54 protein-coding genes and 1 pseudogene (1 of these 55 cut by a window edge) are annotated in these 54046 nt (G+C 72.3%); 30 read left to right on the forward strand and 25 right to left on the reverse strand.

The genetic code is table 11. The annotated features are described in order from the left end of the window. The 4 genes from NRP21_RS07425 to NRP21_RS07440 all read left to right on the forward strand — a co-directional run. Positions 1–507: SH3 domain-containing protein (locus NRP21_RS07425; protein WP_308219868.1), on the forward strand; the 507-nt coding region annotated here is incomplete at its 5' end. Positions 508–866: 359 nt separating this feature from the next. Continuing rightward, positions 867–2735 carry a hypothetical protein gene (locus tag NRP21_RS07430; RefSeq protein WP_257715551.1) on the forward strand — a complete coding sequence of 623 codons (1869 nt, stop codon included), beginning with the start codon at positions 867–869 and terminating at the stop codon, positions 2733–2735. After that, the gene (locus tag NRP21_RS07435) at positions 2732–3574 is read left to right on the forward strand and encodes a DUF2272 domain-containing protein (protein ID WP_257715552.1); all 843 of its coding nucleotides are present in this window, start codon (positions 2732–2734) and stop codon (positions 3572–3574) included. Before NRP21_RS07430 ends, NRP21_RS07435 begins: the two co-directional genes overlap by 4 nt. Positions 3575–3866: 292 nt before the next feature. Then, positions 3867–4232, forward strand: a complete 366-nt coding sequence (locus NRP21_RS07440; protein WP_257715553.1) for an H-NS histone family protein — start codon at positions 3867–3869, stop codon at positions 4230–4232. On the opposite strand, the gene NRP21_RS07445 is transcribed toward NRP21_RS07440, so the two are convergent. Beyond that, positions 4229–5104 (reverse strand): aldose 1-epimerase family protein, encoded by an 876-nt coding sequence (locus NRP21_RS07445; RefSeq protein ID WP_257715554.1) that lies wholly within the window; start codon positions 5102–5104, stop codon positions 4229–4231. The genes NRP21_RS07440 and NRP21_RS07445 overlap by 4 nt on opposite strands. A 149-nt stretch (positions 5105–5253) precedes the next feature. Between NRP21_RS07445 and NRP21_RS07450 the strand changes: the two genes are divergently transcribed. Then, positions 5254–6033: a phytanoyl-CoA dioxygenase family protein gene (locus NRP21_RS07450; RefSeq protein WP_257715555.1), complete on the forward strand. Its 780-nt coding sequence runs from the start codon at positions 5254–5256 to the stop codon at positions 6031–6033. 144 nt (positions 6034–6177) lie between these two features. Here NRP21_RS07450 and NRP21_RS07455 read toward each other — a convergent pair whose 3' ends face one another. Next, positions 6178–6786 carry a DUF992 domain-containing protein gene (locus NRP21_RS07455; protein WP_257715556.1) on the reverse strand — a complete coding sequence of 203 codons (609 nt, stop codon included), beginning with the start codon at positions 6784–6786 and terminating at the stop codon, positions 6178–6180. Positions 6787–6831: 45 nt separating this feature from the next. Next, the gene (locus NRP21_RS07460; protein WP_257715557.1) at positions 6832–7713 is read right to left on the reverse strand and encodes a methyltransferase domain-containing protein; all 882 of its coding nucleotides are present in this window, start codon (positions 7711–7713) and stop codon (positions 6832–6834) included. Here NRP21_RS07460 and gloB point away from each other — a divergent pair. From gloB to murJ, 5 genes are all read left to right on the forward strand, one after another. Continuing rightward, the gene (gloB, locus tag NRP21_RS07465) at positions 7712–8461 is read left to right on the forward strand and encodes a hydroxyacylglutathione hydrolase (protein WP_257715558.1); all 750 of its coding nucleotides are present in this window, start codon (positions 7712–7714) and stop codon (positions 8459–8461) included. The genes NRP21_RS07460 and gloB overlap by 2 nt on opposite strands. Before the next feature lie 9 nt (positions 8462–8470). Beyond that, positions 8471–8905 (forward strand): cupin domain-containing protein, encoded by a 435-nt coding sequence (locus tag NRP21_RS07470; protein WP_257715559.1) that lies wholly within the window; start codon positions 8471–8473, stop codon positions 8903–8905. A gap of 123 nt (positions 8906–9028) precedes the next feature. Next, positions 9029–10900 (forward strand): hybrid sensor histidine kinase/response regulator, encoded by a 1872-nt coding sequence (locus NRP21_RS07475; protein WP_257715560.1) that lies wholly within the window; start codon positions 9029–9031, stop codon positions 10898–10900. A 119-nt stretch (positions 10901–11019) separates the two neighbouring features. Then, positions 11020–12024, forward strand: a complete 1005-nt coding sequence (gene trpS / locus NRP21_RS07480) for a tryptophan--tRNA ligase (protein WP_257715561.1) — start codon at positions 11020–11022, stop codon at positions 12022–12024. Between the two features lie 25 nt (positions 12025–12049). Then, positions 12050–13576 (forward strand): murein biosynthesis integral membrane protein MurJ, encoded by a 1527-nt coding sequence (murJ, locus tag NRP21_RS07485; protein ID WP_257715562.1) that lies wholly within the window; start codon positions 12050–12052, stop codon positions 13574–13576. 46 nt (positions 13577–13622) lie between these two features. On the opposite strand, the pseudogene NRP21_RS07490 reads toward murJ, so the two are convergent. Beyond that, positions 13623–14468 (reverse strand): annotated as a pseudogene (locus tag NRP21_RS07490) (SDR family oxidoreductase); the annotation flags it as partial. A 342-nt stretch (positions 14469–14810) separates the two neighbouring features. Between NRP21_RS07490 and NRP21_RS07495 the strand changes: the two are divergent. Then, positions 14811–15059 (forward strand): hypothetical protein, encoded by a 249-nt coding sequence (locus NRP21_RS07495; protein ID WP_257715563.1) that lies wholly within the window; start codon positions 14811–14813, stop codon positions 15057–15059. 267 nt (positions 15060–15326) lie between these two features. After that, positions 15327–15581: a hypothetical protein gene (locus NRP21_RS07500; RefSeq protein WP_257715564.1), complete on the forward strand. Its 255-nt coding sequence runs from the start codon at positions 15327–15329 to the stop codon at positions 15579–15581. 24 nt (positions 15582–15605) lie between these two features. On the opposite strand, the gene NRP21_RS07505 is transcribed toward NRP21_RS07500, so the two are convergent. From NRP21_RS07505 to ribA, 3 genes are all read right to left on the reverse strand, one after another. Further along, positions 15606–16094, reverse strand: coding sequence for a L,D-transpeptidase family protein (locus NRP21_RS07505; RefSeq protein WP_257715565.1), 489 nt, complete (start codon positions 16092–16094; stop codon positions 15606–15608). A 30-nt stretch (positions 16095–16124) separates the two neighbouring features. Further along, positions 16125–16589, reverse strand: coding sequence for a hypothetical protein (locus NRP21_RS07510; RefSeq protein ID WP_257715566.1), 465 nt, complete (start codon positions 16587–16589; stop codon positions 16125–16127). Positions 16590–16678: 89 nt separating this feature from the next. Next, entirely contained in the window at positions 16679–17779 is a 1101-nt protein-coding gene (gene ribA, locus NRP21_RS07515; protein WP_257715567.1) for a GTP cyclohydrolase II RibA, read from the reverse strand. Positions 17780–18099: 320 nt separating this feature from the next. Here ribA and NRP21_RS07520 point away from each other — a divergent pair, with 320 nt between their 5' ends. Further along, the gene (locus NRP21_RS07520; RefSeq protein WP_257715568.1) at positions 18100–18816 is read left to right on the forward strand and encodes a response regulator transcription factor; all 717 of its coding nucleotides are present in this window, start codon (positions 18100–18102) and stop codon (positions 18814–18816) included. A gap of 248 nt (positions 18817–19064) precedes the next feature. Here NRP21_RS07520 and NRP21_RS07525 read toward each other — a convergent pair whose 3' ends face one another. After that, positions 19065–20408 (reverse strand): ATP-binding protein, encoded by a 1344-nt coding sequence (locus NRP21_RS07525; RefSeq protein WP_257715569.1) that lies wholly within the window; start codon positions 20406–20408, stop codon positions 19065–19067. Positions 20409–20431: 23 nt separating this feature from the next. Then, positions 20432–21613: a penicillin-binding protein activator gene (locus NRP21_RS07530; protein ID WP_257715570.1), complete on the reverse strand. Its 1182-nt coding sequence runs from the start codon at positions 21611–21613 to the stop codon at positions 20432–20434. A 23-nt stretch (positions 21614–21636) separates the two neighbouring features. On the opposite strand from NRP21_RS07530, the gene rsmI reads away from it, so the two are divergent. The 4 genes from rsmI (at position 21637) to ydfG (ending at position 27215) form a co-directional block, all read left to right on the forward strand. Beyond that, the gene (gene rsmI / locus NRP21_RS07535; RefSeq protein ID WP_408639611.1) at positions 21637–22581 is read left to right on the forward strand and encodes a 16S rRNA (cytidine(1402)-2'-O)-methyltransferase; all 945 of its coding nucleotides are present in this window, start codon (positions 21637–21639) and stop codon (positions 22579–22581) included. Between the two features lie 60 nt (positions 22582–22641). Next, complete coding sequence (locus tag NRP21_RS07540) at positions 22642–23796, forward strand: hypothetical protein (RefSeq protein WP_257715571.1); 1155 nt, start codon at positions 22642–22644, stop codon at positions 23794–23796. Between the two features lie 345 nt (positions 23797–24141). Next, positions 24142–26463 (forward strand): xanthine dehydrogenase family protein molybdopterin-binding subunit, encoded by a 2322-nt coding sequence (locus NRP21_RS07545; protein WP_257715572.1) that lies wholly within the window; start codon positions 24142–24144, stop codon positions 26461–26463. Continuing rightward, complete coding sequence (ydfG, locus tag NRP21_RS07550) at positions 26460–27215, forward strand: bifunctional NADP-dependent 3-hydroxy acid dehydrogenase/3-hydroxypropionate dehydrogenase YdfG (protein ID WP_257715573.1); 756 nt, start codon at positions 26460–26462, stop codon at positions 27213–27215. The genes NRP21_RS07545 and ydfG overlap by 4 nt, the downstream gene beginning before the upstream one ends. 60 nt (positions 27216–27275) lie before the next feature. Here the strand turns inward: ydfG and NRP21_RS07555 are convergent, their stop codons facing one another. The 4 genes from NRP21_RS07555 to hemW form a co-directional block, all read right to left on the reverse strand. Continuing rightward, positions 27276–28016 carry an isochorismatase family protein gene (locus tag NRP21_RS07555; RefSeq protein WP_257715574.1) on the reverse strand — a complete coding sequence of 247 codons (741 nt, stop codon included), beginning with the start codon at positions 28014–28016 and terminating at the stop codon, positions 27276–27278. Positions 28017–28092: 76 nt separating this feature from the next. After that, entirely contained in the window at positions 28093–29073 is a 981-nt protein-coding gene (locus NRP21_RS07560) for a Bug family tripartite tricarboxylate transporter substrate binding protein (protein WP_257715575.1), read from the reverse strand. A gap of 294 nt (positions 29074–29367) precedes the next feature. Beyond that, on the reverse strand, positions 29368–29574 hold the full coding sequence (locus NRP21_RS07565) for a hypothetical protein (RefSeq protein WP_257715576.1): 207 nt from the start codon (positions 29572–29574) through the stop codon (positions 29368–29370). A 16-nt stretch (positions 29575–29590) separates the two neighbouring features. Next, on the reverse strand, positions 29591–30796 hold the full coding sequence (hemW, locus tag NRP21_RS07570) for a radical SAM family heme chaperone HemW (RefSeq protein ID WP_257715805.1): 1206 nt from the start codon (positions 30794–30796) through the stop codon (positions 29591–29593). A gap of 45 nt (positions 30797–30841) precedes the next feature. Here hemW and NRP21_RS07575 point away from each other — a divergent pair, with 45 nt between their 5' ends. After that, complete coding sequence (locus NRP21_RS07575; RefSeq protein ID WP_257715577.1) at positions 30842–31354, forward strand: YbaK/EbsC family protein; 513 nt, start codon at positions 30842–30844, stop codon at positions 31352–31354. Positions 31355–31491: 137 nt separating this feature from the next. Continuing rightward, positions 31492–32841 (forward strand): MFS transporter, encoded by a 1350-nt coding sequence (locus NRP21_RS07580; RefSeq protein WP_257715578.1) that lies wholly within the window; start codon positions 31492–31494, stop codon positions 32839–32841. Between the two features lie 80 nt (positions 32842–32921). Here NRP21_RS07580 and NRP21_RS07585 read toward each other — a convergent pair whose 3' ends face one another. Together NRP21_RS07585 and NRP21_RS07590 are read right to left on the reverse strand one after the other, a co-directional pair. Continuing rightward, complete coding sequence (locus NRP21_RS07585; protein ID WP_257715579.1) at positions 32922–33392, reverse strand: hypothetical protein; 471 nt, start codon at positions 33390–33392, stop codon at positions 32922–32924. Further along, the gene (locus NRP21_RS07590; RefSeq protein ID WP_257715580.1) at positions 33389–34051 is read right to left on the reverse strand and encodes a hypothetical protein; all 663 of its coding nucleotides are present in this window, start codon (positions 34049–34051) and stop codon (positions 33389–33391) included. Before NRP21_RS07590 ends, NRP21_RS07585 begins: the two co-directional genes overlap by 4 nt. A 146-nt stretch (positions 34052–34197) precedes the next feature. Between NRP21_RS07590 and NRP21_RS07595 the strand changes: the two genes are divergently transcribed. Next, the gene (locus NRP21_RS07595) at positions 34198–34773 is read left to right on the forward strand and encodes a YbhB/YbcL family Raf kinase inhibitor-like protein (RefSeq protein ID WP_257715581.1); all 576 of its coding nucleotides are present in this window, start codon (positions 34198–34200) and stop codon (positions 34771–34773) included. Positions 34774–34823: 50 nt separating this feature from the next. Here the strand turns inward: NRP21_RS07595 and NRP21_RS07600 are convergent, their stop codons facing one another. Together NRP21_RS07600 and NRP21_RS07605 are read right to left on the reverse strand one after the other, a co-directional pair. After that, entirely contained in the window at positions 34824–34949 is a 126-nt protein-coding gene (locus tag NRP21_RS07600) for a hypothetical protein (protein ID WP_257715582.1), read from the reverse strand. A 256-nt stretch (positions 34950–35205) separates the two neighbouring features. Continuing rightward, positions 35206–35412 carry a cold-shock protein gene (locus NRP21_RS07605; protein ID WP_257715583.1) on the reverse strand — a complete coding sequence of 69 codons (207 nt, stop codon included), beginning with the start codon at positions 35410–35412 and terminating at the stop codon, positions 35206–35208. Positions 35413–35918: 506 nt separating this feature from the next. Between NRP21_RS07605 and pnp the strand changes: the two genes are divergently transcribed. Both pnp and NRP21_RS07615 read left to right on the forward strand, forming a co-directional pair. Then, on the forward strand, positions 35919–38153 hold the full coding sequence (pnp, locus tag NRP21_RS07610) for a polyribonucleotide nucleotidyltransferase (RefSeq protein WP_257715584.1): 2235 nt from the start codon (positions 35919–35921) through the stop codon (positions 38151–38153). Between the two features lie 138 nt (positions 38154–38291). Then, a complete protein-coding gene (locus NRP21_RS07615; RefSeq protein WP_257715585.1) occupies positions 38292–39692 on the forward strand; it encodes an NAD(P)H-dependent flavin oxidoreductase in 1401 nt (466 codons plus the stop codon). Positions 39693–39839: 147 nt separating this feature from the next. Here NRP21_RS07615 and NRP21_RS07620 read toward each other — a convergent pair whose 3' ends face one another. Beyond that, entirely contained in the window at positions 39840–40685 is an 846-nt protein-coding gene (locus NRP21_RS07620) for a fumarylacetoacetate hydrolase family protein (RefSeq protein WP_257715586.1), read from the reverse strand. Positions 40686–40713: 28 nt separating this feature from the next. Continuing rightward, the gene (locus tag NRP21_RS07625; RefSeq protein WP_257715587.1) at positions 40714–41763 is read right to left on the reverse strand and encodes an alpha/beta hydrolase; all 1050 of its coding nucleotides are present in this window, start codon (positions 41761–41763) and stop codon (positions 40714–40716) included. A 104-nt stretch (positions 41764–41867) separates the two neighbouring features. On the opposite strand from NRP21_RS07625, the gene NRP21_RS07630 reads away from it, so the two are divergent. From NRP21_RS07630 to NRP21_RS07650, 5 genes are all read left to right on the forward strand, one after another. Next, the gene (locus NRP21_RS07630) at positions 41868–43262 is read left to right on the forward strand and encodes an MATE family efflux transporter (protein WP_257715588.1); all 1395 of its coding nucleotides are present in this window, start codon (positions 41868–41870) and stop codon (positions 43260–43262) included. Positions 43263–43320: 58 nt separating this feature from the next. After that, positions 43321–43749, forward strand: a complete 429-nt coding sequence (locus tag NRP21_RS07635; protein ID WP_257715589.1) for a PaaI family thioesterase — start codon at positions 43321–43323, stop codon at positions 43747–43749. Positions 43750–43820: 71 nt separating this feature from the next. Further along, positions 43821–43982 (forward strand): hypothetical protein, encoded by a 162-nt coding sequence (locus NRP21_RS07640; protein ID WP_257715590.1) that lies wholly within the window; start codon positions 43821–43823, stop codon positions 43980–43982. A 141-nt stretch (positions 43983–44123) separates the two neighbouring features. Then, the gene (locus NRP21_RS07645; RefSeq protein WP_257715591.1) at positions 44124–44558 is read left to right on the forward strand and encodes a hypothetical protein; all 435 of its coding nucleotides are present in this window, start codon (positions 44124–44126) and stop codon (positions 44556–44558) included. Positions 44559–44664: 106 nt separating this feature from the next. Then, the gene (locus tag NRP21_RS07650) at positions 44665–45858 is read left to right on the forward strand and encodes an OprO/OprP family phosphate-selective porin (protein WP_257715592.1); all 1194 of its coding nucleotides are present in this window, start codon (positions 44665–44667) and stop codon (positions 45856–45858) included. A gap of 100 nt (positions 45859–45958) precedes the next feature. Here NRP21_RS07650 and NRP21_RS07655 read toward each other — a convergent pair whose 3' ends face one another. The 3 genes from NRP21_RS07655 to NRP21_RS07665 form a co-directional block, all read right to left on the reverse strand. Continuing rightward, the gene (locus NRP21_RS07655) at positions 45959–46822 is read right to left on the reverse strand and encodes a cell envelope integrity EipB family protein (RefSeq protein WP_257715593.1); all 864 of its coding nucleotides are present in this window, start codon (positions 46820–46822) and stop codon (positions 45959–45961) included. A 28-nt stretch (positions 46823–46850) separates the two neighbouring features. Then, on the reverse strand, positions 46851–48686 hold the full coding sequence (gene aspS / locus NRP21_RS07660; RefSeq protein ID WP_257715594.1) for an aspartate--tRNA ligase: 1836 nt from the start codon (positions 48684–48686) through the stop codon (positions 46851–46853). Positions 48687–49053: 367 nt separating this feature from the next. After that, the gene (locus NRP21_RS07665; RefSeq protein WP_257715806.1) at positions 49054–49635 is read right to left on the reverse strand and encodes a YqgE/AlgH family protein; all 582 of its coding nucleotides are present in this window, start codon (positions 49633–49635) and stop codon (positions 49054–49056) included. A gap of 254 nt (positions 49636–49889) precedes the next feature. On the opposite strand from NRP21_RS07665, the gene NRP21_RS07670 reads away from it, so the two are divergent. The 3 genes from NRP21_RS07670 to NRP21_RS07680 all read left to right on the forward strand — a co-directional run bounded on the left by NRP21_RS07670 (position 49890) and on the right by NRP21_RS07680 (position 51479). After that, positions 49890–50372 carry a peroxiredoxin gene (locus NRP21_RS07670; protein WP_257715595.1) on the forward strand — a complete coding sequence of 161 codons (483 nt, stop codon included), beginning with the start codon at positions 49890–49892 and terminating at the stop codon, positions 50370–50372. Then, positions 50369–50644 (forward strand): hypothetical protein, encoded by a 276-nt coding sequence (locus NRP21_RS07675; protein ID WP_257715596.1) that lies wholly within the window; start codon positions 50369–50371, stop codon positions 50642–50644. The genes NRP21_RS07670 and NRP21_RS07675 overlap by 4 nt, the downstream gene beginning before the upstream one ends. A 67-nt stretch (positions 50645–50711) precedes the next feature. Continuing rightward, positions 50712–51479: an SDR family NAD(P)-dependent oxidoreductase gene (locus tag NRP21_RS07680; RefSeq protein WP_257715597.1), complete on the forward strand. Its 768-nt coding sequence runs from the start codon at positions 50712–50714 to the stop codon at positions 51477–51479. Between the two features lie 238 nt (positions 51480–51717). Here NRP21_RS07680 and NRP21_RS07685 read toward each other — a convergent pair whose 3' ends face one another. The 3 genes in view from NRP21_RS07685 to NRP21_RS07695 are tightly spaced (at most 19 nt apart) and all read right to left on the reverse strand, a layout consistent with a single transcriptional unit that may run on beyond the window. Then, on the reverse strand, positions 51718–52143 hold the full coding sequence (locus NRP21_RS07685) for a PaaI family thioesterase (protein WP_257715598.1): 426 nt from the start codon (positions 52141–52143) through the stop codon (positions 51718–51720). Positions 52144–52162: 19 nt separating this feature from the next. Next, entirely contained in the window at positions 52163–53029 is an 867-nt protein-coding gene (gene motA, locus NRP21_RS07690) for a flagellar motor stator protein MotA (protein ID WP_257715599.1), read from the reverse strand. Next, positions 53026–54046: the 3' portion of a flagellar motor protein MotB gene (locus NRP21_RS07695; RefSeq protein ID WP_257715600.1), read on the reverse strand. Its footprint extends 11 nt past the window's final position; 1021 of the gene's 1032 nt are visible here — the last part of the coding sequence; its start codon lies off the right edge, out of view; it ends in the stop codon at positions 53026–53028. Before NRP21_RS07695 ends, motA begins: the two co-directional genes overlap by 4 nt.

The following is a 54046-nucleotide window of genomic DNA, read 5'->3' on the forward strand; positions in this document are numbered from 1 at the left end:
GCCGCCGCGGGGGCGGCCGCCGCACCCGCCGCGCCCGCACCGGCCCCGGAGCCCGCGCCGGAGCCGCAGCCGACCGAAGGCTCCGTCACCAAGCTGCCCCTGCCGCGCTTCGCCGCGCTGCGGGCGGAGGAGGTGAACATGCGGTCCGGCCCCGGCACGCGCTACCCGATCGAGTGGACATACCAGCGGAAGGACCTGCCCGTGCAGATCGTGCGGGAGTTCGAGCTGTGGCGCCGCATCCGTGACATGGACGGCACGGAGGGCTGGGTCCACCAGTCCAACCTCACGGGGCGCCGTACCCTGGTCGTAGCCGGGGAGGAGCGGGTGCTTCGCCGCCGGCCGGAGGAGGGCGCCCATGTCGTGGCCCGGCTGAAGCCCGGCGTGCTCGGCCGCATCCGCCTCTGCGAGGCCGGGCAGGTCTGGTGCGAGGTGCAGGTGGCGGATTACCGGGGGTGGATGCGGCGGAGCGAGTTCTTCGGCGCGATGCCGGAGGAAGAGATCAAGTAGCGGCAGGGGCAGCACCTGTGGCCCCAGGGGGAGAAAAGGAATTCTCCCTCCTGGATCCCCTCTCATGTTCTTCTTCGAGGCTGCCGCGGGATGCCTCGATGAGGGTGCGCCGAGGGTCCATGAGCCTCGGTGACTGGCACCGCGGCCCTGGCCGACACGGTGTGAAAGCTCCCTGCGCGACTTCCGTCATTCCATCCGCGGCAGCCCGATCGCGGGGTCCGGGGTGGCCAGGCCTCCCTGGGGCCAGGGGCGGCGACAGGCCAGGATGTGTTCTTTCGCAGGGTGCGTGGATTTTCGCGGCGCGGGTTCTGTCCTACCATTCACCCGCATTCCCGGACGATGAATGAGGACGCGGCCGCATGCCTGACCTGCTCCATGCCCAGGAGCGCGACCGCCTCCTTGCTTCGCTGCGGCGTCTGCTGCGCCAGGTGAGCGTGGACGGCCAGCCGCTGACGGGGCTGGCGCAGACGGAGGAGTCGGGCGCGCCGCTGCTGACCCGGGACAATGCCCTGACGGCGGAGCTGATGGCGATTCCCGCCCTGCGAGCCACCGATCCCGCCCTGGCCGATGCCGCGCTGGGCTTCACCGCCGCCATGATGGAGGAGGTGGGGCCGGCGCCGCGCGGCGCCCTGCCGCCCCGGGCCCCGCACGCCGAGATCCTGCGCGCCGAGCCGCGCGACCTGCGCGTGCTGACGCCCTGGCACGAGTACACGGGCGACCTGACCCACGGCGTGCTGCGCCAGCGGCTGCGGGGCGACGGGCGGGACCGGGACGTGCTGCACACCGGCAACATGGTGCGGCTCCGGCTGCAGGGCGGGGTGCCCGGCCTGCTCGGGCGGCTCAACCTGCGTCCCGGCACGCTGGACGTGGAGGACGCGGTCACCGACCAGGGGGTGCAGGCCGAGGGCACTGGGGTGGTGATGTGGCACGAGAGCGAGCTGCACCTGGCGCCCGCGCCGGGGATGCGCGTGCTGGCCGGCACCGTGCGCTACGAGTACCGCGCCTCCGCCGCCGACCCGGTGCTGCGGCTGACCGTGATCCTGAAGGCGGGCGCGAAGGCCGGGCTGGCCAGCGTGCGGCTGACAACGGCGCTGGACGCGCTGTCCGAGGGCGCGGTGCCGTTCGCGCACCTTTCCTTCGGGAAGGATGGCCGGCAGACCCGCCGCGCGGACGGTGCCTTCCCGGATGACGAGAAGGTCGCGGACGGGCCGCTGGAATCCGTGCACCTCTGGCAGGGCGGGCCGGAGGAGGGCGCGGTGGCGCTGCACATCCGCCCGCGCGCGGCGGAATCGGTGTTCAGCCTGCGCGTCAACGCGCGGGGCGGCGTTCCCCACTGGGTGGTGCTGCGCCACACCGTGCCGGACGTGCCCCGCGGCGGGACCGTGACGCTGCGCGAGGACCGGCTGCTGGCCCGCGGCGTGGCGCGGGGCACGCCGGAGGCGGGGCTGCGGGTGATGCGCTCGCTGGACGGGCTGGCCGGGCGCGACCCTGGCCAGACCGCGGTCGGCGCGCCGCTGGTGGCCATGGCCTCCGTGCTGCTGAACGCCCCGGTCCTCAACCCGCCAGTGCAGCGCGACCGGCTGGCGCGGCTGCGGGACACGCTGGACCGGCACCTGGCGATGCTGCCGGAGGAGGGGGAGGGCCTGGCTCTCCCGGCGGATGACCTGGCATCGCTGGTGCTGGTGATGGACGCGCTGTGGCGGGGCGGCGGACTGCCGCGGGAGAGGCGGCGGCTGCGCGTCCTTCTCGGCCAGCTCGCCGCCGCCGCCTCGCCGGAAGGCGTGATCGGCGCGGGGCTGGCGACGCACGGGGCGGCGATCCTGGCGCTGGCGCGCGCCGCCACCCTGGTTCGCGAGCCCTGGGTGGAGGAGGCGCTGCGGAAGGCGATCCTCGCCCTTTCCCCGGAGGGAACCGGGCTGGCGGGGGTCAACATCTCCGGGCCGGTTTCCACCCCCGCGCTGGCGATGCTGCTGCGCGGGCTGCGGGCGACGGAGCTGCTGGCGGGCACCGGGGCCGTCTCCCCTGGCCCGGCGGCGATGGAGCGGCTGGCGGCGGTGCGGGATGCGCTGCTCGGCACCCTCTCCGCCCGCCTGCGGGCGCGGGAGGAACGGCTGGAGGTGCTGCCGGGCGGTGCCGGAGAGCCGGACGCGGCCAGCATCGCCGCCCTGCTCCTCGCGGTGCTCTCGCCGGACGAGGTGGCGCTTTCCATCGGCGGGGTGGCGGCTTGAGGCATCTCGCGGGGGCCTTCCTGGCCCTGCTGGCACTCTCCGGCTGCGCCGTGGCGCCGCCCCCGCCCGTGCGGGAGGCGCCGATCGCCTACCCCCCTTCCGTCCGCGAGAGGCTGCTGCGGATCGCAGAGGCGGAATGGGTGGAATGGGGGCGGATTACCGCCGGGCCCGGCCTGCCCCGCCCCCCGGCGGGGAGCGAGGGGGCGACCGCTTCCTTCCCCCGCGTCCTGGCCTACTGGCGCGCGGTGCCGGACGCGGAGGCGGCCGCCGCCGTCTCCCGCAACCGCGCCCGCTGGGCCGCGCAGCTCGAGGGGCGTACGGTAGAGGGCGTGTGGTCGGAGCCCGCCTGGTCCGCCGCCTTCGTCTCCTTCCTCATGCGTGGTGCGGGGGTGGACGAGAGGGAGTTCCACGCCTCCGCCTCCCACGCCTTCTACCTGGACGCGATCCTGCGGGACGCCGCGGAGTTCCCGGCCCGGGCGCCCTTCGTGCCGCACGATGTGGTGGAGCGCGCGCCGGAGCCCGGGGACCTGATCTGCGCCGACCGGTCCCGCCACCCGCTTCCCGGCTGGCGCGCGCGCCTGCCGGAGGCCGGGCAGTTCCGCCCGATGCATTGCGACCTGGTGATCCGCACCGGGGCGGGGGTGGCGGAGGCCGTGGGCGGCAACGTGGCGGATGCGGTGACGATGACCCTCTATGAAACCGGGGCCGATGGCCGCCTGCTCCCGCGCCGGCCCGGGGAGCCCGTGGTTTTCGCGATCGTTGAGAACCGGCTGGGGCGACTTCCGCCTTTTCAGCCCGGGCCAGTGATTTCCGCACTTTCCGCGGGGAAGCGCGGCTAGGGGCTTTTTGGGCCCATACGCCTTTACCTCTGACGAGTGGGCCCGATGTTTGTGGGAAGGATCAGCGGCTTTCGTCGGCGCTGCCCTGCCGTATCCCAGCCGGAGCAAAATGAGGTTTGTTCCAGAAATTGATCCGAAGTTGATTTGATTGACGGTACGCCCCGCAATCGAACGTCCTCTGACTTTCTGCCGAATTGGGAAAAGCTAGACATTATCTTCGGGGATAAGGATATTCCGCGGGTCGGCCCGATTCGCAGTCGGGTTTGTGGAACCGTTTACCGAGGAGATGCCCATGGCCGACACCAAGCAGAAATCCATCGTCGATCTGGATGGAATGAGCGCGCAGGAACTAACCGCGCTGATCGAGGCCGCAGAAGCCAAGCGCGCGGAAAAACAGGATGAGGCGCGGAATGCGCTGATCGAGGAATTCCGCGGCAAGGCCGCACAGTTGGGGCTGCAGCTGGAATCCCTGATTCCCAGTGCTGCCGCGCAGGGGCCGGCTTCTACCGGCCGCCGCACCCGGCGCGACGCCGGCGGGTCCGTTGCGCCGCGCTTCCGCGGCCCGAACGGCGAAACCTGGAGCGGGCGCGGCCGCATGCCGAAATGGCTTTCCGCCATGGAGGCTTCCGGCCGCAAGAAGGACGAGTTCCGGATTTAATCCGGGCTTCTTTCCGGCCGGACCTGCCAGCTGAAGCGCCGGGATTGTCCCGGCGCCAGGACGGTGGCGCCCGGTCGGTTCATAAATTCCCCGTCCCAGCCCAGCGGCGCTGCGGTGCCGCACCAGGGCTCCAGGCAGAGGAAAGAAGCGCCCGGTTTCGACCAGAGGCCAAAGTCGGAATAGCCATCCCACTGCATTTCCAGCGCCGCGCCGGGAGCGGCGTAACGGAGTTTCCTCGCGGGAAAATCCGGGAGGACGATCGCGTCCTTTTCGAAAAGGGATTGATTGAGCGGCAGCGTTCCATCCCGCAGCGAAATGTATTCCGAGGCATCCAGCAGCCCGCCTGTCAGGCGCCGCGCTGCCAGGGCTCCGATGCCGGCAAAGGTGAGGTGGTGGCCCTCCGCCGAGGCAGCGCCGGGCAGGGGCCAGGAGAAGGCCGGGTGCCCGCCGATCAGGAAGGGCAGGGGCCCATCCCCGGGGTTGAGGACCGTGGCGGTGCAGGACAGGGCACCGCCGGCCACCGCCCATTCCACGTCGAGCGCGAAGGCGAAGGGATAGGCCGCCCGCGTCGCGTCGTTGTCCTCCAGCCGCAATGCGCAGCCCGCCCCGTCCCGCCACAGCCAGGTGAAGCGGCTGTCGCGGGCGAAGCCGTGCTGGGTCATGCGATGCGGTTGCCCGGCATGGCGCAGCGTATCGCCCGGCAGGCGGCCGACGATGGGGAACAGGATCGGGGCGTGGCGCGGCCATTCCGGGCCGGCCTGCCAAAGCCACTCCCCGCCGCCGGCATCCCGCAGCGATTGCAATTCCGCCCCCTCCGCTCGGACGGTGGCGGTCAGGCGGTCGTCGCCGAAGCGATGGGTGTCGTCTGGCATGCGCCTGGATGCGCTGGCTGGGCAGGGGCCGCAAGGGCGGACCGGTCCTGGCCTTACGAGCGCCGCCGTATCGGGGTGGGAGCGCGGGCAGGCGCCCGCCCGCTGGTTGCGATCATATCCGCCGGGGCCTGTACTGGCCGGGGTTGGTGATGCGAGTCGTGTCCTTGGAGAGCAGCTTCGACAGCGCGGCTTTCGCCCGCGATGGGTTCGCCGTGGTCGGGAACGCGGTCTCGCCGCCGCTCCTGGCCGGGTTGCGGGATGCGCTGGAGCGGGTGCAGGGCGCCGTGCCCGGGCTGCCGCCCGAGTTACTGGAGCGCCTGACCTTCGAGCGGGACCTGCCGGAGGCGCGGCGCGGCGGCATCGCCGCCTCCGAGGTGGGAGACGCGATCTTTATCCTCGGGGATCCAGTCGCCTTCGATCCCCTGTTCTGGGAGGTCCTCCGGCAGCCGGCGCTCGTCTCCGCCGCGCGGATGGCGCTGGGGGTGCGGGACCTGGCGGCCCATTTCATGAACGTCACCATCAAGCACCGGCGCTTCGGCCGTGCCATCGGGTGGCACCGGGACTACCCGAACGGCTACGCCTCGCCCGCGGCCTCCTGCTTCGTGCGCGCGATGCTCTGCCTCGATGGCATGTTCCGCGACGGGGGTGCGACAGCCTTCATTCCCGGCTCCCACCTCCTGGCGGATGCCGAGGTGGCCGAGCCCGCCCCGCCGGGTGGCTGGCAGCCTCCGGAGAGCGACGTCGTGGTGGTGTGCTGCGATCCCGGGGACCTGGTGCTCATCCATCCGAAGGTGCTGCACGGCGGCGGGATGAACACGTCTTCCTCCCCGCGCCGGAACATCGTCGTGCAGATCGGGGATGCCGCCATGCCCCTGCGGCGTGTCCCCGAGCAGGAGACGGTCGCCGGCCATCGGCTTGAGGCGGTCTGAGGCTCGCCGGACGTCCGGGCGGACCGGCGATCATGGCCGTGGCGGTGCTTCCGGCCGGCGAGCCGGATGGAGCGTGGGGGATCCGGGGGAGAGGTTCTCCCTCCCCCGGCCCGGTGAGTTCGAGGAGGCCTGGCCTCCCCGGGATCAGCCGCCCGCCTTCAGCGTGATCTCGGCGATGCCTGCCGCCACGTTGATGCCCGTGCTGCTCTCGATGGAGAGCGGCTGCAGGGCCACCTGGTCGCGGCTGCCGCCGATGAGGACGTTGCTGCCCAGGCCGAGGCCCGCCGCGACGTTGGAGGAGGCGCCGCCATAGGTGCCGGCCAGGCTGCCGGGGGCGATGTCGGGCCCGGTGTTCACCACCGTCCACACCATCGTGCCGCGGCCGGTGAAGCCGAGGTCCACGCCGAAGCGGCGGATCTCGCCGGAGTAGCGCTCGGCGGGGCCGTTCGCCGGCTTGAACTCGCAGGACAGGTCCTTCGTCGAGCCGAAGACGAAGCTGATGCCGCCGGAGACGTCGCACTGAAGCTGGCCGACGCGGGTATTGCCGGCCTGCTGGCCGGGGGGCGGCGTCATCACCGTGCCGGACTGCACCATGCCCGGCGGGATGGGCTGGCCGGGCTGCAGGACCACACCCTGGCCGGGGATGACGGTGCCCGGGGCGACGGTGCCCGGCGGGGTGGTGGCGGTCTGGGCCAGGGCGGTGCCGCCGAAGGCAAGCAGGGCGGCGGTGGCAAGGAAGGCGGTACGGTTCATGGCTTTCGCTCCTCGATCTCTGATCGGGGAGGCGGCAGGGGCCGTTCAGACGGCCCCGGGCGCTTCCCCGGACGGGAGCGAAGAACGCGCCGTTGCCGCCGCGGCTTCATCACCGGCTTTCTGCCACGCACCCTGGGGCAGGAGCTGGGGCGCCAGCACGCGGCGGGGGCGGGCCGGGGCCGTGCGGCGGGTCAGGGGCGCCAGCACGGATTTCCGGGCCTCGATCAGCGTCACGCCGCCGAACTGGGGGGCCAGGGCCTCGCCGGCCGCCTCCCAGAGCCGGGCGCCGCGCAGTAGGGGGCGGAAGGCGAAGGGCGGGACGAAGAGGGCGGCCTCCCGCGCCTCCACCGTGAACATGGACCGCTCCAGGAGCCGGGCGAGCTGGCGGGGGGAGTAGGGCTGGCCATGGCCGAAAGGGGTGTGCTCCAGGTGCGCCCAGACGGAGCGGCGGTTGGGCACAACGGCGAGCAGCCGGCCCTCCGGCCGCAGCACGCGCCAGGCCTCCCTCAGCATGCGGCGGGCATTCTCCGCGCCCTCCAGCCCGTGGACGAGAAGGATCCGGTCGAAGCTGAGGTCGGAAAAGGGGAGGCGATCCTCCTCCACCAGGGCGGTGGCGTTGCGGCCGTCCGGCGGCCAGGGCGGCAGGCCGCCCGCGCCCAGGACTTCCGGCGCCGCCGAAACCAGGCGCGCCGCGCCGCGCCGCCAGAGGCGCAGATAGGGCCCGGCATGGCCGAGGCCGAGCACCTCCTGCCCCGTCAGCTCAGGCCAGGCGCGGCGGAGCCGGGCGCGCAGGACGCGCCGGGTCACCGCGCCCAGCGGCGCCTCGTAGAAGCCCTGCAGCCCGCGGGCGGTGAAGTGGACCTCGGCGGCCATGAAGCCGATATAGGGCGGCGAATCCGGCCTGACACCAGAGGGAAAGCACTGCATGACCCAGCGTGGGAATTGGACGATCCGGGCCGTGCCCAACCTCTCCGACAACTACGCCTGGCTGCTGCGGGACGAGGCGACGGGCACCGTGGCGCTCTGCGACCCCGGCGAGGTGGAGCCGAACCTGGCGGCGCTGCAGGAGATGCCGGAGCCCGGGCGGCTGGACTGGGTGCTGCTGACCCACCACCACCCCGACCACATCGACGGCGTGGCCGGCGTGGTGGCGGCGACGGGCGCGAAGGTGCTGGGCGCGGCGGCGGATTCCCACCGGCTGCCGAAGCTGGACCTTTCGGTGCGCCCCGGCGATTCGGTGCCGCTGGGCAGCGGCACGATCGAGGTGCTGGACAGCCCGGGCCACACGATCGGCCACATCGCGCTGTTTATCCCCGAGGCGCACGCGGTGCTGTGCGGGGACACCCTGTTCTCGCTGGGCTGCGGGCGGCTGCTGGAGGGCACGCCGGCCGACATGTTCCGTGCCCTGCGCCTGCTGGACGCCCTGCCCGGCGACACGCTGGTGCTCTGCGGCCACGAGTACACCGAGAGCAATGCCCGCTTCGCCCTGACGGTGGAGCCGGACAACGCCGCGCTGAAGGCGCGTGCGGAGGAGGTGCGGGCGCAGCGCAAGGCCGGGCACCCCACCGTGCCCACCACGCTGGACGGGGAGCGCGCCACCAACCCCTTCCTGCGGGCGGGGGACGAGGCGACGCTGGCCGAGCGGCGGCGCGGCAAGGACGTGTTCAAGGGCTGAGCGCCCGCCATGGACCTGCGCGATCCCGGGCTGGACGCGGCCGCAGTCATCGCCGCGCTGGACCTGCGCCCGCACCCTGAGGGCGGGCACTACCGCGAGACCTGGCGCGATGCCCCGGCCGATGGCGGGCGGGGTGCGGGGACCTCCATCCTCTTCCTCCTCGCGGCCGGGGAGCGCAGCCACTGGCACCGGGTGGACGCGGCGGAGGGCTGGCACTGGCACGCCGGCGCCCCGCTCCTGCTCCGTCGCTCCGATGGCGGGGTGCCGGACGGGGTGCGGCTGGGGCCGGACCTCTCGGCCGGGGAGACACCCTTCGCGAACGTGCCGCCGGGGTGGTGGCAGGCGGCCGAGAGCCTCGGTGCCTGGACGCTGACGGGCTGCACCGTCAGCCCCGCCTTCCTGTTCGAGGGCTTCGAGATGGCGCCCCCGGGCTGGGAACCTTGAAAGGAGAGAGTAGCCGGCTTCCCGGGTGATGCACCCTCGGGTTGAAGGGTTCGAAAACTATATACCTCTGGTTGCGTGCTCACGATCCCGCTAGCATGGCCCTTGCCGCCGAGAGGAGGGCCCTTGCTTCACGCGCCGACCGCCTTCGTTCTGAGCTTCTCCCTCGCCGTCACCTGCGGTGCCACGCTCCTCCTCCTCTGGTGGCAGGACCGGCGGCATGTCGCCATCGCGAGCTGGGGCGTGGGGCACAGCCTTGCCGCCATCGCCCTGCCGCTGCTCGCGGCCCGGGGCGTCCTGCCGGGCTTCGTCTCCATCCAGATCGGCAACGCGCTGATGGCCCTGACCTACGGGCTGATCTGGGCCGGGGCGCGGCAGTTCTCCGGCCGGCGCGTCATGCCCGGGCCGGTGCTGGCGGGGGCGCTGGCCTGGCTCGTCCTCTGCCAGGTGCCGGCCTTCTACGAGAGCATGGCGGCGCGGGTGCTGGCCATGGGGCTGGTGGCCGCGGGGTACAACATGGCCGCCGCCCTGGAATTCCATCGCGGCGACGACACGGAGCGGCTGCGCTCCCATCGGCTGATCGTCGCGGTGCTGCTGGTGAACGCGGCCGTCTATCTGTTTCGCCTGCCCTGCCTGGTGCTGCAGCCGATCGTCGCGGCCGCGGACGGCATGCCGCGGGCGCTGTGGTTCGATGCCCTCGTCATCCTCGGCACCGCCACGGCCAGCTGCACCGCCCTCCTCCTCGTGGCCCTGACGCGGGAGAAGGAGGGGCGCGAGGCCCAGGTCGCGATCTGCGCCGCGCGGGACGCGGCGGACCGTGCCAATGCGGAGAAGAGCCGCTTCCTCGCCCATATGAGCCACGAGCTGCGCACCCCGCTGAACGGCGTGCTCGGCCTGGCGCAGGCCCTGGCGGAGGATCCGGCCCTGGGTGGGGAGCAGCGGGACCGCGCGGCCCTGCTGGAGCGGGCGGGAAGGCACCTGAACGCGCTGCTGAACGACGTGCTCGACCTGTCCAGCATCGAGGCCGGGCGGCTGGCCCTGGCGGCCCAGCCCGCCACCCTGGCCCCGCTGCTGGCGGATGCGGCGGGGCTGGCGCGGGCGGTGGCGGCCGCCAAGGGCGTCCGGCTGGTGGTGGAGGTCGCCCCCGACCTGCCGCACGCGGTGCTCTGCGACGCGCGGCGGGTGCGCCAGATCCTGCACAACCTCCTGGGCAACGCCGTGAAGTTCACCCCGCCGGGCGGGGTGGTGGAACTCTCCGTGCGGCGGCGCTGGCTGCCGGAAGAGGGCAGCGGTCTTGTCCTCACCGTGCGGGACGACGGGCCAGGTGTGCCGGAGGATTTCCGCGACCGCCTTTTCCAGGACTACAGCCGCGCGACGCGGGAGGTGGCGAAGGGCAACGGGACGGGGCTGGGCCTGGCCATCTCCGCCGGGCTGGCGCAGGCCATGAACGGCTCCATCCGCTTCGGCTCCCCGCCGGACGGCAAGGGCAGCGTCTTCGAGGTCTGGCTGCCCCTGGCGGACGCCGCGCCGCCCCCGCCCGCCTGCCCCGAGCCCAGCCGCACGGTGCCCGCGCCCACCTCCCGCCGCGTGCTGGTGGTGGACGACGTGGCCGTGAACCGCCTTGTCCTCCGGATCATGCTGGAGCGGGCGGGCTGTTCCGTGGCGGAGGCCGAGAGCGGGGAGGCGGCGCTGGAGAGGCTGGAGGATCCCGGCCCCCTGCCCGACGTGGTCCTGATGGATGTGCTGATGCCCGGCATGGGCGGGCTGGAGGCCGCGCGCCGCATCCGGTCCCTGCACGGCCCGGCCGGGCGGCTGCGGATCCTGGCGGTGACGGCCGGGGCCATGCCGGAGCAGGTGGCCGCCTGCCTTGCCGCCGGGATGGACGGGCACGTGACGAAGCCGGTGGAGCGCGCGGCGCTGCTCGCCGCCCTGGAGGGGGCACCCGAGGCCGCCCCCGGGATTGCCCCCGAGGCCGTATTGGCCGAGCCGCAGGCCTGATGTGCCGGGCGGGACCGGCCCGGGCGCCTTGACGCGGCGTGCCGGGGGCGGGACACCCCTGGCCCACCCAACGAAGCCCCCGGCGCTCCAACCGCCGGGCGGCCAGGAGCCCATCCTCCATGTCCCAGCGCGTCTTCTCGGGCATCCAGCCCTCGGGCGTTCCCACCCTCGGCAACTACCTCGGCGCGCTGCGCAACTGGGTGCCGATGCAGGACACGAACGAGTGCATCTTCTGCGTGGTGGACCAGCACGCCATCACCCAGTTCCAGGACCCCCGGGAACTGACGCGGCAGACCCGCGACATGGCCGCCGCCCTGCTGGCCTGCGGGCTGGACCCGGAGCGCTGCATCCTCTTCGTGCAGTCCCACGTGCACGCGCACACGCGGCTGGCCTGGATCTTCAACTGCGTGGCCCGCATCGGCTGGCTGAACCGCATGACGCAGTTCAAGGACAAGGCGGGGAAGGACCGGGACAACGCGGGCGCAGGCCTCTACGTCTATCCGAACCTGATGGCGGCCGACATCCACGCCTACCACGCCACGCGCGTGCCGGTGGGCGAGGACCAGAAGCAGCACCTGGAGCTGGCGAACGACATCGCGGAGAAGTTCAACCACGACTACGGCGTGGACTTCTTCCCGCATATCGACCCGCACATCATGGGCGTGGCGGCGCGGGTGATGAGCCTGCGCGACGGCACGAAGAAGATGAGCAAGTCGGACCCCTCCGACCAGTCGCGCATCAACCTGAACGACGATGCCGACACCATCGCCCTGAAGATCCGCCGCGCGAAGACGGATCCGGAGCCGCTGCCCTCCGAGATGCAGGGGCTGGAGGGGCGGCCGGAGGCGCGCAACCTCGTCGGCATCCTCGCCGCCATCACGGACACGACGCCGGAGGAGGTGCTGCGCCAGCACGGCGGCCAGGGCTTCGGCACCTTCAAGGGCATCCTGGCCGATGCGCTGGTGGCGCACCTGACGCCGATCGCGGACGAGACGCGGCGCCTGCTGGCCGATCCCGGGGCGGTGGACGCGCTGCTGCGGCGCGGGGCGGACCGGGCGCGGGAGATCGCGGAGCCGATCGTGGCGCGTGCCGAGGAGATCGTCGGCTTTCTGCCGCCGCGCTGACCCCTTGCGCTAGGGCCGGGGCGCCATGCTGAAGAGCATCCTCACCGTCGGCGGCTGGACCATGGCCAGCCGCGTGCTGGGCTTCCTGCGGGACATGCTGATCGCGGCCTCGCTGGGTGCCGGGCCGGTGGCGGATGCCTTCTTCATCGCGCTGAAGCTGCCGAACCTGTTCCGGCGGCTGTTCGGGGAAGGGGCGTTCAACGCCGCCTTCGTGCCGGCCTTCGCGGCCACGCTGACCACGGAAGGTGCCGCCCAGGCCCGCTTCCTGGCGGAGCGCATGTCCACGCTGATGACGCTGTGGCTGTCGCTCCTCACGGTGCTCGGCATCATCTTCATGCCGCAGGTGCTGACGGTGCTGGCGCCGGGCTTCACGGACGACCCTCTGCGCTTCGGGCTGGCCGTGGAGATGACGCGGATCACCTTCCCCTACCTGCTGCTGATCTGCCTGACCGCCCTGATCTCCGGCGTGCTGAACGGGCTGGACCGCTTCGGCGCCGCCGCTGGCGCGCCGGTGCTGTTCAACCTGCTCTCCATGGCCGCGCTCTTCGTCCTCTCGCCGATCGTGCCCACGCCCGGGCACGCGCTGGCCTGGGGCGTCACCGTCTCGGGCGCGGCGCAGCTCATCCTCGTCTGGATCGCGGCGGCGCGGGCGGGAATGCCGCTGCGCATCGTCTCCCTGCCGCGCATCACGCCGGAGGTGCGGCTGGTGCTGCGCCGGATGGTGCCGGGCCTTGTCGGCGCGGGGGTGACCCAGCTGAACCTGGCGGTGGACGTCATCATCGCCTCGCTGCTGCCGGCGGGCGCCGTGTCCTACCTCTACTATGCGGACCGGATCGGGCAGCTGCCGCTGGGCGTGATCGGCGCGGCGGTGGGCACGGCCATGCTGCCCCTGCTGGTGAAGCAACTCCGCAGCGGCAGGCCGCTCTCCGCCCACCGCACGATGAACCGGGCGCTGGAGCTCTCCCTCGCCCTGTCCCTGCCCGCCGCGGCGGCGCAGGCGGTGCTGGCCTGGCCCATCATCTCCGCCCTGTTCCTGCGCGGCGCCTTCGGGGAGCTGGAGGCGGCGGCCACCTCCGTCGCCCTTGTCGCCTATGCGCTGGGGCTGCCCGCCTTCGTGCTGGTGAAGGCCTTCGTGCCCGGCTTCTTCGCGCGCGGGGACACGGCGACGCCGGTGAAGGTCAGCCTCGTCATCGTCGTGCTGAACCTGGCGATGAACCTGATCCTCACCCAGTACCTCGCCCATGTCGGCATCGCGTTGGCCACGGGGATCGCCGCCTGGGTCAACGTGATCGCGCTGGCCGTGCTGCTGCGCCGGCGCGGCCACTGGCGGCCGGACCGCCGCCTGCGCCGGCGCCTGCCCCGCCTGCTGATCGCCACCCTCGCCATGGCGCTGGTGCTGCTGGGGATGCGGATGGCCCTGCCGGACCCGGTGGGATCGACGATGCGGCTGGCCTTCCTCGCGGCCTATGTCGTCGTCGGGCTGGTCGTCTATTTCGGGCTGGCCCACGCGATCGGCGGGCTGAGTCTCGGGGAGATCCGGCGGCGGCGGTGAGGGCACGGCCCCCACCACCGGGCATGGGCCCTAGAGGATCGGAGTCCCCCCCCGTGACGGGGATCATGGCTCCGGAGACGTAGCTCGCCTCGTCCGAGGCCAGCAGCACGTAGACCGGCGCGAGTTCCGCCGGCTGGCCCGGGCGCTTCATCGGGGTCTGCTGGCCGAAGCTCTTCACCTTCTCCGCCGGCATGGTGGAGGGGATCAGGGGCGTCCAGATCGGGCCGGGCGCGACGCTGTTGGCGCGGATGCCCTTCTCGGCGAGGAGCTGGGCCAGGCCGGCGGTGAAGTTGGCGATGGCTCCCTTGGTAGTCGCATAGGCCAGCAGCTGCGGCGTGGGCTTGTCCTCGTTGATCGAGGTGGTGTTGATGATGGAGCTGCCGGGCTTCATGTGCTTCACCGCCGCCTTGGTGATGCGGAACATCGCGTAGATGTTCGTCTTGAAGGTGAGGTCCCACTCCTCGTCCGGGATCTCCTCGATGGATTCGAAGGTCATCTGGTGCGCGGCGTTGTTCACCAGTACGTCAATGCGCCCGAAGGCCTCCACCGCCTTCGCCACGATCGCCTCGCAATGCTCACGCCCGGAGATGTCGCCGGGCACCAGCACCGCCTTGCGGCCGGCTTCCTCCACCCAGCGGGCGGTCTCCCGCGCGTCCTCATCCTCGTTCAGATAGGAGATGAGGACATCCGCCCCCTCGCGCGCGAAGGCGATGGCGACGGCGCGGCCGATGCCGCTATCTGCGCCGGTGATCACGGCCGCCTTGCCCGCGAGGCGGCCCGAACCGCGATAGCTGCTCTCGCCGTGGTCGGGGCGGGGGCTCATCGCCTCGGTGCTTCCGGGAACCGGTTGCTGCTGCTCTGGCAAGGGCGGCGTGGGGCGGCTGTCGGACATGTGGCTGAAGCTCCTTCGTCGGCGGTCGGCTGGCGGACCGCCTCCGCTCTGCGGCAGGTGCGGAAGGCCGGGGCATCTCTGGTTCACATGCGTGCACCACAGATGTCCTGGCCTGTTGATCGGAGAGGGGATCCACGCTTCCGGGCGATGCCGCCCTCCGGCGATCTGCTGTAGACGTGCGGGTCGCAGGCTGAATTAACCGGCGATACGGTCCCGCTTCGCAGTCCTGAGAGCGCACGGGACGGTGTGCTGCGCGGGGCATGCGAACAGCGAATCCGCTTTCCTACGATAGCGACGGCCAGGTCGCCGGTCGGTAAGGCGGCTCCTTTTTCGGAGGAGCCCATGGGACGCATGCTCTGGCGCATGAAGGGTGGGCCGCAGATGGTCGCCGATGGCGAATGCGGGCTCAGGCTCTCGGTGACCTCCACCGAGGCTCCGGCCTCCATCCGCTTCGTCGTCGAGGAATGCGGGGACGGCAGGCAGGCCCTCCCGCTCATCTCGGGCTACCGGGACGAGGTGGGGGCCGCGATGGAGGCCGCCGAGGAGGCCGCGGCGAGGATCGCGGGCAGGCGCGGTGCGGGGCGCCACTGACCGGTCGCGGGGGCGCGCCTCCCTCGTGGGCTGTCAGGAGGGTGCTTCCGGACTCGCGGGCGGGCAACGCTTCGATCCCGTGGCCGTTTGACCTCCTTCTGGACCGAGGCGGGTTCCCGCCATGGGCGGCCGGGGCCGGAACAGGCCGGTGCCAGGTCCGACACGGCGGGGAGCGACGGATCCGTGGCTGCGAGGTCGGGCGGCCCTGGACAAGAAGGGCAGGTGGCCCGCGGCGCTGAATCAGGACCTGAGCGACAGGAGACGGGCATGACGGAACGGAAAGCGTCGGACGATCAGCGGTCGCCGGCCGATCGGCTTGCCGACAAGGCGAGCGAGGCCGGCACGGCGACCGGGACCAACCCTGGCGGGGTCAATACAGGCGCCGGCGGCATCGCGACATCTCACCAGCCGAGCGGCACCGCGCCGGGCGGAGGACCGGGCGCGGGCTTCGGCAGCCTTGGGACCGGCGGCGGTAGCACGGCGGGGGCTTCCTCCGGCGCCGTGAAGCGCGGCGGGCGGTAGGCGCCTCTCCGCCCCGGCCAGCCCCTAGGCCACCTCGATCCCGGTGAGCCCCGCCGCGAGCACCGCCCGCAGGTCGGGCCCGGCCAGGGCGATGCAGCCCTCGGTCGGGTCGTAGTCCGGCCGGGCGAGGTGGAGGAAGATGGCGCTGCCGCGCCCGCGCACCACCGGGTCGTCGTTCCAGCCAAGCACGCCGATGATGTCGTAAACGTGGTCCTCCCGCCACAGCCTCTCGTGCCGGGCCTCGTGGGGCAGGGCGACCGGGCGGTTATAGGCGGGGCTGGCCGGGTCGTCGCACCAGCCGTCATCCGGGCCGATCGGCTCCACGGGCACGGCGCAGCGCGGCGCGGCGCCGCGATCCGCGCGGTAGAGCACGCGGCGGAGCGGCAGGGTGGCGCGGGGCGTGGCGCCGTCGCCCTCGCTCTTGTCGTCGCGGATGCCGCCGCGGCCGGTGGCGCAGCGCCAGCGGTCGCGCTGCAGAATCAGGTGGGAGCCTTCCAGGCGGGCGAGGGTCATGTGCCGCCTCTTACCACCTCAGGCCCCACCTCAGGCCATGTTGCCGCGCATCTGCTCCTCATAGGCGATGCGGGCGCGGGCGATGGTGGCGGGATCGGCCGTCTGCCCCCAGGCGAGGAAGGCAGTGGGCTGGTCGCGCCCGTCCGCGACGGCCTGGAGCGAGCCGAAGAAGCCGGTGATGTCCAGCACGGCGGAGGCGACGCCGCCGAGGAACCCCACGGGCCCGCCCAGCGCGGTGCCGACGAGGATGCGGGCCGCGATAGGGGCGGAATCCCCGGTCACCGCCCGGTAGGCCGTGCCCACGCCCGGCACATACTGCAGGGGGTTCAGCGCCTCCAGCAGCTCGTCGAAGGTGGCCTCGACCGGCATCGGCGTCGCTTCTTCCCCGAAGAGGGGCGGGCCACCATCGGGCGCCGGGCGGCTGCCGCCATAGACATAGCCGGCGAACATGCCCCAGCCCTCGGGGGAGGCGGTGTTGGGAACGATGTGGGTCACGGCACGCTCCTGGCCTGCACGGGCGAGGCCGGCGCAAGCCGTGTGCCGCGGCCAGAGCAGGCCCGGCCGGCGCCCCCGGGTGAGGCCGCCTACCCCAGCAGGTGCCCGAAGCGCGCCTTCTTCGTCGCCAGATAGGCGTCGTTCACCCCGTTGGCGGCGAAGAGGTGGGAGACGCGCCCCGTCACCTCGATCCCGCAGGCCGCCAGCCCCGCCACCTTGTCCGGGTTATTGGTCAGCAGGCGGATCCGGGGGATGCCGATGGCCTCCAGCATGGTCGCGGCCACGCGGAAGTCGCGCTCGTCGGCGCCGTAGCCCAGGGCGCGGTTGGCATCGAGCGTGTCCAGCCCGCCATCCTGTAGCGTGTAGGCGCGCAGCTTGTTCACCAGCCCGATGCCCCGTCCCTCCTGGGCCAGATAGAGCAGGACGCCGCCGCTCTCCTCGGCCGCCATGCGGGCGATGGCACCGCGCAGCTGCGGGCCGCAATCGCAGCGCAGGCTGCCCAGCAGGTCGCCGGTGAAGCATTCGGAGTGGATGCGGGCGAGCGGCGCCGTCGCCCCGGCCTCCTCCGGCCGGCCCACGAGGATCGCCAGATGCTCGATCCCGCCATCGGCGGCGCGGAAGGCGGCGATGCGGGCCTCCGGCGCGTCCTCGAGCGGCACGCGGGCCTCCGCCACGCGGGTCAGGCTGGTGGCCGCGGAGGCCGGGTAGGCCAGCACCTCGGCCACGGAGACGGAGAGCAGGCCCAGCCGCGCCCCCGCGGCCGCCGAGGCGGGCGCGGCGACAAGGGCAGGCAGCAGCCGCCCGACCTTGCCGAGGGCGATGGCCGCGGGCGAGAGCGCCTGGGAGAAGCCGGGCGCCGGCGCGGCTTGCGGCGATTCCGGCAGCAGCTGGTCGGCCACGGGGTCGGCCATGCGCCGCAGCGAATCGGGATCGAGCAGGGCAGGGGAGAGGCGGATCGCGGCCGGCGCCTCCTCCGGCCCCGTGGCGGGCACCGGGCGGGCCAGCACCACGGCCGCGCGGGGGGCGGCCAGCAGCAGCACGGGCGGGGCCAGCGCCGCCCCGGCGAGCTCGGCCAGCCCGCGCGCGCCCACCGTCTCGGCGGCGGCGAGGACGAGCGCCTCGCCCCCGCCCTCCAGCAGCACGGGCGTTCCGCGGCGCAGATCGGAAACGGCCCGGTGCACGGCCCGCATTCCCGCCGCGCGAGGATCAACGGCCTGCGAGTGCCCCGGGGGGAGAGATGCCGGAGCCCATGTCGACGCGTCGGCCATTCCTGCTCCCATGCTCAGGGCAACCTATGATGGCCCGGTCTGCATATTTCCCCAGCAATATGGTAAGAGCATGGTCGTCGGAAGGGCTCATTCCCGTGGAAGCCGCCCTGCTTCCACCTCATGCCCACGAAAAAGAGAGCCAAGACTTGCCGCTTTGGGCAGATTGGCCCCATATCCCGACTTCACGGCTCCGGGATTGCCCCGTTCCACTGGGCGAACCATAGCTATCAACGGGAGGGTGCATGTCGGACCCCCGTCCGATCCTGATCGTGGACGACGACCCGGCGCTGCGCGCCACGCTGTCCGAGCAACTGGCTGTCGATGGCGAGTTCGCCCCGAGCGAGGCCGCCTCGAAGGCGGAGGCCGGCCAGATCCTGCTCGCCGACGGCTCGCGCTTCGATGCCGTGCTGCTGGACATTGGCCTGCCGGACGGCGACGGCCGCGACCTGTGCGCGGAACTGCGCCGTGCCGGCTTGAAGGTGCCGATCATCATGCTCACCGGCGCGGACGGGGAGCAGGATGTGGTGCGCGGGCTTGATTCGGGCGCGAACGACTACATCGCCAAGCCGTTCCGCATCATGGAGCTGCTGGCCCGCCTGCGCGCCCAGCTCCGCGGCTTCGACAACTCCGAGGACGCGGTCTTCGTCATCGGGCCCTACACCTTCCGCCCCTCGGCCAAGATGCTGCAGGACCCCGGCCGCAACCGCCGGATTCGCCTGACCGAGAAGGAATGCGCGATCCTGAAGTTCCTCTACCGCGCCGGTGGCCGGCCGGTGGGGCGCCAGATCCTGCTGAACGAGGTGTGGGGCTACAACGCCGCCGTCACCACCCATACGCTGGAGACGCACATCTACCGTCTCCGCCAGAAGATCGAGCCGGACCCGGCGGCGGCCTCCCTCCTCCTCACGGAGGGCGGCGGCTACCGCCTGGATCCCCAGGCCGGCCGCGCCGCCGCCTGAGGCGGGGCATGATCGGGAACGGGAAGGGCCGGAGGGGATACCCCTCCGGCCCTTCTCACTTTCCGGCCCTGGCCGGGTTGACGGCCCGGGCGGGGCCCGGGGGCGGCGGGCCCCGCTTGCCCGCAGGGCCGGGATCAGAATCGGTCGGACCATTGTTGCTGCCCCTCTCTGGATGGGCGACTCAACGGGGGACCGGCCGGGCGGTTGCCCCCGGGGAGGGAAGGCGGGAACCCCGTGTCGCCCGCGCCTCACCGCCCGGGCAGCCACACCCGCATCACCGTTCCCTGCCCCGGCGTGCTGTCGATCAGCAGCTGCCCGCGGTGGTGCCCTACGATGTGCTTCACGATGGCCAGGCCCAGCCCCGTGCCGCCGGCGGCGCGGCTGCGGCCGGCATCCACGCGGTAGAAGCGCTCGGTCAGGCGGGGGATGTGCTCCCGGGCGATGCCCGGCCCGTCATCGGCGACGCTGAGCATCACGCCCGGGGCCAGCCCGCCCTCCGGCACGGCCAGGTGGCGGACGGAAAGGCGCACCGTTCCGCCCTCCCGCCCGTGGCGCACCGCGTTCTCCAGCAGGTTGCGCAGCACCTGGGCCAATTCCCCGGCATCGGCGGGCGTGGCGGTGGCGGGGCTCAGGTCCAGGGCCAGGTTCACGTTTCGGGCTGCCAGGATGGGGGCCATGGCGGCCGCTTCGTCCCGCGCCAGGGCGTCCAGCCGCGCCTCGCCCTCCGGTGCGCGGTGCTCGGCCATCTCGATCCGGGAGAGGCCGAGCAGGTCCTCGATCAGGCGCCGCATCCGCTCCGCCTGCGTGGCGATGATGCCGAGGAAGCGGGAATGCGCCTCCGGATCGTCCTTGGCCGGGCCCCGCAGCGTCTCCACGAAGCCGATGATGGAGGCCAGCGGCGTGCGGAGCTCATGGCTGGCATTGGCCACGAAATCCGCCCGCATCCGCTCCGCCGCCCGTGCCTGGGTGCGGTCCGCCAGCACGAGCAGGAGGCAGCCGCCGTCGGAGAGTGGCGGGTCCAGCGGGACGGCGTGGATGGAGATGTCCCGCGACACGGGCAGGGGCAGCACCGCCTCCGCCGTCTGCGGCCCGCCCTCGGACAGGGCGGCGTCCACCGCGGTGGCGATGCGGGGGTGGCGCAGCAGGGCCGCCGTGTCGGCCACGCCGTCCGGCCCGGTGCCGAAGAAGCGGCGCGCGGCCGAGTTGGCGCGCAGCACCTGCCCGTCCTCTCCCATCACCAGCAGCGGGTCGGGCAGGGCCTCGATGATAGCGGCGTCGGTCCGGCGGAGCTGGCGCAGCATCGCCTCCCGCTCCGCCAGCCCGCGGGCGAGGCGGGCGGCGGATTCCGCCACCCGCGCGGCGGCCGGCAGGATCGGCGGGCGCGGCGGCACGGGCTTCCCCTCCGCCGCGGCGCGCAGGTCCGCCTCCAGCCCCGCCAGCGTGGTCAGCCAGGCCCAGCCGAAGAGGAGGGCGGCCACGAGGGTGACGAGGAGGGCGAGGAAGGCCGGCAGGGGCTCCGCCCAGCCGGCCAGGATGAGAACGAGCAGCGCCACCGAGGGCACGCCGCCCACCAGCGCCACGGCGCGCAGCATGGCGCGCCGGGAGAGGCGCGGGTTCAGGACCCGGCGGAGCCGGGCAGGATCGCGGGCTCAATCATCCGCGGCTCGGCCCCGGGGGTGAGGGCGTAGAGCGCCAGGGCGCGCTGCACCTGGCCGTTGGGCAGGAGACGGAAGGCGCCGTCGGCACCCTGCAGCGGCTCCCCGATCGGCAGCTGGGCCTGCGCCCGCGGATCGCCGCCCCGCATGCCGCGCAGGGCGGCGGTCGTGGCGTCGTAGGCGGTGGCGGCCAGGCGCGGCGGGCGTTCGCCGAAGGCGGCCTGGTAGCGGCTCTCAAAGCCGTTGCGCGACAGCGGGTCCGGCCCGGGCACCAAGGCCCCGCCCAGGGCGGGTTCCGCCGCCAGCGAAGCGTCATTCGCCCAGAGTACCGTGCCGCCCAGGCGCAGCGGCGGAACGGGCAGTCCGGCGCCGGCCAGGGCCGCCGCCATCTCTCGCGCCTGTGCCCCGCTCTCCCCGAGGATGAGCAGGCCCAGCCCTTCCGACCCGGCCTGCTGCGCCACCATCCCCGCCGCCTGGGAGCGGGAGGCGCCATTGGGATAGGTGACGACGACGGGCGGCGGCAGCCCCGCCTCCCGCGTCGCGTTGCGGAGCGCGGCGGCGAGCTGGCGTGTGAAAGGACCTTCCGGCCCGGCGAGGCCGACGCGCTGGATCCCGGCCGTCTGTGCCGAGGCCAGCAGGCGCCGCACCTGCTGCGAAGGGGTGATGCCCGTCACCCACACGCCGTTGCCGCCCTGCTCCGCGTCGTTGGTGAAGGCGAGGACGGGCACGCTGGCGGCGCGGGCCTGCCCGGCGGCCGCGGCGGTCTCGGCGCCCGTCAGCGGGCCCACCACCACGCGCGCGCCGTCCGAGATGGCGTTGCGCACCGCCTCGGAGGCGCCGCCGGCGCTGCCCGTGGTGTCGCGCGGCACCAGCTCCACTCCCCGCACGCCCGAATCGAACAGGGCGAGGGTGGCGGCGTTCATCATGGCCGGGCCCAGCGCGCCCTGCGGGCCGGACATCGGCAGCAGCACAGCCACCTTTGCCATCGGCGCTTCCTGCGGCGCGGGGGCAGAGCCCAGGGTGGAGCCGCCGAAGAGCGAGCCGCCCGGGCGGCCGTAGAGGGCAGGGCGGGGTTGCGGGGCGCAGGCGGCCAGCGCCACAACGCCCATCAGCGCCGCGACGGTTCCGAGGCGGCGCGCCATGGACGCAGCGCGGGGGTGGGCACTTGCAGGGAGAGGAGGACGCGGGGCCGGAACCCGGCGAAACTGGCGAGGATGCACGCAGGGCCCCTTCGGCTGGCGGCGGCACGAAAACCGCCCTTGCACCGGGGTTATGGCTGGTCGCGACCCCCATCGGCAACCTGGGCGACCTCTCCTCCCGCGCGCTTGTGACCTTGCGCGCGGCGGACCTCGTCCTCTGCGAGGACACGCGGGTCACGGCGCCGCTGCTGGCGCGCCACGGCATCGGCACGCCGCTGCGCGCGCTGCACGACCACAACGAGGCCGCCGAGGTTCCGAATCTGCTCGGGCGCCTGCGGGACGGCGCGCGGCTCGCCCTCGTCTCCGATGCCGGCACGCCGCTGGTGAGCGACCCCGGCTACCGCTTGGCGCGCGCGGCGATGGAGGCGGGGCTGCATGTCTCCGCCGTGCCCGGCCCGAACGCGGCGGTGATGGCCCTCACCCTCTCCGGCCTGCCGCCGCTGCCCTTCCTGTTCAACGGCTTCCTGCCGCCGAAGGAGGGCGCGCGGCGCGACGCCATCGCCCGGCTGCGCGCGGCGGAAGGCGCGGGGCTTTCCGCCACGCTGGTGTTCTTCGAGGCGCCGCACCGGCTGGCCGAGTGCCTCGCCGCCCTGGCGGAGGGCTTCGGGGACCGCCCGGCGGCGGTGGCGCGGGAGCTGACGAAGCGCTTCGAGGAGGTGCGGCGCGATTCGCTGCCGGCACTCGCGGCCCACTACGCCGCGAACGCCGCGCGGGGCGAGATCGTGGTGGTGGTCGGCCCCGCGGAGGCGGATGCGCCGGGCGGGGCGGACGAGGTGGATGCCCGTCTGCGCGCGGCCCTGGCCGCCGGCGAATCGCTGCGCGACGCGGCGGCGATGGTGGCGGCCGCCACCGGCCTGCCGCGGCGGCAGGTCTATGCGCGGGCGCTGGAGATCGGGAGGGAAGGGGGCTGACCCGTTGCCACGCCTCCCGCCCCGCCCTACGCCGGGCACCACCTTGATGGAGCGGCAGGATTGAGCGACGCGCCCCCCACGCCCGCGCTGCACGCGGGGCCCGCGCCCGCCGTGCTGGACGTGCCGGTGATCCTCTTCGCCTTCAACCGCCCGGACTACCTCGACCGCGTCTGCGCCTCCCTTCTCCGGCAGCGGGGCGTCATCCTCGATCCTCGCCGGGTCTTCCTGCTCCAGGACGGCGCCGTCTCGCCCCGGACCGGCCTGCGCTACGCGGAGGACGCGCAGGTGGCGGCTTCCATTGCCGCCTTCCGCCGCCACTTCCCGCGCGGCCAGGTCGCGGCCGCCCCCCACAACCTCGGCATCGCCGCCAACATCCGCCGCGGCGAGGTGCTGGCTTTTGAGGCGCTGGGCGCGGAGCTGGCCTATTTCTTCGAGGACGACCTGGAGTTGGGCCCGGACTACCTGCGGATGATGGCGGAGCTGCGCGCGCTGGCGGAACGCGACCCGCGCATCGGCTACTTCGCCGCCTATGGCGACCACCACATCGCCCCCACCGGCCCCTATGCCTGGCTGGTGCGGATGCAGCACAACTGGGGCTTCGGGCTGAAGCGGGATGCCTGGCGCCGCCTGCGCGACTTCATGGCGCCTTACGACCGAATCGTGGACGCGGCCGATTACGCCTACCGCGACCACCTCGCGATCTTCCGCTGGATGGAGGCCCTGCCGGTCTCCCGCCCCTTCTCCTCCCAGGACACGGCGAAGACGCTGGGCTGCGACGCGCTGGGGATCGCGCGCGTGATGAGCGAGGTCTGCTTTGCCCGCTACATCGGCGAGCGCGGCTCCTCCTTCGACGGGAGTGTGTTCCGCGACATGGGCTTCGAGGGCATGCAGTGGATGGAGGGCCCCGAGCACCACCTGGCCGATGGGGTGGAGGGCGCCGTTTCCCACATCATGGCCGAATCCCTGGCCATGCAGACGGAACACCGCCAGAAGCGCCTGGCCCGCTTCCTGGAGGAGCAGGGCAGGATCTGGATGGACCGGAACCGCCCCACCACGGCCGAGGAGGTAGGCTTCCTCTTCCGCATGCTGCTTGACCGCGTGCCGGAATCCGAAGCGGGGACCGGCCTGGTCGGCCGCCCGCTGCACGAGGTGCGGCAGGCCCTGCTGACCAGCCGGGAGTTCCGCGGCCGCAACCCCTTGCCACGCGGGGAATGAGGTCGGGCGCTGCTTGGACCCAGGGGGCTCTGCCTCCTGGCTCGGGCTGCCGCGAGACTGACGTGCGGCGAGGCGCTGGCGATCAGGCCCCGGTCCTGCCCTTCCAGTCGCCTCGGCTCTACCAGCCGAGGCGCACCGTCAGCGAAGCCCAGACCAACCCATAGAAAAAGATGATGGTGAGGGGTCCGGGGAGAGGAGGAATTCCTTCTTCCTCTCCCTGGCCACAGACCGCCACCCCAGGACAGGACCTGGAATGCGCGTGAGGGGGCTTCCGCACCGCAGTATCCCGGCCCAACTTGGGCCGAGGGCCGGGTATCCCGGCCGCATGCCCGACAGGACGCCTCCATGAACGCTCCGATCGATCCCTCGCGGCTGAAGTTCGGCATCGGCCAGCCCGTTTCCCGCAAGGAGGACCCTGTGCTGCTGCGGGGCGAGGGCCGCTACAGCGACGATCTCTCCCTGCCCGGGCAGGCCCATGCGGTGATGGTCCGCAGCCCTTATGCCCACGGGGTCATCCGCGGGATCGAGGTGGCGGAGGCCCTGGCGATGCCGGGCGTGCTGGCGGTGATCACCGGGCGCGACCTGGAGGCGGCGGGGATCGGGCCCATGCCGGTGGGCATCACCCAGAAGAACCGCGACGGCTCGCCCGCCCGCACGGCGGTGCAGCCGGTGCTGACGACGGACAAGGTGCGCTTCGTCGGCGACCCCGTGGCGATGGTGGTGGCGGAGACGGCGAAGGGCGCGCGGGACGCGGCGGAGGCCGTGGTGCTGGACATCGATCCCCTGCCTGCCGTGACGGAGGCGCGGGACGCGGCGGCGCCGGGTGCGCCGGAGCTCTACGACGCCGTTCCGGGGAACCTGGTCTCGGACTTTCACTACGGCGACGCGGCGGCGGTGGAGGCGGCCTTCGCGGGGGCCGCGCACGTCACGCGCATGGCGATCCGCAACAGCCGCGTCGTCGTCTCGCCGATGGAGCCGCGCTCCGCGCTCGCGACCTATGAGGAGGGCCGCTACGTCCTGCGCATGGGCAGCCAGGGCGTGTTCGGCATGCGCGGCAACATCGCCAAGGTCATGCACGTGGAGAACGAGGGGCTGCGCGTGCTGACGGGCAATGTCGGCGGCTCCTTCGGCATGAAGTCCAGCGTCTATCCCGAATACCCCGCCCTGCTGCACGCGGCGAAGACGCTTGGCCGGCCGGTGAAGTGGACGGATTCCCGCAGCGAGAGCTTCCTGTCCGACAGCCACGGCCGCGACCACGACTTCGAGCTGTCGCTGGCGCTGGACGCGGAGGGGAACTTCCTCGCGCTGCGCGTGACGGGCTACGCCAATCTCGGCGCCTATCTCAGCAACGCCACCACGCTGCCCGCCACCATGAACACGGTGAAGAACGTCATCGGCGTGTACCGCACGCCGCTGGTGGAGGTCGCCACCCGCTGCATGCTCACCAACACCACCCCCGTCGGCGCCTATCGCGGCGCCGGGCGGCCGGAGGGCAATCTCTACATCGAGCGGCTGATCGACACCGCCGCGCGGGAGATGGGGATCGACCGGGTGGATCTGCGCCGGCGCAACCACATCCGCGCCGATCAGATCCCCTACAAGGCGCCGTCCGGCATGAATTACGACAGCGGCGACTTTCCCGCGATCCTGGAGGAGGCGCTGGCCGCCGCCGACTGGGACGGCTTTCCCGCCCGCCGCGCGGAGAGCCGGCGCCGCGGCAAGCTGCGGGGCATCGGCATCGGCCAGTACCTCGAGGTGACGGCGCCGCCAAACAAGGAGATGGGCGGCATCCGCTTCGACGAGGACGGGAGCGTGACGATCATCACGGGCACGCTGGACTACGGCCAGGGCCACGCCTCGCCCTTCGCGCAGGTGCTGGTGGACCGCCTGGGCGTGCCCTTCGACCGCATCCGGCTGGTGCAGGGCGACAGCGACCTGCTGATCGCCGGCGGCGGCACGGGCGGGTCGCGCTCCATGATGGCCAGCGGCCAGGCCATCGTTGCCGCCAGCACGCAGGTGATCGAGAAGGGCCGCCAACTCGCGGGCCAGGTGCTTGAGGCTTCGGCGGAGGATATCGAGTTCTCTGACGGCCGCTTCGCCATCGCGGGCACGGATCGCGGCATCAGCATCATGGAACTCGCCGTCGCCGCGCGCGGCATGGGCGAGAGCCTGGATGTCTCCACCACCGACCAGTACGAGGACAGCGCCTTCCCCAACGGTTGCCACGTGGCCGAGGTGGAAATCGACGAGGACACGGGTGAGACGGAGGTGGTGCGCTACACCACCGTCAACGACTTCGGCACCATCGTGAATCCCATGCTCGTCGCGGGCCAGGCGCATGGCGGCATCGTGCAGGGCATCGGCCAGTGCCTGACGGAGCAGACGGCCTATAGCGAGGACGGCCAGCTCCTCTCCGGCTCCTACATGGATTACGGCCTGCCGCGCGCGGCGCACGCGCCCCTGTTCGGCTTCGCCAGCCACCCCGTGCCCGCGCGCACCAACGTGCTGGGCGCCAAGGGCTGCGGCGAGGCGGGTTGCGCCGGCGCCCTGCCCTCCGTCATGAACGCGATCGTGGACGCCCTGTCCGAGCGCGGCGTGACGCATGTGGACATGCCCGCCACGCCCTCGAAGCTCTGGTCCATCCTGCACACGAAGGAAGCGGCATGATCGTTCTCGTCACCGGTGCCACCGCGGGCTTCGGCGGGGCCATCGCCCGCCGCTTCGCGGGGGACGGCGCGCGCATCATCGCCGCCGGCCGCCGCGCGGAGCGGCTGGACGCGCTGCGGGACGAGCTGGGCGCGGAGAAGGTGCTGCCCCTGGTGCTGGACGTGCGCGACCGGGCGGCGGTGGAGAAGGCGATCGCCGGCCTTCCCGCCGAGTGGTCCGCCGTGGACGTGCTGGTGAACAATGCCGGCCTCGCCCTCGGCCTGCAGCCCGCGCAGAAGGCGGACCTCGACGACTGGGACACGATGGTGGACACCAACGTGAAGGGGCTGATGTACCTGACCCACGCCGTGCTGCCGGGCATGGTGGAGCGTGGGCGTGGCCACATCGTCAACATCGGCTCCACGGCCGGCGAATGGCCCTATCCCGGCGGCAATGTCTACGGCGCCACCAAGGCCTTCGTGCGCCACTTCTCCCTCAACCTGCGCGCGGATCTCTTCGGCACGCCCGTGCGGGTGACGGACATCGAGCCCGGCCTCGTCGGCGGCACGGAGTTCAGCAACGTCCGCTTCCACGGCGACGATTCCCGCGCCGCCGCCGTGTACCAGGGCGCGGAGGCCCTGACGCCGGAGGACATCGCGGACGCGGTCCACTGGGTCGCCTCGCGCCCGGCGCGCGTGAACATCAACACGCTGCAGGTGATGCCGGTGGCGCAGAGCTTTGGGCCGCTGCGGGTTCACAAGCCGGGCGCGTGATGCGTGCGGGGGAGGGGCGCCCCCTCTCCCCGCGCGGAGCGGGAATGACCCGTGGGTTCGTCAGCCCGGCTTTGGCAGGTTCGGGAACAGATCCCGCGGCAGGCCCGCGACGTAGTCCAGCGCATCGCTGCTCGGTACCACGTCGGCGTATTTGGCGTGCAGGTCGCAGAGCGTGATGGCGTGGCTCGCCTCGCTGCGGTCGAAGCAGGCGTCCTCAACCACCGAGACCCGGTAGTTCAGGCTGAAGGCGTCCACCGCGCTGGCCCGGACGCAGCCCGAGGTGGTGGTGCCGACCATCACGATGCTGTCCGCGCCCAGCAAGGTTAGGTAAGCGGGCAGGTTCGTCCCGAAGAAGGCGGAGGGCTTCTGCTTGCGGATGACGATGTCCTGCGGCTGGGGCGCGATGGGCGCGACAATCTCGTTCGGGTCCCGCTCGGGCCGCCAGGCGGGCAGGGTGTCCCCGGTCCGCGTGTTCTTCCAGGCCCAGGAGCCCAGGTCCCATCCGTCCGCCCGGCTCTCGCCCGTGGTGTAGATCACCGGGAGGGATTGCGCCCGGAACGCCGAGGCGAGGCGCCCGATTACGGCGATCGCGTCCCATGCCTCCGCCCCGCAGGCATTCGGCCAGCGCTTGATGGCTTCCAGGATGGGCTCCGGCCGGTCGCCGCAGAAGGCCCAGCTCACATCGACCACCAGCAGAACGGGGCGCTTCCCGAATCCCGCGGTCACGCCGTAGCCGGCCGCGGCGAAAACGGCCTTGTCGCGCTCGGTCAGGAAGCGTGTCCAAACGGGCTCACTCGCCATCGAAGATCTTTCAGCTGTTGCGAGGCACGCGAGGCAGCCTGCCCGGCGACCAGGGAACGGAGGGGCCGGGGGCCGGCTATTCCGGCACGATCCCGGCTTCGGCCACGATGCGCTCGTTGTTGGTGCGCTCCCGTGCGACCAGCGCGTCGAACTCGGGCGGCGTCTCCCGCACGGGCCGCAGCCCCAGTTCCTGCATGCGGCGAAGGACGCCCGGATCCTCGATCGCCGCGCGGATCGCGGCGGCGAGGCGGTCCCGCGACGCCGTGGGCAGGCCCTTGGGCCCCCAGATCCCCAGCCAGTCCACGATATCCAGGTTCGGAAACCCGGTCTCGGCCAGGGTCGGTACGTCGGGGAGAATCGGGAGCCGTTCGGCCGTGGCGACGGCCAGGGCCTTCACCTGCCGGCTGCGGATGAGCTCGATGGCGGGCGCCATCGGCGCGACCATGAGGCCGACCGTGCCGGCCATCAGGTCGTTCATCGCCGGCCCCGTGCCGCGATAGGCGATCGTCAGCGGTGTGATCCCGAGCTGCCGCCCGAAGAGCGCCGCCACGAGATGGCTGACCGATCCCAGGGAGGGATAGGCGAAGGCGTATTTCGCCGGATCCTGCTTCATCGCCCCGGCCAGGGACCGGACGTCGTCCGGCGCCACCGTGCGCGCGTTCGCGATCAGCACGTAGGGCTCCTCGGCCAGGCGGGCCACGGGCGTGAAGTCCGCGAAGGGCTCGTAGCTGACAGATTTGAGGACGTGGCGCGCCATCAGGTGGACCTTCGGGCTGATCAGCAGCACCTGCCCGTCGGGCGCGGAGCGGGCCACGAACTCGCCGCCGATCACGCCGCTGGCGCCGGAACGGTTCTCCACCACCCAGGTCTGGCCCAGGCGCTCCGTCATCTTCGGCGTGATCAGGCGGGCCAGGGTGTCGGTCGTGCCGCCCGGCGCGAAGGGCACGATCAGGCGGGCCTGCGGCTGGGACCCCGTCTGCGCGCGCGAGATCCCCGGGGTGGCGAGGGCTGCCGCGGAGGCGAGGGCCAGGAATCTGCGCCGTGGCGTGCCGTTCATCAGCCGAACATCCCTCTTGGTGCCCCGTCCCGTGCTCTGGCGGCGGATGGCCAGGAACATCCCGGAGAGCTTGCCACCGGCATCGCTCCCGCATGGTCCCCTGCGTCGGCAGGCCGCCGTGAACGCGTCCTCGTTGCCGTCAACAGAACCACCGGGGCGAAATTATAGTCAAGACATTACGACATTAATCCCGGCACCCGGGCCCTGGTGAGGCACTTGCTCTCCCGCCTGCACCAGCCCCGGCCCAGGGATCATGACGTCGGAGGCCGGGGCCGTTTGCCGGCGGCGCGCGCCTCAGTTCTTCCGCACGGAGGCCTGGGTCAGCGCCATCGTCAGGTCCACGCGCTCCACCTCCCAGGCATCCGCGATCTCGTGGATGATCCGCGCCATGCGTTCCCGCCGGCCGGCGGTGCCCGGGGGCGATTCCCGGATCATCTCGTCCGCCGCGAAGGCGGCCTGGGCGGCGGCGATGGCGCCGGCCATGGGGGATGTGTCGCTCATCGTCTCGCCTCCCGGGTCAGCGCAGCAGCGCGGGTAACAGGGCGTCCAGCCGCAGGCGCCCTTCCATGGTGGCCTGCAGCCGGCCATCGGGTAGCCAGCGCAGATACCCCTCCTCCATCAGCGCATCCAGCATGGCGCGGTCCACCACCGCGTCGAAGTCCAGCCCGCTGCGGGCGCCGATGCGGGCGGGGTCGATGCCCTCCGAGAGGCGCAGGCCCATCAGCATCGCCTCGCGCCCGCGCTCGACCGGGGAGAGCGCCTCCTCCTCCACCCTTGCGTGGCCCTCGCGCTCCACGCGCTCCAGCCAGATCTCCGGCGCGCGGTGGCGCCGGGCGGCCCGTATGTCGCCCCCCAGCGTCAGCCGCTGATGCGCGCCGGCGCCGATGCCCAGGTAGTCGGCGTAGCGCCAGTAGGCCAGGTTGTGGCGGCTCTCCGCGCCGGGCTTCGCGTAGTTGCTGACCTCGTAGGGCTCCAGCCCGAAGCGCGCCGCCTCCTCGGCGGTGGCAGCGTAGAGGGCGGCGGCCTCGTCGCCCTCGGGCAAGCGGAAGGCGCCGCGGGCGTGCTCGGTGGCGAAGCGCGTGCCAGGTTCCACCGTCAGCTGGTAGAGCGAGAGGTGGTCGGCCGCGAGCGACAGGGCACGGCGCAGCTCCGCCCGCCAAGCCGCCTCGGACTGGCCGGGGCGCGCGTAGATCAGGTCGAAGGAGAGGCGCGGGAAGGTGGCGCGGGCGTGCTCCAGCGCCGCCACCGCCTCGCCCGCCGAGTGGTTGCGGCCGAGGAAACCCAGGGAGGCGGCGTCCAGCGCCTGCACGCCGAGGGAGAGCCGGTTCACCCCCGCCGCGCGGAATTTCCGCAGCTTCCCGGCCTCCACGCTCGTCGGGTTTGCCTCCAGCGTGATCTCGAGGTCGCCCGCGGGCTCGAACAGCGCCGTCGCGCGGGCGATCAGCGCAGCCACGGCCTCCGGTGGCATGAGGGAGGGGGTGCCGCCGCCGAAGAAGATGCTCGCCAGCCGTCGGCGCCCCGCCCGCGCCGCCTCGTGCTCCAGCTCCGCCAGCAGGGCGCGGCCGTGGCGCGCCGCGTCCACCCCCGGGCGGACGTGGGAGTTGAAGTCGCAGTACGGGCACTTGGCGGCGCAGAAGGGCCAGTGGATGTAGAGGGCCAGGGGCTCCGCCGCGGTCGCGTCGGACGCCGCGGTTGCGTCGGACGTGGCGGCGGCCGGGGCCAGGGTCAGGGCTTCGATCACGTTGTTGTCCACTGGGGGGATATGGTCATGGCGGCAGGGGAAGGGAAAGACGGCGGCTCCGTCGCGCGGGTGCGGGCTGCCCTGCGCGCGGCGGGCCACCCGGACGCGGTGCGGGAGTTCCCGGAGGGCACGCGCAGCGCCGCCGATGCCGCCCGCGCCGTGGGCTGCGAGGTCGGGCAGATCGCCAAGTCCGTGATCTTCAGGGGCACCGCCCCGGACGGCGCGGAGCACCCGGTACTGGTCGTGGCCAGCGGCGCCCATGGCGTGGACCCGGAGAAGGTGGCGGCCCTGACCGGCCTCTCCATCGGCCGGGCGGAGGGGCGCTGGGTGCGGGAGGCGACGGGTTTCGCCATCGGCGGCGTGGCGCCGCTGGGCCACCTCACCCCGCCCGTGGTGCTGGTGGACGATGCCCTTTTCGCCCATGCGGAGGTCTGGGCGGCCGCCGGCAGCCCGCGCAGCGTCTTCCCCTCCACCCCGGCGGAGCTCCTGCGGGTCAGCGGCGGCACCCGCGCTGAGGTCGCGGCGGACGCGCCGGGCTGACGGGTAGCCAAGCCCGCGCATCGGGCGCAGGAAGGGGCGGAAGAGCCGACGCGCGGCCCCGCCGGAGCGAGACGTCCCTGCAGCCCCCCGAACCTTCCCGCACACCGCCCGAACCCTCCCGGCCCGATGGCCTTCCGGTGCCGCGCCGGCACTGGGCCACGGCGGGGCTGGCCCTCGGCATCACCATGTCCGTCATCGACGGCACGATCGGGACCGCCGCCCTGCCGACCATCGGCCGCGCCCTGAACGTGCCGCCCTCCGACATCATCTGGGCCACCAACGCCTACCAGCTCGCCGTCACCGTCTCCCTCCTGCCACTGGCGGCGCTTGGGGAGATCGTGGGCTACCGGCGGATCTACCTCTCCGGCCTCGTCCTCTTCACCCTTGCCTCCCTCGGCTGCGCCATGGCGGACAGCTTCGGCTGGCTGGTCGCGGGCCGCGCCGCCCAGGGCTTCGGCGCGGCGGGGCTGATGAGCGTGAACTCCGCCCTCATCCGCTTCATCCAGCCCCGCGCGCGGCTGGCGCGCGGGCTGGGGCTGAACGCCATGGTCGTCTCCACCGCCGCCGCGGCGGGCCCGACCGTGGCGGGGCTCATCCTCGGCGTCGCGGATTGGCCGTGGATCTTCGCGGTGAACGTGCCGCTTGGGATCCTCGCCCTCGTCCTCGGCCTGCGCGCCCTGCCGCAGACACCGCGCGGCGGGCACCGCTTCGATTGGGTCAGCGCCCTCCTCTCCGCCTCCACCTTCGGCCTGCTCATCCTCGGCCTGGACTCCCTGGCGCATGGCGGGGCCGGGCTCACCTCCGTGCTCACCATCGCCGCGGGCCTCGGGGCCGGGGCCTGGCTGGTGCGGCGGCAGACCGGCCGCCCGCGCCCCCTCCTGCCGCTGGACCTCTTGGGCATCCCGGTCTTCGCCCTCTCGATCGGCACCTCCATCTGCAGCTTCATGGCGCAGGCCCTCGCCTTTTCCGGCCTGCCCTTCCTGCTGCAGACCGGGTTCGGCTTCAGCGTTTTCCATGCCGGCCTGCTCACCACGCCCTGGTTCCTTGCCACCGCCGTCGCCGCCCCTCTCTCCGGGCGCCTTATGGATCGCTTCCCGGCCGGGCTCCTCGGCGGGGTCGGGCTGGTGCTGATGGCCGCGGGCCTCGGCCTGCTCGCCCTGCTGCCCGCCCACCCGCAGGCGGCGGACATCGTCTGGCGCATGGCCCTCTGCGGCTTCGGCTTCGGCCTGTTCCAGACCCCCAACAACCGCACCATGGTCGGCGCCGCGCCGCCGGAGCGGGCGGGCGGCGCCAGTGGCATGCTCGCCACCGCCCGGCTGCTCGGCCAGACCACGGGCGCCGCCCTGGTAGGGCTCGTCCTGGGCTGGATGCCCGGCATGCCGATCGCCGGGCCGACCACGGCGCTGACCCTGGCCTGCGCCATGGCAACCCTGGGGGCGGTGATCAGCATGCTGCGGCTGCGCGCCCGCGGCCGGGACGGCGGCTGAGGTAAGGGCGCGCGGGCAGGGCACGCTTCCGCCCCTCGAAGCTGCTCTCCGGCCTGCTCATCGGGCGGCGCTGACCGGCCTCAGTGAAAATCCTCGTCCGTGGGCACCACGCCGAGCAGGGCGCGCAGCCGCCAGATCCGGTCATCCCACCATCGGGCCAGCGGCCCCGAGGCCGGCGCCAGCGGCAGTTCCGCGACGAGGGGAACGCTGACCCGCCGCCGGCCCCACTCCGCCGGCCCGCTGGCGCCGTATTCCTGCACCATGCCGAGCCAGGACACGCCGCGGATCGCGCCCTCGGCGTCGCGCAGGACGATCCAGCCCGGCGCGTCGCCGCTGCCGCCGGGCATGGCGAAAAGCATTGGCACACGGCACAGCTCCAGCGCCCAGGCGCCGTCCGGGCTCGGCACGCGCACCCAGGGCTCGTCGCATCGCAGGCGTCCTTCGGGCGCGAAGGCCACAGCCAGTGCTGCGAGAGGGATCAGCAGGAGCAGGCGGTACGGCCGGCGATGCTTCGGCACGGCCTCGCCCGGGGTGCCCGGCCTGTCCGTCACGCCCACAGATCCCGCCCGAGCAGCCGGACAAGGCGCGCGTGCACGGCCCGAAGCCGGTCCCGCGCCGCGGCCGCCTGCTCCGCCAGGGTGGCCGCTTCCAGTCGCCATCCGTCCGCTGGCGGTCCTTCCGCATCCCATTCCGCCATGAGGACGCCTTCCGGCCCGGCGACGAGGCACAGGCGCCAGCCCTGGTCCTGGTCGTCCAGGATCACGGAGCTCGGCGCGGCCCTGCTGGCGCCGGCCATCGCCTCCAGCGCCCCCAGGGCCTCGGGCAGGGTGTCGCTCCAGGGCCAGGAGGCGAGCGCCTCGGCCCCATCGAGGATCGCGGGCCGCACAGAGAAATAGGGAAAGGGCTGGGCCAGCGCCGCCACCCTGCCGTGCGCGCGGGCGGTGCGGATCAGTCGTTCGAAATGATCCGCCAGGGCCTCTTCATGCCCCGCCAGATCGGCCGTGGCGGCCCAGCCCGGGATGCGGAGCGGCAGGTCCGGCTGGGGCAGGGCGACGCGCTCCGCCTCCCACTGGGCCGGGGTCATGCCGTTCTCCGGCCCGACATAGACGCTCTCCGCGACCCGGAAGAAGGCGTCGCAGAGGGGATTGGCGGCCGGGCGGGCGGCCGCCATCCAGGCCGCACCCGGCGCGGAGGGGTCTTCGGTGCTCATGCCCCGCTGCATCGCCCGCGCGCCCGCGCCCGGCACCCCACAAAGCGGAGAGGGGGGAGGGAGGGCGGAACGGCCGGACTGCGCGGCTGCCGCAACCCGGTGGGGGTTGCGCGCGTCCCTCACGCACAGCCAGGAGGTGTCCGACCATGCTGCAAGCTCTGCCCGCCGGTCTTGGCCGGGCTCTGTCGGGGATGCGGCCCGGCATCAACGCGCTGCTCTTCGCCGGGGTGAACGTGCCGGCGGTGATCGAGGTGAGCAGCCCGGCCTTCCCGGGCGGCGGGGCCATCCCGGCCCTGCACACGGCGGACGGGCCCGGGCTCTCCCCGCCGCTCGCCTGGGCGGGGGTGCCGCCCGGCACCGGGGCGCTGCTGCTGGTGGTGGAGGACGCGGACAGCCCCACGCCGAAGCCGCTGGTCCACGCCATCGTGACCGGGCTGCCGGCGGGTGATGGCGGGCTAGCGGCGGGGGACCTGCCAGGGCCCGGGCGGCCGGGCCTGCCGGGGCTGGGGATGGGGCGGAACTCGTATCTCGGGAAGGCCTGGCTGCCGCCGGATCCGCCGCCGGGGCATGGGCCGCATCGCTACGCCTTCCAGGTCTTCGCCCTGCACGGGCGGCCGGAGCCGCTGGCGGGCTCGCCGGGGCGCGGGGCGCTGAGGAAGGTCCTCGGTCCGGGCGTCCTGGCGAAAGGGTGCCTGATCGGCACCTATGAGAGGCGGGGCTGAAGCCCCATTCCCTCCTTCAAGGGGCCCTCCTTCGAAGGGCCGGTCGGCCCTTAGCCCAGCACCTCGCGGACGATCTGGCGGATCTCTGCGGCGCTGAGGGTCCCGGCCTCGGCGGGCCGGGGGGCGGTGTGCGGCAGGCTCGGGGCCGGCCGATGGTCGATGCTCTGGATATTCATGGTCTTCTCTCGTTGGCCCCGGCGGCAACGCATGGTCGCCGGGACGGTTCCTGAGCCCGCCAGCATTCACCCGGAAATGGGACGAAGGCGGGACGGGCCCGTGACGGGATCATGATGTTGCGTGATCCCGGGTTAGCGGCCCGCCGGTAAACAGCCGGTTGAGGGCCGGATGCAGAACGGGCGCCGGCAGCCATCTAGCCGCGGCGCCCGCCCGTGCTCTGGAGCCGAGTTCCGGGGCGGCGGGCCGCCCCACCTCTCAGGCCAGCTGGAGGTTGGAAGCGGACATCTTGCCCTTCGGGTCCTTCTGGACGTCGAAGGAGAGCTTGTCGCCCTCGTTCAGGCCGCGCAGGCCCGCGCGCTGAACATCCGAAACGTGGACAAACACGTCCTTGGAGCCGTCATCCGGCTGGATGAAGCCATAGCCCTTGGTCGCGTTGAACCACTTCACGGTGCCGGTAGCCATCGTCGCGTATCTTTCGGTCTGGTGTACCCCGAGGACCGGAGAGCCTCCGGCCCTCGTGGGCTGGGAACCGGAACTGGCGGCCCGGCGTCCTCAGCGGGTCGGCGGACGGTCTGGGCCAGCACTGGCAGGGATGATCTGGGTGCTGGATGACAGGATTGCAACCCGCCCCGATAGACGAGAGGCTGGCCAGGGGTGGCCCTGCGTCCGGCCGGGTGCCTTTTTCCTGGCCTTTGCCGGCTGAAGCCCTCATATAGCCGCCCGCCGGGTGCGCCGAAGGGTTCACCCGCCCTCCGCGCATGCGGTGGGCTGACAGGAACGGCCGCGCCGCGGCGTTTCCGGCCACATGGAACCCCGTTCGCGGCGACCCCGCGGCGGACCCCATGCCGCCCGAGACGCCGGGCACCCCGCCAAACCGGGCGGGGGCGCAGAGACCCTTCATCCCATCCATGTCGCAACACCATGCCCCGTCCGGCAATCCGGCCGCGCGGGGCGGACAGGATGAACGCATGTTCGACAGCTACTACCGCAAGGACATCGACTGGGGCGGCAAGACCCTGACGCTGGAGACGGGCAAGATCGCCCGCCAGGCCGACGGCGCCGTTCTCGCCCGCCTGGGCGATACCATCGTCCTCTGCACCGCGGTGGGCGCCCGCTCCGTGAAGCCGGGCCAGGACTTCTTCCCGCTGACCGTGAACTACCAGGAGAAGGCCTTCGCCGCGGGCAAGATCCCCGGCGGCTTCTTCAAGCGCGAGGGCCGTCCCTCCGAGTTCGAGACCCTCACCTCCCGCCTGATCGACCGCCCGATCCGCCCGCTCTTCCCGGAGGGTTTCCGGAACGAGGTGCAGGTGGTGGCCACCGTGCTGTCCCATGACCTGGAGAACAGCCCGGACATCGTGGCGATGGTCGGCTGCTCCGCCGCCCTGACGCTCTCCGGCATTCCCTTCTTCGGGCCGATCGCGGCCGCGCGCGTCGGCTACGCCGCCGGCGAGTACATCCTGAACCCGACGTTGGAGCAGATTAAGACCAGCGAGCTGGAACTGGTGGTCGCCGGCACGGCCGAGGGCGTGCTGATGGTGGAGTCCGAGGCGAAGGAGCTCACCGAGGAGGTGATGCTCGGCGCCGTGGAGTTCGGCCACAAGGCCTTCCAGACCGTCATCCAGGGCATCATCGAGCTGGCCGAGCGCGCGGCCAAGGAGCCCTGGGCGCTGACCGAGACGACCGAGGGCGAGACGGCGCTGAAGGCCCGCATCTCCGAGCTGGGCCGCGCCGACATGGCCGAGGCCTACAAGGAGACGCAGAAGCAGGTCCGCTACGGCAAGGTGGGCGAAGTCAAGAAGAAGATCATCGCCCAGCTCGAGGCCGAGGGCCTGGATACGGCCGCGGCCAAGGGCATGCTGAAGGAGCTCGAGGCGGACGTGGTCCGCAACGCGATCCTGGACACGGGCATGCGCATCGACGGGCGCGACACCAAGACCGTGCGCCCGATCGTGGCCGAGGTCGGCATCCTGCCGCGCAGCCACGGCTCCGCCCTCTTCACCCGCGGCGAGACGCAGGCGCTCTGCGTGGCCACCCTCGGCACGGGCCAGGACGAGCAGATCATCGACGCCCTCGCGGGCGAGTACCGCGAGGACTTCATGCTGCACTACAACTTCCCCCCCTACTCGGTGGGTGAGACGGGCCGCATGGGCTCCCCGGGCCGCCGCGAGGTCGGGCACGGCAAGCTGGCCTGGCGCGCCGTGCACCCGCTGCTGCCGGAGAAGGAGAAGTTCCCCTACACCATCCGCGTCGTGTCGGAGATCACGGAGTCCAACGGCTCCTCCTCCATGGCGACCGTCTGCGGCACCTCCCTGTCGCTGATGGATGCCGGCGTTCCCCTGAAGCGGCCGGTGGCGGGCATCGCCATGGGCCTGATCAAGGAGGATCGCGGCTTCGCCGTGCTCTCCGACATCCTGGGCGACGAGGATCACCTCGGCGACATGGACTTCAAGGTGGCCGGCACGGAGCAGGGCATCACCGCGCTCCAGATGGACATCAAGATCACGTCCATCACCTTCGACATCATGAAGACGGCGCTGGAGCAGGCCAAGGACGGCCGCGTCCACATCCTCGGCGAGATGGCGAAGGGCCTGTCCGGCTCCCGCACGGATGTCGCGGCCACCGCGCCGCGCATCACGGTGATCAACGTGCCGAAGGAGAAGATCCGCGAGGTCATCGGAACCGGCGGCAAGGTGATCCGCGAGATCGTCGAGCAGACCGGCACCAAGATCGACATCGAGGACGACGGCACGATCAAGATCGCGTCGAGCAGCACCGAGGCGACCCAGGCCGCGATCGACCGCATCCGCGGCATCACGGCCGAGGCCGAGGTGGGCGCGATCTACAACGGCACCGTCGTGAAGGTGGCCGACTTCGGCGCCTTCGTGAACTTCCTCGGCTCCAAGGACGGCCTAGTCCACATCTCCGAGCTGGGCCAGGAGCGGGTGAGCAAGACCTCCGACGTCGTCTCGGTGGGCGACAAGGTGAAGGTCAAGGTCATCGGCTTCGACGACCGTGGCAAGGTGAAGCTCTCCATGCGGGTCGTTGACCAGCAGACGGGCGCGGACATCACCGAGCAGGTCGGCGCCAAGCGTCCCCGCCCCGAGGGCGAAGAGGGCGGTGAGCGTCGCGAGCGCTCCGACCGTGGCGATCGCGGTCCCCGCCGCGACCGTGGGGGCGACCGCCCCCGCCGTTACGAGGACTGAAATTTCGCGGGGCCACTCACGGCTCCGTGAAAACGACGTAACTCAGGGCCGGGGGGCTGTATGAGTCCCCCGGCCCGGACCATATGCGGCGCTTGCGGCGGCCCCATTGGCCGCCCCGTTCCAGGAAAGAATCCGACCTTGAAGGCGATCAACACCATCCGCATGGGCGGTGCCGACGTCCTCCCGCTTGTTGAGGGTGGCAAGGGCGTTTCCGCCTCCAACGGCGCCTCGGCCGGCAACTGGGCTGCGGAGGGCGGCGTTGGCACCTTCTCCGCCGTGAATGCGGATAGCTACGACGCCGAGGGGCGGATCATCCCGCAGGAGTACCACGGCAAGACGCGGCGCGAGCGCCACGAGGAGCTGGTGGCCTACGGCATCGCCGGCGGCATCGCCCAGGCGCGCGAGGCCTATGAGCGCTCCAACGGCCAGGGCCGGGTCCACGCCAACATTCTCTGGGAGATGGGCGGGGCGGAGCGCGTGGCGCGCGGGATGCTGGAAGGGGCCAAGGGCCTGATCCACGGCATCACCTGCGGCGCCGGCATGCCGTACCGCCTGGCCGACATCGCGCGGGAGTACCGCGTGCACATCTACCCCATCGTTTCCTCCGCCCGCGCCTTCAACGCGCTGTGGAAGCGCGCCTACTCCAAGGCCAGCGAGTGGCTGGGCGGCGTGGTGTACGAGGATCCCTGGCTGGCCGGCGGCCATAACGGCCTCTCCAACTCCGAGGACCCGCGCAAGCCGGAAGCCCCCTATGCCCGCGTGCTGAAGCTGCGCCAGCAGATGCGCGAGCTCGGCCTGGGCGACGTGCCGATCATCATGGCCGGCGGCGTGTGGTGGCTGGAGGAGTGGCAGGACTGGATCGACAACCCGGAGCTGGGCCCGATCGCCTTCCAGTTCGGCACCCGCCCGCTGGTGACGCGCGAGAGCCCGATCCCGGATGCCTGGAAGCAGAAGCTGCTCACGCTGAAGCCCGGCGACGTCTCGCTCCAGAACTTCTCCCCCACCGGCTTCTACAGCAGCGCGGTGCGGAATCCCTTCCTGCGCGAGCTGGAGGAGCGTTCCGCCCGGCAGGTGGCCTATACGGGCGAGCCGATCGGTGAGCACTCCGCGATGTACGGGGTGGGCCCGCGCAAGCGCCCCGTCTATCTCGTGCCGGGCGACCTGCAGCGGGTGAAGGGCTGGGAGGCGCAGGGCTTCACGGAAGCGCTGCGGACCCCCGACGACACGCTGGTCTTCGAGACGCCGGAGGCGAGCCGCCAGATCCTGGCGGACCAGGTGGCCTGCATGGGCTGCCTCTCCCAGTGCCGCTTCTCCAACTGGGCGCAGCACACGGAGGATCACTCCAACGGCAAGAAGGCCGATCCGCGCAGCTTCTGCATCCAGAAGACCCTGCAGGAGATCGGCCATGGCGGCGACCCCGACGGGAATCTGATGTTCGCGGGCCACAACGCCTACCGCTTCGCCCAGGACCCCTTCTACTCCAACGGGTTCATCCCGACGGTGAAGGAGCTGGTGGGGCGGATCATGACGGGGCGGTAGCCCGGATCGCAGGAGGGAGAGAGGAAGCGGAGCTTCCTCCTCCTTGAGGCTTCCAGCACTTTCTTGCCCGAGACTGTCGAACTGGCCCGCGAGAGCGGGCCTTTTCGATTCAGGGGTGGGCCATGGCCGGACGGCTGCGCGCCGCCCTCAATCCCCGGCGACCATGCGCTGCCGCTGCTCGCCCAGCCCGGCGATGCCGAGCCGGACCTCCTGCCCGGGCTTGAGGTAGGTGGCGGGCTTCATGCCCATTCCGACGCCGGGCGGGGTGCCGGTGGTGATGACATCCCCGGGATGGAGGGTGATGAAGCGGCTGACATAGGAGACGATCGTCCGCACGTCGAAGATCATGGTGCGGGTGGACCCGTCCTGGCGGCGCTGGCCGTCCACCTCCAGCCACATGGCGAGATCCTGGGGATCGGGGATCTCGTCCGCCGTTACGAGCCAAGGGCCGAGGGGGCCGAAGCCGTCCGCGCTCTTGCCCTTCGTCCACTGGCCACCGCGCTCCATCTGCCATTCCCGCTCGGAAACATCGTTGCAGACGGCGTAGCCGGCGACATGGTCCAGGGCGGTGTCCAGCGGGACGCGGCGGGCGGTGGTGCCGATGATGACGGCCAGCTCAACCTCCCAGTCCAGCTTGCGGCTTTCGGGGGGGATGGCGACCTCGTCCCCCGGCCCGGCGAGGCTGTTGAGGGACTTGAGGAAGATGATCGGCTCCTTCGGCACCGGGGCGCCGCTCTCCGCCGCGTGGTCGGCATAGTTCAGGCCGATGGCGATGAAGTTGCGGGTGCCGGCGACGGGAGGGCCGAGGCGGGTGGCGGGGGAGACCGCCGGGAGGGTGGTGGGGTCCAGCGCGGCCAGGCGGGCGAGGCCCTCCGGCGAGAGGACATCGCCGGCCAGGTCCGGGACCGTGCCGGAGAGGTCGCGGATGATGCCATCCGCGTCCAGCAGCCCGGGTCGCTCGGCGCCGGGGGCGCCGTGTCGCAGCAGCTTCATCGTCCTGTCCTTCTGATCCCGCCCCGCCTCAGGCGAAGGCTTCCTCCAGGAAGACCTGCACGGCCTGGAAGAGGGCGCCGCGGTTGCGCTCCAGCATGATGGAGTGCGTGCCCTCGGCCAGCATCACGAGCCGCTTGCCCGGGGAGCTGGTGAGCAGGGGAAAAAGGGTCGTGGCCATGGCGGGCGGGGTGTCCCGGTCCCATTCGCCGAGCACGAGCAGGGCGGGGACGGTGATCTTCGCGGGATCATAGAAGGGCTTCCCGGCGTCCCAGTACTCCCGCAGGTCCTGCAGCACGCCGTTCGGGGCGCGGAGGACGGAGGGGACCTGGCGGGAGCCTTCCGGGTCGGTCGCGAAGGTGGCGTCGGCCCAGTACTCGTACCAACCGGGGGGCAGCAGGCCGCCGCGCCTCTCGGCCGGCACGCCCGCCAGCCAGCGCTCCCGCGCCTGCGCACGGGTGACGGTGCGGTAGGGCTGCAGCGGGCCCTCCGGCACGGGCACGGCGCCGCGGCTGGCGGGGTCGCGCAGCCAGAGCGGTGCGTAGAGCACGAGGCGGTCCACCAGGGCCGGGTTGTCCTGTGCTAAGCGGGAGACGAGGGTGGTTCCCCACGACCAGCCGATCAGCCCGCACTTCGCCACGCCGCGTGCCTGGCGGATATGGGCGAGGGCGGCGCCGATCTGGGCGACCGCCGCCTCCCCGTTCGTCGGGGGCCTGCCCGCCTCGCCCGCCGGGCGGGTGGAGCGGCCGTAGCCCGCGAGGTCCAGGCACCAGACGTCGAAGCCGCGCCCGGCCATGTAGTCCATCCAGGAGACGCCGGAGAGGGGCAGGTCGAAGCCCGTGCTGGCCGGATAGGTGGCGCCGTGGACGCAGAGGATCGTCCGGTCCGGCCGCGCGGGGGCAGCGGCCTCCGGGCGCTTGTTGCGGAGGTAGAGCTGGGCGCCGTCCGGGCCGGGGATCAGCATCTCGTCCATGACGACTCCGGCGGGCTGGGCGGCGGCGGTGCCGACAAACGCGGCGGCGGGCAGTGCCGCAGGGGCGGCGAGCACGCTGCGGCGCGCGATGGTGCCTGGACCGGCCATGGGTTTCTCCCTCACGCCCGGCAGGTTAGCACCGCCCGGGCGGACCCGGCCAGAACGGGGGAGCGATGGTGGCGCCGGGTGCCGCCCGCGCTACAAGCCCGTGCATGAACGGGACGTCATCTCGCGCGGGCTGGTGGGCGGAGGCGCGGGCGATGGTCCTGCTCGCCTGGCCGCTGGCACTGACGAACCTCTCCCAGATGGCGCTGCTGGCGACGGATTCGGCCTATCTCGGGCACCTCTCCACGGAGGCGCTGGCGGCCGTCACGCTCTCCGGCACGCTGTTCTGGACGATGCTGGCGCCGGGCTTCGGCCTCTCCTTCGCCGCGGCCGCCATGCTGGCGCAGGAACGGGGGCGGCGCGTGGGGCATGTGCGGGCCATGCGGCGCACGCTGCGGGCGGGGCTGCTGGGCACGCTGCTGGCGGCGGTGCCGGGGATGCTCCTGCTGTGGCACGGCGGCGCGGTGCTGCTCGCCCTGGGGCAGGAGCCGGGGCTGGCCGCGGCGGCGCAGGACTTCCTGCGCTGCATCCTCTGGGGCATCCCCTCCTTCGGCATCTTCCTGACCCTGCGCGGGCTGATGGCGGCAATGGAGCGGCCCTGGCCGCCGCTGGTGGTGGGGCTGCTGGCCGTGCCGCTGAACGCGCTGCTGGGCTGGGTGCTGATCTTCGGGAATCTCGGCGCGCCGGCGCTGGGGGTGCGCGGGGCGGGGATCGCGGGGGCGGTAGCGGACGGGTTCATGGCCCTGACCCTGGCCGTGTTCATCGCGCGGGACCGGCGGCTGCGGCGTTACCGCTTCTTCGGGCGGATCTGGCGGATCGACCCCGCGCGGCTGGGGCGGGTGGTGCGCCTGGGCTTGCCCATCGCGGCGCAGATGCTGCTGGAAATCGGGCTGTTCAGCGCCGTCGGGCTGGTAATGGGCTCCTTCGGGGCGCAGGCGGTGGCGGCGCACGCCATTGCGCTGCAAGTGGCCAGCACCACCTTCGCGGTGCCGCTGGGGCTGGGGCAGGCGGCCACGGCGCGGGTGGGGCTGGCGATCGGCGCGGCGCATCCGTGGGAGGCGCGGCGCGCGGGCTGGGTGGCGATCCTGCTGGCTGTGGCCTTCATGGTGCCGATGGCGCTGGGGATGATGCTGGCGCCCGGCGCGCTGGCGCGGCTCTTCATGGACCCCGCGGCGGAGGGGGCGGCGGAGACCCTGGCCCTGGCGGCCACGCTGCTCTTCCTCGCCGGGCTGTTCCAGGTGAGCGACGGCGTGCAGGTGGTGGGCGCCGGCGCGCTGCGGGGGCTGCACGATACGCGGGCGCCGATGCTGATCGCGGCCGGCGGCTACTGGGGGCTGGGATTCCTGGCGGCGCTGGCCCTGGCCTTTCCGGCCGGGCTCGGGCCGGCGGGGATCTGGGCCGGGCTGGTGCTTGGGCTGGCCGGGGTGGCGGGGGCGATGACCTGGCGCTGGGCGCGGCTCTCCCGCCGGGGCGGGCTGAGGATGCGGGGGCGGGCCGGTTGACCGCCATGCGGCCGGGACGGGTTGACGCCCCGGCGCCTCCGGGCGCCCATCGCACCCCATGAGCACACCGATATGGAAGAAGTCCGCCACCCCCGAATCCCTTGCGGCGCGGGCGGGAAAGACCGCCATCACCCATCTCGGCATCGAGATCACGGAGATCGGGCCGGACTACTTGCGCGCCACCATGCCGGTGGATCACCGGCACGTTCAGCCCTGGAGGGTGCTGCACGGTGGAGTCTCCGTGGTGCTGTCGGAGACGCTGGGAAGCATGGCCTGCTACCTGGCTGTACCGGAAGGGTTCCACTGCGTCGGCATCGAGATCAATGCCAACCACCTGGCCGCCGTGCCGGAGGGGCAGACCGTGACGGCGGAGTGCCGGGCCTTCCACACCGGCCGATCCACCCAGGTATGGCAGACGGAAATCCGCCGCGCGGACGGGCGCCTGGCCTGCGTCTCCCGCATCACCTGCGCCGTGCTGCCGGATTGAGCGGGGCCGGGCCCAGGACTGATCGGGGGGGGGCTGATCCGGAGGCCGGCTGGTCCGCGCTGCGGGCGGCCATGGGCGATGCGGCGGAGAGCCGGGCCTTCGGTGCCCGCGCGCTCCTCTCCGAAGGGCGGGTCTTCGCGCTGCCGGTGGATGGCCGGCTGGTGGTTAAGTTGCCGGCAACCCGGGTGGCAGCCCTGGCGGAGGAGGCGCGGCGTTTCGCCGAAAGGGCATGACGCTCCCGGGAAAGCGCCCTCGCGGCGCATTCCGATGAAGCCCAGGGGGGTTACGATCCGTTTCCTGCCGCGCCGGACAAGCAACCGGGCCCGCGGGCAGGATGGCCCGGCCGGACCCGATCCGGCGAAGGAGGTCACACCATGCACAAGCCCCTGTTCCTGGCTGCCGCCCTGGCCCTGACCGGCGCCGCCGGGCTGGCGATTGCCCAGCCCGTGCCGCCTGCCACGCCCGCAACCCCACCCACCCCGGGCGCCCAGGCCCAGCCGCCTGCCCCGCCGCCCGGCCCCGGCCCGCAGGCCCAGGGACCTGGCGGGCCCCGTGGACCGATGGGGGGACCGATGGGTGGCCCCATGGGCGGTCCGGGCTTCGAGGGGCCACGCGGCCCGATGGGTGGACCGGAGGGCCGCATGCGCCGCTGGCGCCACGGCCCGCCGCCCTCCGACGCCGCGAGCTTCTACTTCCAGAAGGAAGACCAGGTGATCCACATCCGCTGTGCCGAGGACGAGCCGATGCGGGCCTGCGTGGACGCTGCCTCGGCCCTGCTCGACAAGGTGGGCAGCCTGCCCAATCGCTGATCCGGGATGGCGGGGCCCTGCGGCCCCGCCCCGTCCAAAAACCAAGTTTCGCTGGGCGCCCCGGGCGGCCGGCCCCACCCCTGCACGCCCTGCCAGGGGGATTCCCATGCGCCGCATTCCCGTCCTCGCCTTCGCGCTTCTCGCCGCCCTGCCGGCGGCAGCGGAGGAGGTCAAGCCAGATGGGCTGCACTGGGATGGCTGGGCGCCGACCCTGCAGGCGGCGGACGGCAACTTCACCGCCAAGCCGGTGGTGCGGCTGGACGCCGACCTCGGCTCCTTCTTCGGCCAGGACGAGCCGGGCGGCTTCCGCAGCGGCGTGAACCTGCGCCGCGGCCGGCTGGGCCTGGGCGGCACGGTGCTGCGGGACTTCACCTACAGCTTCGTCTGGGAGTTCGGCGGGCAGAACCCGAACGACTACAACAACATCTTCGAGGCGCAGCTCGCCTATACTGGCCTGGGCTGGGGCACCATCCGCGCGGGCATCTTCACGCCCCAGCACATGCCGGAATACGCCGGTTCCTCTTTCGACCTGCCCTTCATGGAGCGGGCGGCGATCACCAACCTCGCCGCTTCCCTCGCCACCGGCGACACGCGGGAGGCGGTGGGGATCGAGGGGAACGGCGCGCTGGGCGGGGGCGGGGCGCGCTGGAATGCCAGCGCCTATGCCAGTGCCGGCGTCGGCTCCACGCCGCATGACGGGCGGCAGCGCGGGGCGGCGGGGCGGGCGGTGGTGCTGCTGCCCCCGATCGGCCCCGTGCAGTTCCAGATCGGCGCCGATGCGGCGGCCCAGTTCCACCCGGGCACCGATCCCGGCCCCCAATCCGTCCGCTTGCGCGACTACCCGGAACTGCGGATCGATTCCCGTCGGTTCCTCGACAGCGGGTCCATCCGGGCGGACCAGGCCTGGGCGGTGGGGCCGGAGGCGGCGGGGCGGGTCGGCCCGCTCTACTTGGAAGCCGTGTGGCAGCGGGTGACGGTGGAGCCGCCGGACGCGCCGACCCGCCGCTTCGAGGGATGGTACGTGGAGGGGCTGTTCACGGTCGCCGGCCCGGCGCGCGAGCGGTCCAACGAGACCGGCACCTGGAAGCGGCCCAAGGCGGAGGGGCGGTTCGGCAGCCTGGAGATCGGTGTGCGCTACAGCACGGCGGATCTCGGCGTCAGCCGGCAGTCCATCTGGACGGCAGGGGTGAACTGGTACCTGACCGACCGGTTCCGGCTTCAGGCGCAGTACGAGAACGGGCGCACGGGGCAGGACCGGGACTTCCAGGCGATCGGGATGCGCGCCTCGTTCAACCTCTGAGGCTTTCGGGAGGCGGAGCCTCCCGAGCCCATCGCCAACTCATCATGCTTCGAACGGGCCGGAGAGAGGGAGAACTCCCTCCTCTCCCCGGGACATCCCGTCAGCACCCGCCGGGAAGGGCTTCCAGCGTCTCCAGCTTCCCGTTCACCGCGAACTCGCCGAAATCCATGTTCAGCTCGTCCGCCACGCCGTTCGCGTAGTAGCGCAGGCCCACCTCATAGTCGGGGGAGGAGGCGCCGCCGCCGTTGTTGTCCTTGCCGAAGAAGGCGATCCGCATGCGGCCACTCTCCTGGTTCGCCAGCAGGGGGAAGCGAGGGTTGGCCTCCGCCTCCTTGCGCCAGGGCGAGAGGACCGTGGTGCTGTCCTGGGAGCCGTCGTCGCTCGTGCCGTCCATCAGCGGGACGTTGAGGATCTTCTGGCCGCTGCGGGCCGCCTCAATGGCGCGGATCGTATGGGCCATGGGCAGGAGGGTGCCGGGGGGCAGGGCTTCCTGCGAGGGGCGGGGCTGGTCGTACCTCGCGGTCCCGGAGCCGTCGGGCTGCAGGGTGGCCTCGCCGGTGATGCGGTTGCTGACCGCGCCCGCCGTCATCTGGGTCAGCGAGTAGCGCAGCCGGCGGCCGTCCTTGCTCTCCCAGGTGGAATAGTCGGAGGCGGTCTCGACCGTCTGGCCGTCGCGGTCCTGCATCCGCATGGTCAGGCGCTGGCGGCTGGCCCAGCCATCGCAGGCGTCCAGCACCTCGAAGAGCATCACGCCCTCGGCGCGGGCGATGTCGGAATTGTCCCGGGAGCGGTCGAAGGTCAGGCGGTAGGCGGCGCGGTGGGCCGCCATGGCCTCCGCGCCCGGCATGACGGCAGGGGCTGCGCCGGCGGCCGGGGTGGCGGCGGGCTGGGCGGGCGCCGGGCCCGCGAGGACCAGGGCCGCGCCCAGCATGGCGGTGGAGGCGAGAAGGGAGCGCAGGCGCATCGAGGAGCCTTTCCGGAAGGGCCCAGACTTAGGCGGTCTTGGCCCCGCTTGCACCCTTTGCGTCGTCTTTGTTGCTCTTCGCCGCAGCGTCCTTCGCGGGCGGCAGGTCGGGCTTGATGTGCAGCTCCTTCCAGCGGCCGGGCTCCACCGTGCTGGGGGCGCCCATCATCAGGTCCTCGCCCTGCTGGTTCATGGGGTACATGTTGACCTCGCGGAGGTTGGGCTCCTCCGCCAGCAGCATGACGATGCGGTCGATGCCGGCGGCCATGCCGCCGTGGGGCGGGGCGCCGTAGCGGAAGGCGTTCAGCATGCCGCCGAACCGCTCCTCCACCGCGCTCTCCGGGTAGCCGGCCATGCCGAAGGCCTTCACCATGATCTCGGCCTTGTGGTTCCGGATCGCGCCGGAGGCCATCTCGTAGCCGTTGCAGACGATGTCGTACTGGTAGGCCGGGATGGTCAGCGGGTCCTTCGTCTCCAGCGCCTCCATCTCGCCCTGCGGCATGGAGAAGGGGTTGTGGGAGAAGTCCACCTGGCCCGTCTCCTCGTTCAGCTCGAACATCGGGAAATCGACGATCCAGCAGAAGCGGAAGACGTCCTTCTCGATCAGGTCCAGCTCCTGGCCGATGCGGGTGCGGACGGTGCCGGCGAACTTGGCCGCGTCATCCACCTTGCCGGCGGCGAAGAAGACGGCGTCGCCCGGGCCGATCCCGCAGGCGGCGCGGATGGCCTCCACGCGCTCCGGCTCCAGGTTCTTGGCGATCGGGCCCTTCGCGCCGTCGGCATCGAAGGCGATGTAGCCAAGGCCGCCGGCGCCCTGGGCGCGGGCCCACTCGTTCAGCTTGTCGAAGAAGCCGCGCGGCTTGCCGCCCGCGCCCGGCGCCGGGATGGCGCGGACCACGCCGCCAGAGGCCGCGATCTTGGCGAAGAGGCCGAAGCCGGAACCCGCGAAGCTCTCCGTCACGTCCCGGATGATCAGGGGGTTCCGCAGGTCCGGCTTGTCGGAGCCGTAGTCCAGCATCGCCTGGGCGTAAGGGATGTGGCGCCAGGGGCCAGCATCCACGGGGCGGTTGCCCGCAAAGCGCTCGAAGGTGCCGCGGATCACCGGCTCCATCGTGTCGAACACGTCCTGCTGCGTGACGAAGCTCATCTCCACGTCGAGCTGGTAGAACATGAGGGTGCGGTCGGCGCGGCCCGCCTCGTCCCGGAAGCAGGGGGCGATCTGGAAGTAGCGGTCGAAGCCCGCCACCATCGTCAGCTGCTTGAACTGCTGCGGGGCCTGGGGCAGCGCGTAGAACTTGCCGGGGTGCAGGCGGGCGGGGACGAGGAAGTCCCGCGCGCCCTCCGGGCTGCTGCTGGTCAGGATCGGGGTCTGGAACTCGTTGAACCCCTCCGCGATCATCCGCTCCCGGATGTCGTGGATGATCTGGGCGCGGAGGATCATGTTTCGCTGCAGCCGCTCCCGCCGCAGGTCCAGGAAGCGGTAGCGGAGGCGCATCTCCTCCGGGGCGTCGTCGTCGGTGGCGACCTGGAAGGGCAGGACGTCGGCGCGGGACTGTACGGTCAGCTCGCGCACCCGCAGCTCGATCTCGCCGGTGGCCAGGCGGGGGTTCACGGTGGAGGGCTCGCGCGCCACCACCTCGCCGGTCACGGTGATCACGCTCTCCGGCCGCACGTCATCGGCAGCGGCGAAGACGTCCGAGCCCTGCGGGATCACGCACTGGGTCAGGCCGTAATGGTCGCGCAGGTCGATGAAGAGCAGGCCGCCATGGTCGCGCTTGCGGTGCACCCAGCCGGAAAGCCGGACGGTCTGGCCGGCATCGGCGGCGCGGAGCGCGCCGCAGGTGTGGGTGCGGTAGGCGTGCATGGGGCGATGGACCTGGGTCTGGATACGCGTTCGGGCGGCAAAGGCGGCAGGGGGCGGCCCTATGTCAACCCCGGCTTGGCCTGTTGGCGCGGGTGGCCCCAGGAGCGAGAAGGAATTCTCCCTCCTGGACCTCCCCCATCTTTTTCTATCGGGCTGCCGCGGAAGGCTTCGCTGGGGGTGCGCCTGAGATCGATGACCGCAGGCGACTGACATGGAGGCCTGGGCTGATGCGGTGTCGAGACGCCTGCGGCGCCGCCCTTCCGTCATCCTAATCCGCGGCAGCCCGATGCAGATCCAGGTGCCCTGGGGCTCCTGGCGGGGGGTTCCAGGGAGGCGGCGCCGCGCTGGGACCAGATGTGCCGACGGATCAGGCCCGCCCGGCCGTCCCCACGAGGAGAAGCGGGTCCACCTTCAGCTTCGCCAGGGCCCGGCGCCACTTGGCGTCCTGGTCCTCCTCAGCGAAGAGGATGGCTTCGTCCGGGGAGACGGAGAGCCAGGCGTTGCCGGCGATCTCGCTCTCCAGCTGGCCCGGGCCCCAGCCGGCGTAGCCGAGGGCGAGCAGGCCCTGGCGGGGGCCTTCGCCGCCGGCGATGGCCTTCAGGATGTCCACGCTAGCCGTGAGGGCGAAGCCGCCCTCGATGGCGAGGCTGCCCTCGCTCGACCAATCCTGGGTATGGAGGACGAAGCCGCGGCCGCCCTCCACCGGGCCGCCGGCGTGGAGCCGGATGCGGCGCTGGGGCGGGATGGGGGTTACGTCCAGCTGCTTCAGCAGGTCATCGAAGGTCAGGTTCTCGATCGCCCGGTTCAGCACGATGCCCATGGCCCCTTCCGGGGAGTGGGCGCAGAGACAGATCACGCTCCGGGCGAAGCGCGGGTCCTCCATACTGGGCATGGCGATGAGGATCTGCCCGCCCAGCCAGCCCTCCGAGGCAGGGCCGGGCGTCGCCATGCGGGTGAGCTGGATCGGTGTTGTCTGGCCTTCCGCCTCCTCCAGCTCGTCCTCATCCTCGATGGGCGGCGGGGGAGGGGCCTTGTCCTTCGGGCGCCGGGTCATGACGGAAAGATGGCGCCGGTCCCGGGGGCCTGCAACCCGCCCGGGGCTGTTGATGGGCGGCGCGGCGCAACGTGCGAGTGGAAGAGCCGTTGACAGCGGCGCGAGACGGGCGCCGATACCTGCGGCAAGACCCCTATCGAGGATTCCAGATGCCCATCCAGCCCGGTGACGCCATTCCCTCCGTCAAGCTCATGCAGGCCAGCGCCGAGGGGCCGAAGGAGGTGGACGCGGCCGTCATCCTCGGCCACGGCACGGCGGTGCTGTTCGGCGTGCCCGGCGCCTTCACCCCCACCTGCTCCGCCCGCCACCTGCCGGGTTTCGTGCAGCAGGCCGCGGCGCTGAAGGCCAAGGGCGTGAACACGGTGGCCTGCGTGGCCGTGAACGACGCTTTCGTGATGGCCGCCTGGGCCAAGGACCAGGGCGTGACGGACGAGGTGGTGATGCTGGCGGATGGTAGCGCTGCCTTCATCAAGGCGCTGGGCCTGGACATGGACCTGACGGCCCGCGGCATGGGCGTGCGGTCCCAGCGCTTCGCCCTGATCGCCAAGGGGGGCAAGGTGACGCATGTGGGCGTGGAGCAGCCCGGCGCCTTCGAGGTGAGCAGCGCCGACGCCATCCTGGCCCAGCTGTGACCGACCCCACGCGCTGGGGCCTGATGGCCTGGCAGGCCGGGTGGGTCTTCACCCTTCGCAGCATGGACCTCTGGGCCAAGCCCGAGGGGGCGGGGGAGGAACTGACCCGGATGGCGTTGGAGAAGCAGAAGGCCTTCACCGATGGCTTCTTTGCCGCCGGCCGGGCCGCCATGGCGGGTGCGGGGCCGGAGGCGGTGATGGCCGCCGCCGCCCGGCCGGTCCACCGGAGGGTTTCGGCCAACCTGCGGGGCCTGCGCCGCAAGAAGGGCTGACCGCCGGGCCGCAACCCCGGCCCGGCGCGGGCGCTTCATCGGCTCTTCCGGAAAGTGGAACGGGCGGATGATGCTTCAGGGCAAGGTGGCCTTCGTCACGGGGGCGGATTCCGGGATCGGGCAGGCGATCGCCGTGGCCTATGCCCGGGCGGGGGCCGACGTGGCGATCACCTGGCACACGGACGAGGCGGGCGCGGCCGAGACGGCGCGGCGCGTGGAATCGGCAGGCCGCAAGGCCTTCGTGACCCAGCTGGACGTGATGGATTCCCGCGCCGTGGACGCCGCCTTCGAGGCGGCGCGCTCGGCGCTGGGCCCTCTGGACATCCTGGTGAACAACGCCGGCAAGGGCATGGGCGGCAAGAAGCCCGTGGCAGAACTGGAGGACGAGGACGCGGAGGTGGTCATCCGCACCAACCTCCTCGGGCCGCTCTGGTGCGCCCGGGCCTTCCTGAAGGGCGAGCCGCGGGAGGGGAGCAAGATCATCAATGTCTCCTCCGTCGCGCAGCACCTGCCGACCGCGGAGAGCGCGCCCTACGGCATGTCCAAGGCCGGGGTGGGATCGCTGATCCGCAGCCTCTCCGTGGAGCTGGCGCCGAAGAAGATCAACGTGGTGGGCATCGCCCCCGGGCTGATCCAGACGCCGATGACGCAGGAGCGGCTGGACGACCCGGCGAAGCGAGAGGCCTCCTTCAAGGAGATCCCCTGGCACCGTGCGGGGCAGCCGGAGGAGATCGCCAAGCTCGCGCTGTTCCTGGCGAGCCCGGACGCCGAGTACATCACGGGGCAGACGGTGGTGATGGATGGCGGGCTGACCATGAACTGGGGCGGGGCCTAGTTCCCAGGGTACCGGAGTCCAGGAGGCTCCGCCCCTAGGACCCCCGCCAGGAGCCACGGGGGACCTGGACCTGCATCGGGCTGACCCGGAGCTGATCGGAGACGGGGTCTCCGGTGAAGGGCCGCATCCGGCCGCTATAGTCGCCTCGGGTTATCGGCCCGAGGCACCGCATCGAGCGGGCCCGGGGAGAGGAAGAGTCCCTTCTCTCCCCGGGACAGACCGCCACCGCAGGAACGTATCAGCGCAGCGGCGAATCGGCCGGCACGCCTTCGGGCTTGTTGCTGCCGGTGCGCCAGCGGTGGGTGCCCGAACCGAAGGCGACTAGCTTCCCATCGGGCCCGAACACCTCGGTGCGCGTGAAGAAGATGCTGTTCCCCGCCGTAACCACGCGCCCTTCCGCGGTGATCCGCCCTTCCGTGACCTGGCCGGTGAAGTGGGTATTCAGGTCCACCGTGACGGCGCGGCGGACGTTGCCGGGCACGGTGCAGAAAAGGCCGGAATAGCCCCCGGCTTGGTCGATGAGGGAGAGCAGCACGCCCCCGTGCAGCACGCCGCTGCGGTTGTGGTGCCGCGTGTCCACCACGAGGGCGAGGCGGGCGAAGCCGTCCCGCCACTCGTCCACGGTCAGGCCGATCAGGTCGTGAAAGGGGGCGGTGTCTTGCATGGCGGCAGGTAAGCGTGGATCAGGCAATCTGCAAATCCTGCAGCGCGGCTTCCAGCTCCTGGAAGCTCGGCATGTGGGAGGAGGGAGCCATCTTGCGGCCCGTCTCCACGGAGACCTGGGGCGCGTTGCCCTGCAGATGCGCGACGATGACGGCGCGGATCACCTCGAAATACTTCGTCTCCTCGTCCACCACGCCCTTCAGCCGGGCGGCCATGGGGCCCATGACGCCATAGGCCAGAAGCACGCCGAGGAAGGTGCCCACCAACGCGCCGCCGATCATGCCGCCGAGTACGGTGGGCGGCTGGTCGATGGAGGCCATGGTCTTGATCACGCCCAGCACCGCCGCGACGATGCCCAGCGCCGGCAGGGCATCCGCCATGCTCTGCATCGCGTGGGAGGGGTGCATCTCCTCCTCCTTCAGCTTCTTCAGCTCCCGCGCCATCACGTCCTCGATCTGGTGCGGGTCGTCGGCGTTCATGCCGACCATGCGCAGGTAGTCGCAGATCATCGCCACCGCGTGGTGGTTCGCCTTGATCTTCGGGAACTTGCCGAAGGCCGGGCTCTCCTCCGGCTTCTCGATATGCGCCTCCAGCGCCATGGCGCCCTTCGTCTGCACCAGCCGCACGAACCAGTAGAGGAGGGAGAGCATCTCCACGTAGTCGCTCTTGTGGTACCGCGCGCCCTTGAAGATCTTCCCGAAGCCGCCGAGCGTGTGCTTCACGTCGTGCATCGAGTTGGACATGACGAAGGCGCCGACGGCGGCGCCGCCGATCATCAGCCCCTCCAGCGGCAGGGCGTGCATGATGATGTCGAACTTGCCGCCCGCCAGGGTGTAGCCGCCGAAGACGGTCACCATCATCACCACGAAGCCGATGATCGTCGTCATGGGGTGGGGTTTCCCCCCGGCGCGGCGGGATTTTCCCGCAGCAGCAGGACGGAGACGCGGCGGTTGGCGGGGTTCTGCGGGTCGCCCGGCAGCATCGGCTCGCGCTCCGCGAGGCCGGCGACGCTGCGGATCCGGGTTTCGGCCACGCCGCCATCGGTGAGGAGCCGGCGCGTGGCGTTGGCGCGCTCCGCCGAGAGGTCCCAGTTCGATCGGGCGCCCGGGCGGAAGGGCGTGGCGTCCGTGTGGCCGGTGATGGCGACCGCATTCGGAACGCGGTTGATGACCGCGGCCACCTTCGCCATCAGCGCGCGGGTGCGGTCGGAGGGCGCGCTGCCGCCGAGGGCGAACATGGGCTGCCGCTCCGCGTCCAGCAGCTGGATGCGCAGGCCCTCCGGCACCTGTTCCACCTGGAGCTGCTTCGCGAGGTCGGCGAGGGCGGGATCCTCCCGCACGGCGGCGCGGATCCCCTCCGCAAGCCGGTCCAGCGCCTCGCGCTCGCGGCGCTCAAGCTCTTCGCGCAGGGCCTCGGCCGATGCCTTGGCGATGTCGGCCCCGCTGCCGCCGGCGCCCGGGCTGTTGCCCGGCTCGGCGCGGGCGGCCTGCAGGCGGGCCGGGGTGGCCTCCTCATCGTCGCCCTTCGGTCCCCCCCGGCGCTCCACGGGCGCGGCGGGCTGGTCACTGTCATCCTCGTCCAGGTCGAAGACGACGGGGCGGGGGCCGGTCTCCACCCGCACGGAGGAGGCGTTGGAGGCGGCTTCCCCGGATTCGTTGGGTGTCCTGCCGCCGAAGGGCTGGCCGGAGCCGGTGCTGTTCCGGCCCATGACGTTGGTGGGGTTGAAGTAGTCGGCGAGGCCGCGCCGCTGCTCCTCCGTGGTGGCGTTCAGCAGCCACATCAGGAGGAAGAAGGCCATCATCGCCGTGACGAAGTCGGCGTAGGCCACCTTCCAGGCGCCGCCGTGATGGCCGCCCTCCCCGCTCTCCTCACGTTTGATGACGATGGTGGCGCCTTCGCCCCTG

The organism is Roseomonas populi (genome assembly GCF_024594815.1).
Taxonomy (GTDB): Bacteria; Pseudomonadota; Alphaproteobacteria; order Acetobacterales; family Acetobacteraceae; genus Roseomonas; species Roseomonas populi.

What these genes read in the sequence shown, in the direction of transcription:
- NRP21_RS07430 (WP_257715551.1), top strand. Translation starts at nt 867, where the DNA reads ATGCCTGACCTGCTCCATGCCCAGGAGCGCGACCGCCTCCTTGCTTCG.
- NRP21_RS07440 (WP_257715553.1), top strand. Translation starts at nt 3,867, where the DNA reads ATGGCCGACACCAAGCAGAAATCCATCGTCGATCTGGATGGAATGAGC.
- NRP21_RS07445 (WP_257715554.1), bottom strand. Translation starts at nt 5,104, where the DNA reads ATGCCAGACGACACCCATCGCTTCGGCGACGACCGCCTGACCGCCACC.
- NRP21_RS07450 (WP_257715555.1), top strand. Translation starts at nt 5,254, where the DNA reads ATGCGAGTCGTGTCCTTGGAGAGCAGCTTCGACAGCGCGGCTTTCGCC.
- NRP21_RS07455 (WP_257715556.1), bottom strand. Translation starts at nt 6,786, where the DNA reads ATGAACCGTACCGCCTTCCTTGCCACCGCCGCCCTGCTTGCCTTCGGC.
- gloB (WP_257715558.1), top strand. Translation starts at nt 7,712, where the DNA reads ATGACCCAGCGTGGGAATTGGACGATCCGGGCCGTGCCCAACCTCTCC.
- NRP21_RS07460 (WP_257715557.1), bottom strand. Translation starts at nt 7,713, where the DNA reads ATGCAGTGCTTTCCCTCTGGTGTCAGGCCGGATTCGCCGCCCTATATC.
- NRP21_RS07470 (WP_257715559.1), top strand. Translation starts at nt 8,471, where the DNA reads ATGGACCTGCGCGATCCCGGGCTGGACGCGGCCGCAGTCATCGCCGCG.
- trpS (WP_257715561.1), top strand. Translation starts at nt 11,020, where the DNA reads ATGTCCCAGCGCGTCTTCTCGGGCATCCAGCCCTCGGGCGTTCCCACC.
- murJ (WP_257715562.1), top strand. Translation starts at nt 12,050, where the DNA reads ATGCTGAAGAGCATCCTCACCGTCGGCGGCTGGACCATGGCCAGCCGC.
- NRP21_RS07495 (WP_257715563.1), top strand. Translation starts at nt 14,811, where the DNA reads ATGGGACGCATGCTCTGGCGCATGAAGGGTGGGCCGCAGATGGTCGCC.
- NRP21_RS07500 (WP_257715564.1), top strand. Translation starts at nt 15,327, where the DNA reads ATGACGGAACGGAAAGCGTCGGACGATCAGCGGTCGCCGGCCGATCGG.
- NRP21_RS07505 (WP_257715565.1), bottom strand. Translation starts at nt 16,094, where the DNA reads ATGACCCTCGCCCGCCTGGAAGGCTCCCACCTGATTCTGCAGCGCGAC.
- ribA (WP_257715567.1), bottom strand. Translation starts at nt 17,779, where the DNA reads ATGCGGGCCGTGCACCGGGCCGTTTCCGATCTGCGCCGCGGAACGCCC.
- NRP21_RS07520 (WP_257715568.1), top strand. Translation starts at nt 18,100, where the DNA reads ATGTCGGACCCCCGTCCGATCCTGATCGTGGACGACGACCCGGCGCTG.
- NRP21_RS07525 (WP_257715569.1), bottom strand. Translation starts at nt 20,408, where the DNA reads ATGCTGCGCGCCGTGGCGCTGGTGGGCGGCGTGCCCTCGGTGGCGCTG.
- NRP21_RS07530 (WP_257715570.1), bottom strand. Translation starts at nt 21,613, where the DNA reads ATGGCGCGCCGCCTCGGAACCGTCGCGGCGCTGATGGGCGTTGTGGCG.
- NRP21_RS07545 (WP_257715572.1), top strand. Translation starts at nt 24,142, where the DNA reads ATGAACGCTCCGATCGATCCCTCGCGGCTGAAGTTCGGCATCGGCCAG.
- ydfG (WP_257715573.1), top strand. Translation starts at nt 26,460, where the DNA reads ATGATCGTTCTCGTCACCGGTGCCACCGCGGGCTTCGGCGGGGCCATC.
- NRP21_RS07555 (WP_257715574.1), bottom strand. Translation starts at nt 28,016, where the DNA reads ATGGCGAGTGAGCCCGTTTGGACACGCTTCCTGACCGAGCGCGACAAG.
- NRP21_RS07560 (WP_257715575.1), bottom strand. Translation starts at nt 29,073, where the DNA reads ATGAACGGCACGCCACGGCGCAGATTCCTGGCCCTCGCCTCCGCGGCA.
- NRP21_RS07565 (WP_257715576.1), bottom strand. Translation starts at nt 29,574, where the DNA reads ATGAGCGACACATCCCCCATGGCCGGCGCCATCGCCGCCGCCCAGGCC.
- NRP21_RS07575 (WP_257715577.1), top strand. Translation starts at nt 30,842, where the DNA reads ATGGCGGCAGGGGAAGGGAAAGACGGCGGCTCCGTCGCGCGGGTGCGG.
- NRP21_RS07590 (WP_257715580.1), bottom strand. Translation starts at nt 34,051, where the DNA reads ATGAGCACCGAAGACCCCTCCGCGCCGGGTGCGGCCTGGATGGCGGCC.
- NRP21_RS07595 (WP_257715581.1), top strand. Translation starts at nt 34,198, where the DNA reads ATGCTGCAAGCTCTGCCCGCCGGTCTTGGCCGGGCTCTGTCGGGGATG.
- NRP21_RS07600 (WP_257715582.1), bottom strand. Translation starts at nt 34,949, where the DNA reads ATGAATATCCAGAGCATCGACCATCGGCCGGCCCCGAGCCTGCCGCAC.
- NRP21_RS07605 (WP_257715583.1), bottom strand. Translation starts at nt 35,412, where the DNA reads ATGGCTACCGGCACCGTGAAGTGGTTCAACGCGACCAAGGGCTATGGC.
- pnp (WP_257715584.1), top strand. Translation starts at nt 35,919, where the DNA reads ATGTTCGACAGCTACTACCGCAAGGACATCGACTGGGGCGGCAAGACC.
- NRP21_RS07620 (WP_257715586.1), bottom strand. Translation starts at nt 40,685, where the DNA reads ATGAAGCTGCTGCGACACGGCGCCCCCGGCGCCGAGCGACCCGGGCTG.
- NRP21_RS07625 (WP_257715587.1), bottom strand. Translation starts at nt 41,763, where the DNA reads ATGGCCGGTCCAGGCACCATCGCGCGCCGCAGCGTGCTCGCCGCCCCT.
- NRP21_RS07630 (WP_257715588.1), top strand. Translation starts at nt 41,868, where the DNA reads ATGAACGGGACGTCATCTCGCGCGGGCTGGTGGGCGGAGGCGCGGGCG.
- NRP21_RS07635 (WP_257715589.1), top strand. Translation starts at nt 43,321, where the DNA reads ATGAGCACACCGATATGGAAGAAGTCCGCCACCCCCGAATCCCTTGCG.
- NRP21_RS07640 (WP_257715590.1), top strand. Translation starts at nt 43,821, where the DNA reads ATGGGCGATGCGGCGGAGAGCCGGGCCTTCGGTGCCCGCGCGCTCCTC.
- NRP21_RS07645 (WP_257715591.1), top strand. Translation starts at nt 44,124, where the DNA reads ATGCACAAGCCCCTGTTCCTGGCTGCCGCCCTGGCCCTGACCGGCGCC.
- NRP21_RS07650 (WP_257715592.1), top strand. Translation starts at nt 44,665, where the DNA reads ATGCGCCGCATTCCCGTCCTCGCCTTCGCGCTTCTCGCCGCCCTGCCG.
- NRP21_RS07655 (WP_257715593.1), bottom strand. Translation starts at nt 46,822, where the DNA reads ATGCGCCTGCGCTCCCTTCTCGCCTCCACCGCCATGCTGGGCGCGGCC.
- aspS (WP_257715594.1), bottom strand. Translation starts at nt 48,686, where the DNA reads ATGCACGCCTACCGCACCCACACCTGCGGCGCGCTCCGCGCCGCCGAT.
- NRP21_RS07665 (WP_257715806.1), bottom strand. Translation starts at nt 49,635, where the DNA reads ATGGCGACGCCCGGCCCTGCCTCGGAGGGCTGGCTGGGCGGGCAGATC.
- NRP21_RS07670 (WP_257715595.1), top strand. Translation starts at nt 49,890, where the DNA reads ATGCCCATCCAGCCCGGTGACGCCATTCCCTCCGTCAAGCTCATGCAG.
- NRP21_RS07680 (WP_257715597.1), top strand. Translation starts at nt 50,712, where the DNA reads ATGATGCTTCAGGGCAAGGTGGCCTTCGTCACGGGGGCGGATTCCGGG.
- NRP21_RS07685 (WP_257715598.1), bottom strand. Translation starts at nt 52,143, where the DNA reads ATGCAAGACACCGCCCCCTTTCACGACCTGATCGGCCTGACCGTGGAC.
- motA (WP_257715599.1), bottom strand. Translation starts at nt 53,029, where the DNA reads ATGACGACGATCATCGGCTTCGTGGTGATGATGGTGACCGTCTTCGGC.